The following is a 57671-nucleotide window of genomic DNA, read 5'->3' as shown; positions in this document are numbered from 1 at the left end:
GCGCCGCACCAATTGGACCTGCGAAAGGCACACCAGCAATGCTAAGTGCCGCAGAAGCACCAATCAGAGCCACGATATCAGGGTTTACCTGAGGGTTCACCGATACGACTGTCGCAATGACCTGAACTTCGTTTTTGAAACCTTCAGGAAACAGTGGACGGATAGGACGGTCGATCAGACGCGAGGTTAAGGTTTCATTCTCTGAAGGACGACCTTCGCGCTTGAAGAAACCACCCGGGATTTTACCAGCAGCGTAGGTACGCTCCTGATAGTTTACTGTTAAGGGGAAGAAATCCTGACCTTCTTTTGCTTCTTTCTTTGCCACCACGGTAACCAGTACAGTAGTGTCATCCATGCTTGCTAATACAGCGCCAGAGGCTTGGCGCGCCATCGCACCGGTTTCGAGTGTCACTGTATGACGGCCGTATTGAAATTGTTTAGTTATTGGATTCACGTTTTTTTCCTTTCCTACTCTTCTCTTTAAAATCTAAACCGTTATCGGATATTCGTTATTGGATATTAGTTATTAGCTCGGCTTCTCAGTTTGGGACATCAACCAATATCCAATAACTAATAACCAATAACGCGTTTGCTGTTTGTTAAGAAAAAAGGGGCCTTGCGGCCCCCTTTTTTGAACATTGCTTAGCGACGTAAACCGAGTCGCTCAATCAGAGTTGCATAACGCTGATTGTCTTTACGCTTCAGGTAGTCCAGCAATTTACGACGCTGGCTTACCATGCGCAACAGACCACGACGTGAGTGGTGATCTTTCGCGTGTTCTTTAAAGTGGCTTTGCAGTTCGTTAATGTTAGCAGTTAACAAAGCGATTTGTACTTCTGGTGAACCAGTGTCGTTTTCGCCTTGACCATAATCTTTAACGATTTCAGCTTTTTGTGCCGCAGTTAGTGACATATCTTACTCCTAGTAGTTAAAACTGTTGATGCCAATCACTAATTCAGCACCAACGCGATCGCCAGATATTATACGGACTCACCTAGTTTTTAGCAATGCCAAGCACGCGCTTGGGTACAATTTTATTGTCACGCCAATAACCTAGTCCCAGCAACTCGCCATCACTATCGGTTTTCACCCGTAAAATAGTGGTCTCGGGTTGTACCTCACCGCTCACGGGCTGCGCCGGATTCCCGGCACTGAAGCGTGGTCCGTCCGCTGCCGCAATCAGCACCTCGGGAATTTGCTGTACCACCGCATCACAAGGTAATAACAGCGCATCAAGCGCGGCATAGTCTCCCTGCTCAGGATCACATTGTGCGGCGCGCTCAGCTAGTTCCTCAAGGGTTACCATGTCATCATTCACACCTTCTATCCAGGTACGGCGCAACGCGGTTACATGCGCGCCGCACCCCAGAAACTGACCCATGTCATCAATCAGAGTACGGATATAGGTGCCTTTGGAGCACGTAACTTCAAGGGTCAGCTGATCACCATGAAACGCCAGCAGGGCGATATGATGAATATGAATAGTGCGCGATTTGCGTGGTACCTCAATGCCCTGGCGGGCATAGTAATACAGCGGGCGACCTTCATGCTTCAGCGCCGAAAACATCGACGGTGACTGCGCCTGTGGCCCGGTGAAATGCTTGACCGCGGCCTCTATGGCCGTGCGCTCGAGCGCCACGTCGCGCTGTTCAACGATCTCGCCCTCGGCGTCACTGGTGGTGGTGCGAACCCCTAATTGCGCGGTGACAACGTAGGTTTTGTCAGCCTCAAGCGCAAAATGTGAAAGTTTCGTCGCTTCACCGAAACATAACGGCAATACGCCGGTAGCTAAAGGATCCAGGGCTCCGGTATGACCGCCTTTGCGGGCATTAAAAAAACGCCGCACCTTTTGCAGTGCGGCGTTTGAGGTAAGTTCCAGAGGCTTATCTAAGACAATCACGCCGCTGATATCGCGACCCGATTTACGTCGTCCCATTAATCGTCTCCGTCATCATCCTGTTCTGAGTTGCTGCCACGCTGGCTGTCTTTACGAATTGCTTCGTCGACCAGACGTGCCATGCGAATACCTTCATTCAGTGAGCTGTCGTGTACAAAACGCAGCTCTGGCACAATGCGCGCGCGCACGCGCTTGCCCAACAACGAGCGAATGAATCCCGCCGCCTCATTCAAGACTTTGAGCCCCTGTTTAACCTGTTGCTCGTCGTCCTGCAGGAAGGTCACAAATACCTTGGCATAGGCCAGGTCCCGTGACACTTCAACATCAGAAACAGTGACCATTGACACCCGGGGGTCTTTGATCTCGCGTTGCAGTATCAGCGCGATTTCACGCTGATACTGTTGCCCAACACGTTCTGTACGGCTGTAGTCTTTCGCCATAAGCTTTACAGACTCCGTTCTACCTGGACAGTTTCGAAGACCTCAATCTGATCTCCAACTTTAACGTCATTGTAGTTCTTCACGCCGATACCGCACTCCATGCCTGCACGAACTTCCTGAACGTCATCTTTGAAGCGACGCAGTGATTCCAGCTCACCTTCAAAAATAACGACATTGTCACGCAGAACACGAATCGGTGCAGAACGTTTCACTACACCCTCGGTTACCATACAACCCGCGATGGCGCCAATTTTCGGTGACTTGAATACGTCACGAACTTCGGCAAGACCAATGATCTGCTGCTTGAACTCAGGTGCCAGCATACCGCCCATCGCTTGTTTAACTTCATCGATCAGGTCGTAGATGACGCTGTAGTAGCGCAAATCAACGCTTTCCTGCTCAATGACACGCTTCGCAGAAGCATCGGCACGCACGTTAAAGCCTACCACAATGGCGTTCGAAGCACTTGCCAGTGACGCGTCAGTCTCGGTAATACCACCGACACCGCTACCAATGATATTCACTTTAACTTCATCAGTAGAGAGCTTCTGCAGTGAGTCAGCGATGGCTTCAAGTGAACCCTGAACGTCTGACTTCAGAACGATGTTCAGTTCTTTCACATCGCCTTCCTGCATGTTGGCAAACATGTTCTCAAGCTTGGCTTTTTGCTGCTTCGCCAGTTTCACATCGCGGTATTTACCCTGACGGTAGTTGGCAACTTCACGCGCTTTGCGCTCGTCTTTAACAACCGTTGCTTCATCACCCGCCTGTGGTACGCCTGACAGGCCCAGAATCTCGACCGGAATCGACGGACCCGCTTCTTTAATATCGCGACCCAGCTCATCACGCATGGCGCGAATACGACCGTACTCAAGACCACACAGAACGATATCGCCCTGCCGTAACGTGCCTTCCTGAACCAGGATAGATGCCACCGGACCACGGCCCTTGTCCAGCCGTGATTCAATTACGATACCGTGTGCCATACCGTCAGCCACGGCCTGTAGGTCAAGTACTTCAGCTTGTAGCAACAAGGCTTCCAGCAGCTCGTCGATACCCTGACCACTGTGCGCCGATACCGGCACAAACTGCACGTCGCCACCCCAGTCTTCCGGGATAACATCACGCTGTGCCAGCTCGTTCTTCACCCGATCAGGATCAGCTTCCGGCTTGTCCATTTTGTTGATTGCCACAACAATAGGTACGCCAGCCGCTTTCGCGTGCTGAATCGCCTCAATGGTTTGCGGCATGACGCCGTCGTCTGCTGCAACCACCAGAATAACGATGTCGGTGGCGCTGGCACCACGTGCCCGCATTGAAGTAAATGCCGCGTGTCCCGGTGTATCGAGGAAAGTGATCATGCCGTGATCTGTTTCCACGTGATAAGCACCGATATGCTGGGTAATACCGCCGGCTTCACCCGCCGCGACCTTGGCTTTACGAATATGGTCAAGCAGTGACGTCTTACCATGGTCAACGTGACCCATCACGGTAACGACCGGCGCGCGTGCGGTCTTGGCTCGCTCTTCACCTTCGTTACGCTCGGCAAGTACTTCCTGCTCTAACGCGTTGTCACTGACCAGCTGTGCTTTATGGCCCATTTCTTCAACCACTAACGAAGCAGTTTCCTGATCCAGTACCTGGTTGATGGTCACCATTTCGCCCATCTTCATCATGGTCTTAATAACTTCACTGGCTTTAATCGCCATGCGGCTGGCCAGTTCGCCTACCGTAATGGTTTCGCCAATTTTGACCTCACGCTCTACCGGCGCAGCTGGCTTGGTAAATGCCTGCTGTAGCGTCGAACGCTTCGAGCCTTTACGACGCTTCTCACGACGCGGCGCTTCTTCACGCTCATCATCTTTATGACGACGCTTCTGCTTTTTACGGTTGCGACGCTCTTCATCAACGTCTTGCTCGTCTTCCGCTTCCTGCGCGTACTGCGAGGTCGTAAAGTGTACGTCCTCCTGTTCGGCCTGCTTACGCTTGGCTTCTTCTTCCTGCCAGCGAGCTTCGTTTTCTTCGGCCAGTTTACGTGCTTCTTCGGCCTGACGCGCCGCTTCCGCTTCGGCTTTCTTCCGTGCTTCGTCTTCCTGTGCTTTACGTAAGCGCTCCGCTTCAGCTTTGGCTTCGTCTGCTTTTTGCCGCTCTTCTGGCGTCATCGCCGCACGTTTCTCAGCTTCGGCTTTGGCTTTAGCTTTCTCTTTTTCTTTGCGCGCAGCTTCCTGCTTGGCCTTCTCTTCAGCTGCTTTTTTCTCAGCTTTCGCTTTCGCTTCAGCGGCCGCCTTGGCCTCTTCTTCTTTACGCTTCGCTTCAGCAGCTACACGCTCCTGTTCGGCCTTTTCCTGCTCAGCTTTTTGCTGCTCTTCCAAGGCGGAACGTTTCACGTAAGTACGTTTTTTGCGTACCTCAACCTGCACTGACTTGCTTTTCGGGCCACCGCCGATGCTCAGCGTACTTTTCTCTTTCCGCTTCAACGTCATCTTGCTCGGCTCTTGTGGGCCTTTGCCGCCATGCTGCTTGTTTAAGTGCGCCAATAGCGCTTGTTTTTCGTCTTCAGTAACGGTATCACCGGCTGATTTTTTCATACCAGCTTCAGCGAACTGAGTCACTAAACGATCAACTGTCGTACCTACATCTTTAGCTAGTTTATCCAGCGTTACTTCTTCCATAGTCCGTCGTACCCCCGTTGATCTATTCTTCGTCACCGAACCAGCAAATATTACGCGCCTGCATAATTAGCTCACCAGCTCGTTGTTCGGTTAACTCTTCAATTTCAGCAAGGTCATCAATGCCCTGCTCGGCCAGGTCTTCAAGCGTAGTAATACCCTTGCTGGCCAACACATATGCCAAATGACGGTCCAAGCCTTCCAGATTCAACAGGCTCTCGTCCGGCTCTGCACTTTCCAATGACTCTTCGTCGGCGAGTGCTTTGGTCGTCAGAACTGCACGCGCGCGGTTGCGAAGCTCTTCAACAATAGCTTCGTCCATACCTTCAATGGCCAATAACTCGTCCATTGGTACGTAGGCAATCTCTTCCAGCGACGAGAAACCTTCGTCGACCAGCACAGCAGCGAAATCTTCGTCAATATCCAGGTGCTTGGTAAACAGATCCAGCAAGCGCTGCGTCTCTGCTTCGTTTTTCTCAGTGAATTCGTCGACCGACATGACATTCAACTGCCAGCCAGTTAACTGGCTCGCCAGACGAACGTTCTGTCCGGCTTTACCGATGGCCTGCGCCAGGTTGCCTTCTTCGACGGCGATGTCCATGGTGTGCGCGTCTTCGTCGACCACAATGGAGGCCACTTCTGCAGGTGCCATGGCATTGATAACGAACTGCGCCGGGTTGTCGTCCCACAGCACAATATCAACACGCTCGCCACCAAGTTCACCCGATACTGCCTGTACCCGCGCGCCACGCATACCAACGCAGGCACCCACCGGGTCAATGCGACGGTCGTTACTTTTCACTGCGATTTTCGCGCGTGAACCCGGATCACGTGCCGCACCACGAATTTCAATCATTTCTTCGCCGATTTCCGGCACTTCAATGCGGAATAATTCGACCAGGAAGTCAGGGTGGGTACGGCTGACAAATAGCTGCGCACCACGCGCTTCCGGGCGCACGTCATACAATAAACCACGCACACGGTCACCGACTCGGACTGACTCGCGTGGCAGCATTTCTTCACGGTAAATAATCGCTTCAGCGTTATTACCTAAGTCCAGCAGCACGTGTTCGCGGTTGGCCCGTTTAACGACACCGCTGACCAGCTCACCGACCTGATCCTGATATTCATCGACCACTTTCGCACGCTCAGCTTCGCGAACTTTCTGCACGATAACCTGCTTCGCGGTTTGCGTAGTGATGCGGTCGAACTCAATGGAGTCAATTTGTTCTTCAACATAATCGCCTGCCTCGACACTCGCATCTTCATACTGCGCTGCCGCCAGACTGATTTCGCGATACGGATGCTCGAGCGGTTGCTCGGCGTCATCCACTACCAACCAACGACGGAAGGTGTCAAAGTCACCGGTCTGGCGGTTGATGCTGACGCGCACGTCGATATCGCCGTCATATTTTTTCTTGGTTGCATGTGCCAGCGCAGACTCCAGCGCTTCAAAGATTTTGTCTTTAGAGACATCTTTTTCATTCGAAACAGCTTCTGCAACTAATAAAATTTCTTTTGCCATTATCTTGCCTCGCCTGCGCAATCCTTAGTTAAACTGAGGAACTAAATGAGCTTTCTTAACTGTTGAATAGCTCACCTTCAATGGCTCGCCATCAACCTCGAATTCAACCTGGTCGCCATCAACTGTTTTGATCACGCCTTTAAATTTACGTTTGTTCTGCTGTGCCATGGTGAGTTCAACCGCAGCGGTCTCACCCAGGTAGTCCTGCATTTGAGCAGCACTGAAAAACGGACGCTCCATGCCCGGCGATGAAACCTCTAAATAGTACTCGCTGCTAATCGGGTCTTCGACGTCCAGCAAGGCGCTCACTTGGTGACTGACATCGGCGCAATCATCCACACTGATACCATCTTCATGATCAATGTAGACGCGCAAAGTTGAATGTTTACCGGCGCGGACAAATTCCACACCCCATAACTCAAACCCTAATGCCGCCACAGCTGGCTCCAACATAGCGACTAAGCGTTCTTCAATACGTGCCAAATTACTGAACTCCTGAAACAAAAAAAGGGCGTAAACGCCCAGTGTTATGACTGCTAATTCAGCAACTATCGGGGATAGTAAAACCGCATTGCAGCAGAGGTCACATAGTAAAAAGCCCCGAACTGCTGCGGGGCTTTTAGAACACTGGACCCTTTGTTAAATGGTTGCGGGGGCAGGATTTGAACCTACGACCTTCGGGTTATGAGCCCGACGAGCTACCAGACTGCTCCACCCCGCGTCCGAAAACGTGTCCATATTATAAAGATTCCCGAAGGAAACGCAACCAGCTTTCGGTTGCAAAATTTGGTGCGGATGGCGGGACTTGAACCCGCACGCCCGAAGGCACTACCCCCTCAAGATAGCGTGTCTACCAATTCCACCACATCCGCAAAAAGGTTACTTAGTTTGACTCTGGTACATCATTTGAAGAAGTCGGAACTTCTTCATTCGTTGCCGGAACTTCTTCAGCAGCAGGCGTTGGTGTTTCGATGGTTTCGAACTCACTCTTCACTTCGCCTACGCCTGATGAAAGGTTACCTAAAACCAGACTCAGAACAAAAAAGATGATCGCGATGACCGCAGTCGTGCGGGTCAGAAAGTTGCCCGAGCCACTTGAACCAAAGACGGTATTTGATGAACCAGCACCAAATGACGCGCCCATGTCAGCGCCTTTACCCTGCTGGATCATAATGAAACCGATCAGCACGATGGCAACGATTAAATACGCAATCAATAAAAATTCGTACATAGTTAGCTTCTCCCGGCCTGTGCAGCGCGACATATCGCAAGGAATCCTTGCGGTTCTAAACTAGCGCCGCCGATCAAGCCGCCATCTATATCTGCTTCTGCAAACAAAGTTTCGGCATTTTCTGCCTTTACGCTACCACCGTACAGCAGTGGTACGCTCGCGGCCGCAGCATCGTAACGTTGCTGCAACCACTGTCGAATAAATGCATGGACTTCCTGGGCCTGAGCAGGGCTGGCGGTTTTGCCTGTGCCTATTGCCCAAACCGGCTCGTACGCAATCACAACCTGCATTAACTGCGCTGCGCTTACGTTCGCCAGGGCATGTTCTAACTGCCCTTGCACCACTTGCATGGTGTGTCCTGCTTCGCGGTCCTGTTCGTGTTCACCAACACAAACGACTGCGGTTAATTTCTGCTCAGTGTGGCCAAGTATGGCATCCACTTTCGCCTGGATACGCTGTTCCGTATCACCATAGTGCTGACGGCGCTCAGAGTGCCCCACCAGTACGTAGTCGGCGCCTGCTTCAACCAGCAAATCAAGACTATGTTCGCCGGTGTGGGCGCCAGCTGCGTGTTCGTTGACGTCCTGCGCACCCAGGTGCACCTGGTCGTAAAACACTTCCTGCTGCCAGGCGGGTAACAAAATCGCCGGCGGACATACCGCAACTTTTACCACGCCTAACATTTCTGACGCGTCGCGTAAGGTTGTCGCTAACTGTTGAACTAACTGCCGAGAGCCGTTCATTTTCCAGTTGCCAATCACTAACGGTTGCCGTTGCATGCTTGCCTCTTGGTTAGAAGTTGCTACCTCAAGAGCGGCGAGATATTACATAACCTGCCGCTAACTTACAAGTACTGAATTCGATAATTCGGCGAGACTGCTTATTAATTCGCCGCCGCCTCAACCTCACCTGCAATTTGCTGCGCAAGCGTCTTCACGGTCTGCACTTCGCGCCCTTCCACCATGACCCGAATCAAGGGTTCGGTACCTGATTTACGCAACAGTACGCGTCCCTCATCACCAAGCCGCTGCTCGACATCAGCCACAGCGGCTTGTACAGCGTCATCATTCAGCGGATCAGAGCCTGGTTTAAAGCGCACATTCACCAGTGCCTGCGGGTACTTTTCAAAACCCTTTAACAGCTCAGCCAGTGAGCATTGCTCACGTTGCATGGCGGTTAATACCTGCAACCCGGCAATAATGCCATCACCGGTGCTATGAAACTGGCGGTTGATAATATGCCCCGAGTTTTCGCCACCAATTTTCCAGTCGCGTTTCACCAGCTCTTCCATCACATAGCGATCGCCCACTTTGGCGCGAACAAATGGAATATTGCGATCGGCGAAGAATTTCTCAAGCGCGAAATTGGACATCAGCGTACCGACGATACCGCCTTGTAAGAGACCATCCTGTTGTGCCGCACGGGCCAGAATATAAATAATATCATCGCCGTCAACCACACGTCCGTCAGCAGTCACCAGCATGATGCGGTCACCGTCACCATCGAGCGCAAAGCCTAAATCGGCGGAGTTTGCTGCGACCGCCTGCTGTAGCGCAGCCAGATCGGTCGCACCACATTTATCATTGATATTGATGCCGTTTGGCGCCGTACCAATTTCGATCACTTTCGCACCTAGCTCGCGCAGTACATCAGGCGCAATATGGTAGGTTGCGCCATGCGCGCAATCGACCACAATTTTCAGCCCGGTCAGTGACAGCTCAGAAGGGAATGCGCTTTTACAAAATTCGATATAACGGCCAGGCGCATCGTCAATGCGGCTCGCCCGCCCCATCTGCTCGGAGGGTACACAGACAAGTTCTTCATCAAGCAAACGCTCAATTTCGCTCTCTACTGCGTCTGGCAACTTACTGCCCGAATCAGAGAAGAATTTAATGCCATTATCATAATAGGGGTTGTGCGAGGCGCTGATCACAATACCTGCAGCGGCACGAAAGTTACGGGTCAAATAGGCCACCGCCGGCGTTGGCATGGGTCCCAGAAACTCTACGCTGACACCGGCGGACAATAATCCCGCTTCCAGCGCTGACTCTAACATGTAGCCAGACAATCGGGTGTCTTTGCCGACCAATACCCGTTGATTACCTGACTTCGACAATACCGTGCCCGCAGCCCAGCCCAGCTTGACTGCAAAATCGGGCGTGATCGGAAAATCACCGACGCGACCACGTACGCCGTCGGTGCCAAAATACTTACGTTGACTCAACTGAAATCTCCACCAGCCAAGGTTGCTGCAACTACTTTTATTGCATCAACCGTTTCCCTGACATCATGCACGCGAATAATGCGTGCCCCTTTCATTGCCGCAATCGTTGCCGCGGCGAGACTCGCCGGTAAGCGATCCTGAACCTCACGACCGGTCACATGACCTAACATAGATTTGCGCGAAACGCCGATTAATAACGGCAGCTGCAGTTCGTGAAATGCCTGCATGCGTTGCAATAGCTGGTAATTATGCCTTACCGTTTTGCCAAAGCCAAAGCCTGGATCAAGAAAAATTCGTTCTCTGGCAATTCCTGCCGCCTCGCAGGCGCGCACCCGCTCCTGCAAGAAGCTCTTCACTTCAATCACCACGTCTTCGTAACGCGGTGACTGTTGCATACTGCGCGGCTCCCCCTGCATGTGCATAAGACAGACATCCGCCTGATGTGCGGCCAGTAAATCTATCGCGCCATCATCGCTCAGCGCACGGATATCATTAATCATGGCGACACCCTGCTTGAGGCCTTCAGCCATGACCGCTGTTTTGCAGGTATCCAGTGAGATAGCAATGTCGGTTTCTGCGCGTAGCTTTTCAATGACAGGTATGACCCGATCCAGTTCCTCTTCTACGCCGACGCTTTCTGCACCCGGCCGCGTCGACTCTCCGCCTACATCAATGTAGCTGGCGCCATCGGCAATCATCTGCTCCGCCTGACGCAGGGCTTGATCAAGCTGGTCAAAACGACCGCCGTCGGAAAAAGAGTCCGGGGTGACGTTCAGAATGCCCATGACTTGCGGGCGTGTAGCTGTGGTCATTACATCGTCCTCAAAAAAAAGCCCCGAACCCGGGGCTTTTCTGTTTAACTTGCCGGGGCGTCACCCGGTTTACCTGTTAACGGTCGTTCATCTGAACTTGCTGTTGCACCGCCACTGGAATCGTCATTTTTGTCCTGCTTTTGCCAGTCGCGCGGCTCACGCACATCACGACGGTTCATCAGGTCATCGATCTGGTCCGCGTCAATGGTCTCGTATTTCATCAACGCATCTTTCATGGCGTGCAGAATATCGATGTTCTCTTCCAGGATGCGCTTCGCGCGATCGTAGTTACGATCGATAAATAGCTTCACTTCCTGGTCGATGGCGCGGGCGGTCTCGTCCGACATATGCTTATGCTGAGTCACTGAGCGTCCGAGGAACACTTCGTTTTCGTCATCCGCATAAAGCAACGGTCCCATTTTCTCCGACAGACCCCATTGGGTCACCATCTTGCGTGCGATTTGGGTCGCCCGTTCGATATCGTTTGAGGCACCGGTGGTAACTTTTTCATCGCCATAGATAATAGATTCAGCCAGACGTCCGCCAAACAAACTGGAGATCATGCTCTCAAGATGCTGTTTGGTATGGCTGACCCGATCCTGCTCCGGCAAATACATGGTTACACCTAAGGCACGGCCACGTGGGATAATGGATACTTTGTAGACCGGATCATGCTCAGGTACCAGGCGTCCGACAATGGCGTGGCCAGCTTCATGATAGGCCGTCATTGCTTTTTCTTCGTCGGTCATGACCATGGAGCGGCGCTCGGCGCCCATCATGATCTTATCTTTCGCCTTATCAAACTCTTCCATTGAAACCACGCGCTTATTATTACGTGCGGCAAACAAGGCAGCTTCGTTGACCAGATTGGCCAAATCGGCGCCCGAGAAGCCTGGTGTACCACGGGCAATGACCGATGCATCAACATCGTCGCCTAATGGCACTTTACGCATGTGCACTTTCAGAATCTGTTCACGACCACGCACATCAGGCAAGCCAACAGGCACCTGACGGTCAAAACGTCCCGGACGCAGTAGCGCCGGATCAAGCACGTCAGGGCGGTTGGTCGCAGCAATGACGATAATACCTTCATTGCCCTCGAAACCGTCCATTTCGACCAACATCTGATTCAGGGTCTGTTCACGTTCGTCATGACCGCCACCCAGACCAGCACCACGCTGACGACCCACAGCGTCAATCTCATCAATAAAGATAATGCACGGTGCAGACTTCTTTGCCTGCTCAAACATGTCACGTACCCGCGAGGCACCGACACCGACGAACATTTCAACGAAGTCCGAGCCAGAAATAGAGAAGAAAGGTACTTTCGCTTCGCCGGCAATGGCTTTGGCAATCAGGGTTTTACCTGTACCCGGAGGACCCACCATCAGTACGCCTTTCGGGATTTTGCCGCCCAACCGCTGGAACTTGCTTGGATCACGCAGGTAATCAACCAGCTCACCTACTTCTTCTTTAGCTTCATCGCAACCAGCGACGTCGGCAAAGGTCGTCTTGATTTGATCTTCGCTCATCAAGCGCGCTTTACTCTTACCAAAGGTCATGGCGCCACGGCCACCACCGCCCTGCATCTGGCGCATGAAGAAAATCCACACACCAATTAACAGTAGCATTGGGAACCAGGAGATAAAGATCGAAGTCAGAATGCTCGGCTCTTCCGGTGGCTTACCGACTACTTCAACATTATGTTCGAGGAGGTCGTTGAGCAGATCCGGGTCCTGAACTGGCATCACTGTTGTGAAAGTGTCGCCGGTACGGGACTGCGCGGTGATCATGCGGCCGTCGATATCGACTTTACGCACACCACCGTTGTTGACCTGTGAAATGAATTCACTATAGGCCACCTGCGAACCGTTGTTCGCACCCGGACTGAAACTGTTGAACACGGTCATTAGCACGACCGCGATCACCAGCCATAGAATTAAATTTTTTGCCATATCGCTCAAAGCTGACTACCTCATTAACTTGCGTTGCTTGTGCAACAGCCTACTACAATTTGTAACCGGTCGCCACCAGATACACCTCACGCGAACGCGCTCTCGATGAGTCTGGCTTCCTTGTCCGTACCGTCTTAAATGCGGCACGAACGTCTTTCAAAAACTCTTCAAAACCTTGCCCGTGGAATACTTTGACGACAAAACTGCCATTAGGTTTCAACACCTGATGACACATATCAAGGGCTAATTCGACCAGATACATGGCGCGGGGTTGATCGACATTGTCATTACCACTCATGTTAGGCGCCATGTCTGACAGTATTACATCTACGTTTTTGCCGCCGATGCGGTTCAACAAGGCGTTCAAAACGCTCTCTTCACGGAAGTCACCTTCGAGAAAATCGACGCCGGCAATCGGGTCCATAGGCAGAATATCACAGGCTATGACCTGACCGTTGCCGCCCAGCGTGTCGACCACATACTGTGACCAACCGCCGGGCGCCGCGCCCAGATCGACCACAGTCATGCCAGGTTTCAGAATCTTGTCTTTTTGCTGAATTTCATCAATTTTAAACACCGCACGCGAGCGCAGGCCCTGTTTTTGAGCCTTCTGCACAAAGTGGTCACTAAAGTGCTCCTGTAACCATCGCGTACTGCTAGCTGAACGTTTTTTTCCCATTGCCTCAATACCAAACTGGCTTCTACTACCCAGATGGCGGTAGAATAGCGAAAATTCAAGTGATAGTGGGATATTATTACATGGCTGAAGGGTTAACTTTAAGCAATAAACAAAAGCAGCACCTAAAAAGTTTGGCGCATTCGCTCAAACCGGTCGTGCTGCTAGGTGCCAACGGCCTGACTGAGGGTGTGATGGCAGAGATTGAACTGGCTTTAAATCATCATGAGCTGATTAAGGTCAAGGTACCAGAAGAAGACCGTGAACTGCGTGAGCAAATTTATGCCACCATTCTGGCACATACACAGGCCTATCGGGTACAGGTGGTCGGTAAAATTCTGACCGTTTACAAGCCAAGTCCTGAAGGTAAGATTCAACTACCGCGGCGCTAGTCCTGCGCCGCGTTCTCCTGTTCTTTCTGGCACACGCGCAATGCCTGTGCCACCTTATCTAAAGCAAAATCCACACTGACGTGATCGGCCCGGGCGGCCAGATAGGTTTGCAGCAACAGGCTTTGATTTACTTGTGTCTCGCTTAACTGATAACGCTGCAGGTAAGGCTTCACCTCTGCGAGCGCCGCTAATACCTCATTGGTATCATTTTGTTGCCGTTGATAACCGCCGCCATTGCTCTCAGCTAAATGTAATTGCGAAGGCCGCGGATAATCCAGTTGCCGTTGCGGGGCAAAAAACCAATCCAACGAAATACCGGCACGAATAAGCCCCTGGACCAGGTGGTCATAAGTGACAGTGCCACGTTTACGCCAGTTGCTATAGGTCGATGTTGGAATGCCCAGATAGCGCATCAGCGATGCCAGTGACTGGTCGCCATAATACAATTTCAGGCGTGTCACACATTCTTCCATGGAGAGCATTTCCGCTTTGCTTTTCTGTAGTCGGTGTGTACTATTTAAATGAGCGTCATTTGACATCTTTTTTCCTTTAAATGTGTCGTTTGACCTACTTTTTAATTCATTTGAACTCACTGTGAACTCACATCAAGCTCACAGCATTATTCAACCACAGCCGAGCAACAATGGATAGTCAAAAAATTAAAATGGAATTAGCGCAGCGGGGATATGATTTCTCTATGCTTGCCAAAGCCTTGGGTAAAAGCCCCTCATTGATATCAAAAGTGGCGGCGCGCAAGGCGCGTTCCTATGTCGTCGCGCAGGCCTTGGCAAAAGCCTTGCAACGCCCGGTAGAAGAGGTTTTTCCCGATGTCGAGCAGTATCACGGCGCGGCACCGCGCAGTGAAACAGAGCGCAAACAAAAAGAGCGCGAACTGGTCGCGCTCTTAAATGATCAGCAGTAAAGCCGGGGTAAGTGTCAGATATACTCGACGCTTACCACTTCATATTCGACTTCACCGTTCGGAGTGTTCACCCGCGCTACGTCATCGACCTGCTTGCCAATAAGTGACCGCGAGATCGGTGAGTTCACCGAGATCAGATTCTGTTTAATATCCGCTTCGTCATCACCAACAATACGATAGGTCACTTCTTTATCCGTCGACGTATTGTAGAGCGTCACGGTCGAACCAAAGATAACCTTGCCCTGATTCGGAACCTTGGTTACGTCAATGATCTGAGCGTTCGATAACTTCGCTTCAATTTCCTGAATACGGCCTTCACAAAAGCCCTGTTGCTCACGCGCTGCATGATACTCGGCGTTTTCTTTTAAGTCGCCGTGCTCACGCGCTTCCGCGATGGCCTGGATGATCCGTGGCCGGTCTTCAGTTTTAAGACGTTTCAATTCCTCCCGCAGCATTTCTGCGCCGCGGGTCGTCATTGGAATCTGACTCATGCTCTTTGCACCCTTTTGTGTAATGACTGCAGTGAATTTACCCGTGCCCTGTCGTCGGCAGTATTTGCTTTCACAGTAGCAAAGGCTGCATTCAAGGTGGTGGTGTAAATCACTTTATTCAAGAGCGCTTCACGACGAATGTAGACAGAGTCTTCAATCGCCTGACGCCCTTCAACGGTGTTAATGATGTAACTGTACTCGCCGTTTTTGATTGCATCAACAATATTCGGGCGGCCTTCCTGTAATTTGTTTACCACAGAACAGCTCAGGCCCTCTTCATTGAGTAGCTTAGCGGTACCACGCGTCGCCTCCAGCGAGAAGCCTAGTGCTATGAGCCCACGCGCCAGGTCAAACAACCGGGTCTTGTCGCCGTCGCGCACTGACAGCAGCGCCTTGCCTGCTTTCGCCAACGCTTCGCCAGCACCGAGGTTCGCTTTTGCATAAGCCTCTTCAAAACTTTCGCCCACGCCCATAACTTCACCGGTAGAGCGCATTTCCGGACCACGGATAGGGTCAACGCCCTGGAACTTGGCAAACGGAATGACGACTTCCTTGACCGAGAAGTAAGGTGGAATCACCTCTTTGGTATAGCCCTGCTGTTGCAATGACTGACCCACCATTACCCGTGCGGCAATTTTGGCCAGTGGCAGACCGGTCGCTTTAGAGACAAAAGGCACGGTACGCGCAGCTCGCGGATTGACTTCAATCAGGTAAACCTCGTCGTCTTTAATTGCGAACTGGGCATTCATAAGACCATGCACGTTCAGCTCAAACGCAAGCTTACGCATCTGCTCACGCAACTCATTCTGAATTTTGTCGCTGAGCGAGTACGGCGGCAATGAACAGGCCGAGTCACCGGAGTGTACACCTGCTTGCTCAATATGCTGCATGATACCGCCGATCAAGATGTCCTGACCGTCACAAATCGCATCAACGTCGACCTCAATAGCGTTATCAAGGAAACGATCTAACAGTACCGGGGCTGAGTTCGAGACTTTCACCGCGTCCGTCAGATAGCGATGCAAGTCGCTTTCGTCGTAAACGACTTCCATTGCCCGGCCGCCGAGCACGTAGCTTGGCCGCACGACCAGCGGGTAGCCGATGCGCTCTGCTTCGCGTAGCGCCTGATCCACTTTCGTCACTGTCGCATTTTCAGGCTGCTTTAAGCCCAGGCGACGCACTGCGCTCTGGAAGCGCTCACGGTCTTCAGAGCGGTCAATGGCGTCAGGCGAAGTACCGATAATAGGCACGCCATTCGCCTCCAGCTCGCGCGCCAGTTTGAGTGGCGTCTGGCCACCGTACTGTACAATCACACCCTTAGGTTTCTCGACGCGTACGATTTCCAACACGTCTTCCAGCGTAATTGGCTCAAAGTACAGACGATCTGAGGTGTCATAGTCAGTTGAAACCGTCTCCGGGTTACAGTTCACCATGATGGTTTCATAGCCGTCATCGCGTAAGGCTAAAGCCGCATGAACGCAGCAGTAGTCAAACTCGATGCCCTGACCGATACGGTTCGGGCCGCCACCGATGACCATAATCTTGTCGCGATCTGACGGGTTGGCTTCACACTCTTCGTCGTAGGTCGAGTACATGTAAGCCGTGTCAGAGCGGAATTCGGCCGCGCAGGTATCGACCCGCTTGTAAACCGGCACGACATTCAATTCGTGACGGCGACGGCGAATCTCGTTCTCCGATACATCGAGGATGGCTGCAATTCGGGCATCCGCGAAACCTTTGCGCTTGAGTACGCGCATCACGCGCTCATCAAGTCCGGTCATACCCAGCTTACTGATTTCCGCTTCCAGCAGCACAATCTCTTCGATCTGAATCAGGTACCACTCGTCGATACGGGTCAGTTCAAAGACTTCGCGTACTGTCATGCCCAGACGGAACGCATCTGCAATGTAGAAAATACGCTCAGCGCCTGGCTCTTTCAGCTCGCGTACCACCTTGCCACGCGCTTCCGGATCGTTCGGGTCGACCATAGGGTCAAAGCCATTGGCGCCGATTTCCAGACCACGTAGTGCTTTTTGCAATGACTCCTGCTGGTTGCGGCCAATGGCCATCACCTCGCCCACTGACTTCATCTGTGTTGTCAGACGGTCATTACAGCCGGCAAATTTTTCAAAGTTGAAACGCGGTATCTTGGTCACAACATAGTCAAGCGCAGGCTCAAACGAGGCTGGCGTGACACCGCCGGTGATTTCATTTTCAAGCTCGTCGAGGGTGTAACCCACGGCCAGCTTCGCTGCTACTTTGGCAATCGGGAAACCGGTTGCTTTTGAGGCCAACGCCGATGAACGCGACACCCGTGGGTTCATTTCAATGACCACCATGCGACCGGTATCGGGGTCGACACCAAATTGCACGTTCGAGCCACCGGTTTCAACACCGATTTCACGCAACACTGCCATTGCCGCGTCACGCATCAACTGATATTCACGATCCGTCAGCGTTTGTGCTGGCGCCACCGTAATGGAGTCACCGGTATGAATACCCATCGGGTCAAAGTTCTCAATGGCACAGACAATAATACAGTTGTCGTTCTTGTCGCGTACCACTTCCATTTCGTATTCTTTCCAACCGATCAACGACTCATCGATAAGCAGCTGATTGGTAGTTGAAAGGTCAAGGCCACGGCGGCAAATCTCTTCGAACTCTTCACGGTTATAGGCAATACCACCGCCACTTCCGCCCATGGTGAACGAGGGACGGATAATGCACGGGAAGCCCAAGCGGTTAAGCACATCAAATGCTTCGTCCAGGCTGTGCGCAACCTCAGCGTTAGGTGTTTCAAGGCCAATGGCTTTCATCGCCTTATCGAAACGATCACGATCTTCCGCTTTATCAATGGCGTCCGCATTGGCGCCAATCATTTCCACGTTGTACTTTTCCAGCACGCCGTGACGGTCGAGATCGAGCGCACAGTTCAATGCGGTCTGGCCACCCATGGTCGGCAACACCGCATCGGGGCGCTCAACTTCAATGATCTTCGCCACGACTTCCCAATGAATCGGCTCGATGTACGTGACATCGGCCATTTCAGGGTCCGTCATGATGGTGGCAGGGTTTGAGTTCACGAGAATGACTTTATAGCCTTCCTCGCGCAGCGCTTTACACGCTTGTGCACCCGAGTAGTCAAATTCACAGGCCTGGCCAATCACGATAGGGCCAGCGCCAAGAATGAGGATGCTTTTTATGTCGGTACGTTTTGGCATAATTCGGTTCGTCCTCCGTTCCGGCAGCGCTTAAGCGTGCTGGCTCATCAATTCAATAAAGTGATCAAACAGTGGTGCGGCATCGTGCGGCCCCGGGCCAGCTTCAGGGTGTCCCTGGAAGCTGAAGGCGGGCACATCAGTGCGATGGATGCCCTGCAAAGTGCCATCGAACAGTGATTTGTGCGTCACTTTTAAATTGTCGGGGAGGTTATCCTCGGCCACTGCAAAGCCGTGATTCTGACTGGTAATCATGACCCGCCCGGTGGTCAGGTCCTGCACCGGATGGTTGGCACCGTGGTGACCGAATTTCATTTTGCTGGTTTTCGCACCGCTTGCCAATGCCAGTAACTGATGCCCCAGACAGATACCGAAGATAGGTAGCTTGGCGTCTATCAGTTCACGAATCGCCTTTATGGCGTAATCGCATGGCTCCGGGTCACCCGGGCCATTGGATAAAAACACACCGTCAGGCTTCATTGCCAGGACATCTTCGGCCGAGGTTTGCGCCGGTACCAGGGTCACTTTACAACCGCGGTCCGCAAGCATTCGCAAAATATAACGCTTGCAGCCATAATCATAGGCCACAACATGAAACTTAGGATCGGTCAGTTCGCCAAAGCCTTTACCTAGCTGCCAGCCCGTGCTGGTCCACTCATGTGGCGTGCGAATGGTAACTTCTTTCGCCAGGTCCATGCCCTGCAGACCAGGAAAACCCTTGGCCAGCTCCAGTGCTTTGTCAACATCCAGCTCGCCGTCAACATTACCAGCCATGATACAACCGTTCTGCGCACCTTTTTCACGCAGTAAGCGCGTTAGCTTACGGGTATCAATATCGGCAATTCCCACTACATTGCGCTGCCGCAGGTAATCACCCAAAGACTGTTCCAGACGGAAGTTACTTGCCTTTAATGACAAATCACGGATCACCAAACCCTTCGCCCAAACGCGGTTGGATTCTTCATCTTCGTGGTTGGTACCGTAATTGCCAATGTGGGGATAAGTGAGAGTGACGATTTGTTCAGCATAGGAGGGATCGGTGAGAATTTCTTGGTAGCCGGTCATTGCGGTATTAAAAACAACTTCCCCGACTGCCGTACCGCCGGCACCAATGGCTGTGCCGTGAAAAACAGTTCCATCAGCAAGTACCAGAATGGCCTTACTCGCTGAATGGCTCGCTAGAATACTCAAGGTTAACCTCCGTACATAAAAAAACGGGTGAATCAAAAATTGACTTCCCCGTTGATTACCTTGCACCAGCTAAAAAGTGCGCGTTTTCAGCTCACCAACTTTACGTTGGCAAATTGGTCGTATTCTATTAAAAACAGCCCGCCGCGTCCAGCTAAATTTCATTCAGCAACTGGCGCAGCAAACCTTGCATATTCAACATGTCGCGCATCTGATAGAGCCCGGCCGGCTGCTGTGCCAGCCATTTAGCAGCCTGCACTGCCCCGCGCGCGAAAACTCGCCGATCCGTGACCCGATGCGTCAGCTCAATGCGCTCGCCCGGTTGCACCAGCATGACCGTATGCTCACCGACAATATCCGCCGCCCGGATCACCGAGAAACCGATACTTTGCGCCTCGCGCAGACCATCACCGCGCAGCCCCGCATTCACCGCCGCAAAGTCCTGCTGACGTCCTTGCGCCGCGGCCTTACCTAACGCCAGTGCCGTGCCTGACGGCCCGTCGCGTTTAGCACTGTGATGCGCCTCAGTAATTTCAATATCAGCTTCTGACAACGCCCCACTGGCAATACTAACCAGTTGCTCCAGCAAACAGACACCGACACTGGTATTGGCCGCCTGCAAAAGCGGAATTGCAGCCGCCGCTTGCTGAACAGCGTTTTGCTGCTGTTCACTTAGTCCCGTGGTGCAAACTACCAACGCCGCGCCAATACGCTGCGCCAGCATCAGATTATGCGCCAAGGCCTGCGGCAGACTAAAGTCAATCAGCACATCCAGCTGGCCCGCGCGCAACTCACTGCCATCGCTGTAGTTCAGCCCAGCATGCGCAGGCTGACCAAGCTTCGCTGAGCCCGGACTGACAATCGCCGCGCCACACGCAAGCTCCTGCTCTGCCAGCACCCCGAGTACCGCCTGCCCCATGCGCCCACTGGCACCAATCACTCCTACTTTCATGTCGATTCCCGCGCTACTTCCGCCGTTGATGATGGTTCTAATTCTGCATCACGACCCAGCACCACTGCAACCGCCATATCACCGGTCACATTCGTCGCCGTACGCGCCATATCAATCACCCGGTCAATCGCCGCAATAAAAGCAATGCCCTCCAGCGGCAAGCCCACCACATTCAGCGTCACCGTCAACATCACCATGGCCGTGCCGGGAACGCCCGCAGTACCCACCGACGCCAGCGTCGCAGTAGCCGTAATCAACAGATAATCCATCCACTCCAGCGGAATACCATAAAGCTGAGCAATAAAGATGGCAGCAATCGCAGGATAAATCCCGCCACAACCATCCATATTAATTGTCGCCCCCAGCGGCAGAACAAAGCCTGCGTAAGACTTCTTCACGCCCAGCCGCTCAGTAATCGCCTGATGCGCCGCCGGAATCGTGCCAAAGCTACTGCAGGTCGTAAACGCCACCAACTGCGCAGACAGTACCGACTTAAAGAAAAACAGCGGCGACATACCACCGGCAAAACGCACTAAGCTGCCATACACAAATACAATATGCAGCAGACACGCCAGATAAATCGCGCCGATAAACGCCGCCAACGGCGCCAGACTCGCCAGCCCATAATGCCCCACAACCCAGGCCATCAGACCCAACACACCGAAAGGCGTCAGTTCCAGCACCATCTTCGTAATGCGATACATCACCTGCGCGCCCGCCTGCAGAACATTACCCAATGGCTGCGCCGCCTCGCCAACCTTGCGAATGGCAATACCCACCAGCACCGCAAACACCACAATCTGCAGAATCTTGCCTTCGCTCAGCGCCGCAAACGGATTGGCCGGAATCATATTGAGAAACACATCGACCGGCCCCGGCACCTGCTTCGGCGTATAATCAGCCACCGCAGTCAAATCACGCGTCGGCGCCACATCCAGCAAACTACCGACCCCCAGGCCAATCAAACTCGCCAGCACCGCCGTCAGTAAAAACAGCCCCACCGTCTTCGCGCCAATAGTGCCAAGCCCCTGCTCCCCCTGTAACTGCAGAATCGCATTCACAATGGCACAGAAAATAAGCGGCGCTACCAGCATTTTTAACGCCTGAATAAACAAGTCGCCCAACGGCTTCAGTTGCACCGCTACCTCAGGTAGCAACACCCCAATACCAGCACCTAAAATAAACGCCCCGAGCACCCGCTTCCAGAACGGAATCGCAAACCATGCCTGCAGCATAAAACCTCAGAATTGTGGAAAAATAATCGGCTAGTTTACCTACGCGGCATGCGCCACATTAGTTCGTTTGGTTATTAGAAAGGCAAAAACGTTATTGGTTGTTGGAAAGGCAAAAACGTTATTGGATATTGGATAGTGGATATTGGAGAGGTGGAAGCGTTGTTTGCTGTTTGCTGTTTGCGAATGCGAGGGGCGTGGTGTGGTTAGCGAGCGTTTTCTCAGGGTGTCGGCCGCAGGGATGCGGCCGCCAAGCCCCCAGGGAAGGGTTCACGGCGTCCCTGAGAAAAGGTTCGCTAAGCGCACTGAAGCCCCGAAGCTCTCACGGACGGGTTCACGGCGTCCCTGGACCTGAGAAGCTGAACCGCACCTTAAGCACGGAACGCAAACAGGGAACTCAAGGTTTGGGGCAGTTGGCTTTGGGAGCCTGGCGGTAGGTTGGCATTTCTTCTACCGCAAGTTTTTCCAGCGCTTCAATGCGGGTTTGTGGCGAGGGGTGGGTGGACAGGAATTCCGGAGGATTTTGCCCGCCCTGCTTGGCCATATTGCGCCACAACTCAGCAGCTTCACGCGGATCATAGCCCGCTGCCGCCATATAACGCAGCCCCAGCTCGTCAGACTCACTCTCATGAATGCGTGAATACGGCAGAATATAGCCCAGTTGCACCCCAACACCGAGCACACCCATGACCAGCGCCGCTTTATCGCTGTCCATCTCCTGGCCGATCAACAGACCGCCCAGTTGCAGACCCACACCGGCAGCGAACTGATTCGACATGCGCTCATTACTGTGCTGCGCGATAACATGGCCAATCTCATGACCAATCACCGCCGCCAGTTGATCCGGCGTTTCCGCCAAATCGATCAGGCCTGTGTAAACACCGATTTTGCCACCCGGCAAGGCAAAGGCATTGACCATGTCACTTTCAAACACCGTCACTTCCCATTGCTCTTGCCCCCATGGACTTGGCAGCACCGCAATCAAATCATTACTGATACATTGTACATACTGATTTAACTGCGGATCGCGGGAGACCTTTTCCTGTTCTTTAATGGCACTGTAACTTTGCGCACCTAACTGAGCAATTTCATCGCTACTGAACAGTTGTAGCTGCGAGCGCCCAGTCGGCGACTGCGTACAAGCTACCAGCCCGGTCAAAGCCAGAGCGATGACTCCAGATTTAAGTATGCGCATCGTTTATCTCCTTTTCTTCAGCGTCGGCGTTAGCCACGCAAGTCATCAAAGAAGCGCTTCACGCCGTCAAAGAAACCTTTTTCCTTTGGCCGATAGCGCGCCGCTTCTTCGCCGCTGCCCATCGACTCATCTAACTGGCGCAGCAGGTCTTTCTGATCATCCGACAAATTAACCGGCGTTTCGATGACCACTTTGCAAATTAAATCGCCGGTCGCGCCAGTACGTACGGAACGAACGCCCTTGCCGCGCAGCCGGAACAGCTTACCGGTTTGCGTTTCTGCCGGAATTTTCAGCTTCACTTTACCTTCCAGCGTCGGCACCTGAATTTCACCACCTAACGCCGCGTGGGTGAAACTTAACGGTACTTCACAATATAGGTTATTACCGTCGCGTTTAAAAATCGGATGTTCACGGACATGCACCTGCACATACAGATCACCTGCTGGTGCGCCCATTTCGCCCGCTTCGCCTTCACCGTTCAGACGAATGCGATCACCAGTATCCACGCCGGCGGGAATTTTCACATTGAGTGTTTTGGTACGCTCGACGCGCCCTTCACCATGACAGGTGCGACATGGGTCTTTAATTACCTTGCCGCGGCCACGACAATGCGGACAGGGTTGTTGCACTGCAAAGAAGCCCTGACGCATCTGAATATGTCCGGCACCATGGCAGTGTGAACAGGTTTCAGCGCTGCTGCCGTTACGTGCGCCACTGCCGTCGCAGTCTTCACACTCAGCCAGCTTCGGAATTTTCAGCTCCACTTCTTTGCCGCGAACGGCTTCTTCCAGCGAGAGCTCCAGGTTGTAGCGCAGATCGGCGCCACGCGCCGCATGTGCGCGTCCGCGACGACCGCCGCCACCGCCAAAAATGTCACCGAACACATCACCAAAAATATCCGAAAAGTCCGCCGCGCCAGCGCCACCGCCACCAAAGCCACCCTGGCCCTGTTCAAAAGCGGCATGACCGTACTGGTCATAGGCTGCTCGTTTTTGCGGATCCATCAAAACTTCATAGGCAGCTTTGACTTCTTTAAATTTCTGCTCAAGCTCTTTATCACCCTTGGTACGGTCAGGATGATATTTCATCGCCATGCGCTTGTAGGCTTTTTTGATGTCGCGTTCGCTGGCATCTCTGCTTACGCCCAGCACTTCATAAAAATCTGGTTTCGCCATAATCTTGCGTCTTCCACTTTTCTTTATTTGCTTTGCCCTGATACAAACACACGGAGGCCACCTGCTGGCAACCCCCGTGCGTTGTTATCACAGACACCCGGTGGGCGTATGCTTACTTCTTATCTTCGTCTTTGACTTCTTCAAACTCGGCATCGACAACATCGTCATCTTGCTTCGCTTGCTGGCCACCAGCACCGGCATCAGCACCCTGCTGTTGCGCTTTTTGCTGGGCTGCTTCCATCAGCTTGCCAGAGGCTTCGATAAGAGCTTGCTGTTTCGCTTCGATTTCTTCTTTATCGTTGCTCTTCACAGCTGCTTCGAGTTCGCCAATTGCGCCTTCGATTTTCTCTTTCTCAGCACTGTCCAGGCTATCGCCAACTTCTTCAAGTTGCTTGCGGGTTGCGTGTACTAAGCTGTCCGCCTGGTTACGCACCTGTACCATTTCTTCAAACTTACGGTCTTCCTCAGCATGTGCTTCGGCGTCACGTACCATTTTCTCGACTTCGTCGTCACTCAGACCCGAAGAGGCTTTAATGGTGATCTTCTGTTCTTTACCGGTATCTTTATCCTTCGCAGACACGTGCAGAATACCATCGGCATCAAGGTCAAAAGTGACTTCGATTTGTGGTACGCCACGCGGTGCCGGACGAATACCTTCCAGGTTAAACTGACCCAGTGACTTGTTATCAGCGGCGCGCTTACGCTCACCCTGAATCACATGGACCGTCACCGCAGACTGGTTGTCTTCTGCAGTTGAGAAGGTTTGCGATTGCTTGGTAGGAATCGTGGTATTCTTCTCAATCAGCTTGGTCATCACGCCGCCCATGGTTTCGATACCCAGCGACAGTGGCGTCACGTCAAGTAGCAGCACGTCTTTTACGTCACCCTGCAAGACACCCGCCTGTACAGCAGCACCCACCGCAACAGCTTCGTCAGGGTTCACATCACGACGCGGCTCTTTACCGAAGAAGTCAGTCACTGCCTGCAATACTTTCGGCATCCGGGTCTGACCACCGACCATGATGATGTCCTGAATATCGCTCACTGACAGATCAGCGTCCGCCAATGCTTGTTTTACCGGCTCCAGCGACTTGGTGATCAAGTCTTCTACCAGCGACTCCAGTTTGGCGCGGGTCACTTTAATCGCCAGGTGCTTAGGACCGGTGTTATCTGCGGTAATGTACGGCAGGTTTACTTCGGTCTGCTGCGCTGATGACAGTTCAATTTTGGCTTTTTCGGCCGCTTCTTTCAGACGCTGCATCGCCAGCGGATCTTTACGCAGGTCAATGCCCTGATCTTTCTGGAACTGCTCAACCAGGTAGTTAATCAGACGGTTATCAAAGTCTTCACCACCCAAGTGCGTGTCACCATTAGTGGCCAGTACTTCAAAGGTGTGCTCGCCTTCAACTTCATCAATTTCAATAATTGAGATATCGAAGGTACCACCACCTAAGTCATACACCGCAATGGTGTTATCACCTTTCTTCTTGTCCATACCGTAGGCCAGCGCGGCTGCGGTTGGCTCGTTGATAATCCGCTTCACTTCCAGACCGGCGATACGACCGGCGTCTTTGGTTGCCTGACGCTGCGCGTCGTTAAAGTAAGCAGGTACAGTAATAACTGCTTCAGTTACTTTTTCACCAAGGAAGTCTTCTGCAGTTTTCTTCATCTTTTTCAGAATCTCTGCAGAAATTTGCGGTGGCGCTTTTTTGTCGCCGTTAATTTCAACCCAGGCATCACCGTTGTCAGCTTCAACAATTTTGTACGGCATGATACCGATATCACGCTGTACTTCTTCGTCTTTGAAGCGACGACCGATTAAACGCTTAATTGCAAATAAGGTTTTATTCGGGTTTGTTACCGCCTGACGTTTCGCTGGTTGTCCCACCAACGTCTCGCCGTCATCGGTAAAAGCCACGACTGATGGCGTAGTACGGTCACCTTCGGCGTTCTCAATCACGCGCGCTTTGTCACCGTCGAGTACCGCAACACATGAGTTTGTGGTACCTAAGTCAATTCCAATAATTTTGCCCATGTCTGTCTCCAACTCCAACATTCAAATTACTTTGTTACTCCTGATATGGGGGGCATTTTTAGGTTTTCAATGCCCCGTTTCAGGGATTTCATAATTGGTTGACAGTGTTATGGGGGTGCGAAAAAGGATTACAAGTGTTGGGGTTAATTTTTTTATACCACCCAGCCCGCCGGCGTTCCTGCCGGGCGGTACTCAGCCATCCCGAGCACCCGCTGCAGCCAGAGCTCATGCGGCGGCAGCATTTGCCGGGCCATCTGCAAGCGTTGCAAAATAGCTGGATTGACGCGGGTTGGCGGGCGCCCGGTACCAAACCACTTATCGCATTCCTGTTGAAGAAACTCCATGCCATACAAAATGCACTCGTAACTTTCGTGGTTCCATAGCCCACCAGTGTCAATCGGCGGACGGGTATCACCGCTGTCGACACCGGCCGCCGCGGCAGTCGGCATACCGGGAAAGAACTGATCCTGAAAATCATGCATGCTGGGTGGCTTACTGCGCCAGAAATCCAGTTTTGCCAATAACCGATCGGTAATATGCTCGCGTTGCTGCACCGTGCGCCAGAACTCGGTATCAGTACGTTTGGTCATGCAGTAATGCATATTGATGAAATCAAGAATTTCATAGTAGCGGTTGGTCATCAGCCGGTTATAGCGATTGGCTAAAGGCTTCATATCGTCCTGATGCCAGGGGAAATGCTCCGCCAGCAGCACTGCACCTAAATCGCTGAGATACAGTCCGGTTGACTCCAGTGGTTCAATAAAACCACCTGACAAGCCTATCGCGACGCAGTTGCCCTGCCACTGCTGGTGCCGCCGTCCAGCTTTGAAAGGAATAAAACGGCACGGCAGGTTTTCGGTGTTGTTGCCCTGATAAGCACGCATTTCTTTTTCGGCAGCTTCTTTATCGATAAATGCACTTGAATGCACATAACCGATCGAGCGGCGGCTTTGCATCGGAATATCCCATATCCATCCATTGGAGAGCGCCGTCGCTGTGGTATAGGGTCGCACCATGCCCGGATAATGGGTTTCGTACGGCACATGCATGGTAACTGCACGGTCGCAAAGCAAATACTTGCCGAAGTCTTCAAAACCGACGCCCATCTCTTGCTCCAATAGCAACGAGCGAAAGCCAGTGCAGTCAATGAAAAGGTCTGCGCCTAAGGTCTCACCCTGATCGGTGATGACCGCGCGAATATCGCCATTGGCATGTTTTTCAACCTGCTGCATGTTGGCCATTATGTGCCGCACGCCGCGAGCGTTAGAAAAATCACGCAGGTAGTCGGCAAACTTCTGCGCGTTCATCTGGTAGGCGTAATTCAGCCGCGCGCCCATGCGCCACTCACCAAACATTTGCGGCGCCCGTCCCCACTCACAGACCAGCGGCTGGATAGAGCAGGTTTCCATAAAAGGCACACTGCGATCGCTGCGCAGCCAGTCGCTGCCAGCATAGTCAATCGGCTGGGCGCGCAGGCTGCTAAATGGGTGATGATAAAAGCTGTTGTCGTTATGAACCCAGTTGACGTACTTAATCGACTGTTTAAACGTCGCTTCGGTAGCGCGCATAAAGTCCAGCTCGTTCACGCCGACCACCGCTAACAGGTGGCGCATGGAGGGAATCGTTGCTTCCCCTACTGAGATACGAGGCGTATCAGGCGACTCTAACAGTTCAATATCGACTCGATGGTCTTCGCCGCGACGGTTTAACGCACCATTCAGATAAGCAGCGGTCATCCAGCCGGCAGAGCCACCACCGACAATCAAAATTTTGCGTTTAGTCATGACGCGGCTCCCCGTTAATCGCAATAGCCAAGCAAGTTGCGTAAGCCGGGCGCGGCATAGTCCACCAGCTTACGTTGTTGCTCCGGCAGCTGGTCAGGCAAGGTGAAGGCGGTATTGGTTAAATTATCGCGATAGGTGCCGCTTTGTTCGCGATCAGACCCCACCCGCACGCGCTCGCGCCAGTCCGTTGGAAACTCGCGTAACTGCAATACGCTTAGCAGTTCACGGAAGTACTGTTCAGCGTCATCGCTTTCCAGGTTCTGCACGTGGTGTTTTAACTCTTCAAAACGCACCAGTTTGGTGCCCGTGCCAAGCCAGGCGGCAGCATTGTGGGTATAAATGTCCGATAAAGACGGTACTTTCTCATGAATGCCAAAAATCATCATATTCAGAATTTCTTCTAAATTGATCTGACCGCTTTTCAGGTGTTCCAGATTGCCCTGAAAGTTATCCGACAAGAAGAAACGTGCCCGAGCCAGCACCCAGTCGTAAGGGTCGCGCACCACCACCAGATGCTGCGCTTTGCGTAATGCCATGGCTGATTCATCAGAGAATAATAAGTGACCCCAGCTTAACTTTGGCTGCAGGTAATTAAATGCCCCAACATGCTGTCGCAGCACCGGGATCTGAATGAAAGTATCGTGGTACTGCTGATTGACCGGCACAAACATACGAAAAATATTACGAATCAGGTGGGTGCCACACTTCGGCACAGAGTTGAGGAACACCGGTACGGTTAATACCTGTTGCTCAAAGTCCTGATTCAGTTGATTCAAAGTGTCGGGCTTGGTGACAACGCGGGCCATTGGTTACTCTCTTGTTTTTTGTTATTTGAAGTTTCGTTTCAGTGTGCCACAAAAAAGTGTGCCATAAAAAAGAAAATGCCGACACTAGGTCGGCATTTTACTTTTTCGTAGTCGTTGAATTCTAAACTTAGAATTCGTACGAAATGTTCACGAAGGCACGACGTCCCAGCCAGTCATACTGACTATAGAACGCAGCATTACCGATACGTGTAGCGAAGCTGTGTGATGAAAGCTTAGGCGGCTCTTTATCAAAGGCATTCGCCAAACCAAAGGTTACACTTACACCTTCTTCGACAAAGTCGCGCGTTGCTGAGAACGCATGATAAACGACCGATGGAGTCGCTAAATCAACACGAACTTCCTCACCCCAGTAGGTGGCGTCATCACGATATTCACCCTCACCATAAAACTCATGGTTCGATGCATCACCGATGTAACGCGCGGTCCAGTTAAAGGTCCAGTCGCCTTTCATCATAGCAAAGTTAAAGTTACCCACATGTTCCGGACGACCAAGACGACCTGCACTGTCCTGACGCACACTAGTTGGCAATAACTTACGTGACGCTTCGATCTGATAAGTGTGCTCGTAGCTCAATTCAAACTCAGCAAAGCTGGTTGAAAACGGATAGCTCATCTGCAAATCGATGCCGCGGTTGATCTGATTTGAAATGTTGATGTAGTTGTTGATAACGTTATCAACACGTAAGTCAGTCTCGTTACGGGTGAACAAATCACACAGTGGCTCAGTCTCAAAGTTCTGAGATTCATAACAGCCATAGACAATGGTCCCCGCACCTAACAGTGTTACTTCATCTTCGATCTCAATATCAAAATAATCGATACTCATCGCAAACTCGGTAAAGTCCGGTGTCCAGACAAAACCTAAGGTACGCGCTGTTGAAGTTTCTGCCTCAAGATCACCTAAACCACCACTGGTGGTCACTTCGGCAGAAATCGCAGCGCCTGCGAAATCAGGTGGTATGCCGTCAGCCTCACAGTTTTCGGCGGTCTGTTCAGAAATGGTGCCGTTAATTTCGGCTTGCTGCCACAGTCTACAAGGATCAATGCTTCCCTGACGAGCAAAGCTTGTTTGATCGTTTAAGAACAACTCGTAAAGCGCAGGTGAGCGGAACGACGTACCTTGCGACGCGCGGATACGGAAATCGTCATTAACTGTCCAGTTCAGACTTGCTTTGTAGGTGGTGTCGTTACCGTAGGTTGAGACATCAGTAAAACGTGCTGACATGGAAAGGTCAAGGCGCTTCATCAATGGTAGGTCACGCGCCAAAGGCAGCTGCAACTCGGCAAAGGCGGCACGGGTAAAGGAATCACCACGGGTAATACCAGCTGATGTCATACCCCAGCTGTTGCCCGCCAGTGTCACTTCTCCTGGAGTGTCATTAATTTTATCTTCCTGGAACGACAAACCGGCTGCGACGCCAACCATACCGGCAGGCATTTCAAACCATTCACCAGAGATAGTACCTTCGAGGGTACGCTGCTCATAAATAGTGTTACCGGTCTCGCTGCCAAACAGGAATTCCTGCATTTCCGGGCTGATATTACCAGCGAGGAATTGTGGGTCTAACCATGGTACGTCCTGACACGGAATACCACGGACCGACAGTTCCATGCCTTCACAGGAACCGGTCAGGAAGTTTTGGTCGAAAATAGCATCCTGATAGATAATTTTAGTCTGGTAGTCACCGTCACTGCGGCTATCTTGGTAGTTAATATCCCAGTACCACTGGCCGATAGAGCCTTCGATGCCCGCCACAAAGCGACGGTAGTCAACAGTAATCTCACTGCCGGAATGATCAGTAATTGGGGTTGGGCTTAACCACTGTGCACCGGTCCAGCCTTCGCTTAACGAGTTACCTGCGAAGAAGTTCTCGTTATAAATGTAGCTCCAGAACTGACGGTAACCGTTGGTAATGGTTTTACGACGGTTCAGCAATACTTCCGCGTACATGGTGGTGGTATCAGAAGCCCAGTACTCACCTTCAACGAACACCGTTGCTACTTCGGTTTCAGGTGACAGGGTTTCGAGATCCTGAAATGGGTGATCGGCGTTGGTCAAACCGAATGACTCACGATCATAAGCGACCGGATACCAACCTTCTGGTGTACGCATTGACGCCGGACCTGTGGCACGCTCATTGAATGAGTCCAGGTACTGACCTAAGTTACCGTCGTAGTCGTACTGCGCTTTCGCATCAATAGGAACTTCACCTGAGTAGTCATAAATCCAGACGTGCCCCCAAAGTAGGTCATTACAATGATACTCGCCTGTGCGCGGGTCAACCACGTCACGACGCTCGCCGGTTTCCGGGTCAAACACATAAGCATTGGCACAAGCAAAGAAGTCGCGATCACCACGAGCAAGTTCTTGTTGCTTCTGATAGTCACCTACGATGCGAACTGAGCCACTGTCGAAACTGCGCCCCATGGTACCGCTCAGGCGGAATTGTGAACCGCCGTCATCCATTGGCTGGACCATGTTCAAATTGAAGCTGCTCTCGTCGCCATCTTTAGTGATAATGTTCACTACCCCGGCAACAGCGTCAGAACCGTACAAAGAAGACGCGCCATCTTTCAGGATCTCAACCCGTTCAACCGCAGACAACGGCATAATGTTAAGGTCAAACGCAGAAACCTGACCACGGGTACCAGCAGGGCCGATACGGCGACCATTCAGAAGCACCAGGGTACGGTTTGCGCCAAGACCGCGCAGGGAGAGTGTTTCAGTACCGGTACCACCTTCGGTGACAAATGCGGTCGAGGTCGCAGCAGTGATCTGGTTTGAACCTGCGGCAACAGTTGAAGTACGAAGCAAATCACCAAGGGTTACCAAACCTTGGTCAACTGCCTCACTGGCACTAATAATTTCTACCGGAGAAGCCTGGTCCAGGCCGTCGGTACGGATACGTGAACCCAGAACCTGAATTTTTTCAGCGGGCTCTTCGGTTGCGGTGTTCTCTTGCTCATCATCTGCACCGGTATCTTGCGCGAATACGGCCGGGCTCGATGCAGCAAACACACAGCCAATAGCCAACGCCAAGCGGTTCAGCTTGAGCTCTTCAAGGAATGTAGTCATAGGACGCCCTTTATAATTTTTATGATTATCATCATGCCAGGAGATCGAAAAAGCGAGCCTTTTCAAGCTCCCAACATTTGATAATAATCTATAAACGCGAATTTACAACTGAAAATATCGCGCCAAACGTCCTGTTTGTCCCTTTTGTAAGCGGAAACCTTAGTTTTTGACTACCATTACCATGGCCGGTCGCAACAATCGTCCGCTCAGGGTATAACCTTTTTGCATCACTGCCAGCACCGTATTGTTTTCTTTCCCTTCTGCGGCCTGCATTGACATCGCCTGATGCAAATCCGGGTTAAAGGCTTCGCCCTCTTCACCGACAGCTTCAATACCGAACTTGTTCAGCGTGCTCAGTAAATTTTTGTGAGTTAATTGAATACCTTCCAGGAAATTCTCATTAATCGTCTCTTCCTGATCGGCAATCGCCAGTGCCCGCTCAAGGTTATCAACGGTGGTCAGAATTTCGTTGGCAAACTTTTCCAAAGCAAATTTATGCGCTTTTTCGACGTCCTGAGAAGCGCGACGGCGCACGTTTTCCATCTCAGCGACGGCGCGGACGGCGCGATCTTTCGATTCTTCGGCGCGCTGTTCTGCCTGGCTCAAGGCCAATTCCAGTTCGGCAATGCGCTCATCAACCTCACTGGTCAGGTTCTCTTCAGCTTCCGCCGCAGCTTCTGATTGTGACTCTGGTTGCTGTTCAGTTGCAGCATTTTGCTCATTTTCTGTCGCTTGATCGTGTTTGGTCATGTTTCGTTACTCTTTCGATATGATATAACTAAGCTTGTGCTCTGTTATGGGGGCACGATTTTTTGATTCAAGGCATCATTGCAAAAATCGGGGGAACTTTCATGGCAGAGAAACAAGATTTGGTATTTCGGCGCGTTGCCCTGCTCGGTAAGGTCAATCATGAGGCTACCCGTACGACCTTATTAACTCTGCTGGACGAACTTGGTGAGCTGGGCGTCGAGGTTATTGTTGAAGAGCGAACTGCCCAGCAACTGGATAGAAACAATACCCCGACCTTGCCGTTGGAAGAGATTGGCGATGCTGCCGATCTCGCTATCGTCGTTGGAGGTGATGGTAACATGCTCGGTGCCGCCCGTGTCTTGTGTGAGTATGATATTGCCGTGATTGGTGTAAACCGTGGCAACCTCGGCTTTCTGACTGACCTTGATCCCGACCACGTGATTGAGCAACTGAAGCCCGTGCTTGCCGGGGAGTATGTTGCGGAGCAACGTTTCTTGTTACAAGCAGAAGTCTTGCGCGACGGCGAACGCCGTGATGTCGGGCGCGCTATCAACGAGGTAGTGCTGCACTCGGACAAAGTTGCTCACATGATTGAGTTTGAGGTTTATATCAATGACGACTTTGTTCACAGCCAGCGCTCCGACGGTTTAATCGTCAGTACGCCCACCGGCTCAACCGCTTATTCACTTTCTGGCGGCGGCCCAATTCTTACTCCGGGACTGGATGCCATTACGCTAGTACCCAAATTTCCACATACACTTAGCAGCCGCCCGATTGTGGTTGGCGCTGGCTGTACCCTGCATTTAAAACCTTCGCCGGAAAATGGCAACCTGCAACTTAGCTGTGACGGCCACGTACGAATGGAAGTACTGCCAAAAGATGAAGTGCTGATTCACAAATATGCTGACACCCTGAAACTCATTCATCCGAAAGATCATAGCTATTTCAGAGTGTTAAGAAATAAATTGGGCTGGGGTAGCCGACTCTTCTGAGCCGACGCTTGCATTACTGTATAAATACTGTATAACTACTGTATGTAAACACAGTAGTTGTAGCACGTCATGCAAGAGGAGCTTCTTATGTTGGTGCATCTACACGTTCGCAATTTTGCCGTCGTTCGTCAGCTTGATGTCGATTTACACAATGGTATGACCGCCATCACCGGTGAGACCGGTGCGGGTAAATCCATTGCTCTCGACGCTTTGGGGCTGTGTCTTGGCGATCGTGCCGAAGGCGATATGATCCGCCCGGAAACTGATAAGGCTGAGGTGATAGCCAGTTTCCAGCTTGCTGCAGGCAGTCCGGCCACCCTATGGCTGTCGGCGCAGGAGCTTGCCGATGACGACGATCCGGAGCACTGCGTGTTACGCCGGGTCATTACCCGCGAAGGCCGCTCGAAAGCATGGATTAATGGTTGCCCGGTCAATCTGGCTCAGCTTAAACAACTGGCGCCCTTATTAGTCAATATTCATGGCCAGCATGAGCACCAGTTACTGACCAAGCCGGAGCATCAGCTTGAGTTACTGGATACCTATGCGCGTCATCATGACCTGCTAGAGGAAGTCAGTGGTTGTTATCAAACCTGGTACCAGCTGCGTAAGCAGCAGAAACTCGCGCAACAGCAACAAGAGGAGCGTCAGGCGCGCGCTCAATTGATTCGTTACCAGGTTGAGGAACTTGATCAGTTTGCGCTGAAAGAAGGTGAATATCAGGAGCTGGAGCAGCAACATAAGCGTCTGAGTAACAGCTCCGTTTTACAGGAAGACAGTCAGTTTGCGCTGAATGCCTTATATGAAGGCGAGCATAATAACGCTTATAGCCTGGTGCAGGTGGCGTTAAACCGGCTTGAGCAACAATTAGAGAATGACCCGGCACTGGAGCCGGCGGTCAAAATGCTGAACGATGCAAGCGTGCAAATTGAAGAAGCGGCCCGCGAGCTACGCCATTACAGTGATGCCATTGAGCTGGACGATGAAGCGCTGGCACAGGCCGAAAAACGCGTTACCCAAGCCGTGCAGCTAGCACGTAAACATCAGTTAGAACCCGCTGGGCTGCCAGAGGTACATCGGCAATTACGCGCTGAATTAACTGAGCTGGATGAAGCCGAAGCCGCGTTGGCAAATTCGGACGAAGAAGTACAGGCCGCAGCACAAAGCTACCGACACGCGGCGGCCCGACTTTCAGCCCAGCGTAGCGCCGCCGCGCACGAGTTAAGTGAGCAAATTACCCGCTCTATGCAGGCGCTGAACATGCCGCACGGACGTTTTGTTATTGCCGTTGAGCACCAGGCTAACGCACCGGCAACCCGTCAGGGAACCGATCAGATACAGTTTCAGGTAACGACCAACCCGGGACAGCCGTTACAGGCACTGGCAAAAGTAGCCTCCGGTGGTGAGTTATCGCGTATCAGTCTGGCTATTCAGGTTATCACTGCAGCCCAGATGACCACACCGACGCTCATGTTTGATGAAGTAGATGTCGGTGTCAGTGGCGCAACTGCCGCGACTGTTGGTAAATTACTGCGGCAATTAGGTAAGCACAACCAGGTGATCTGCGTGACGCACTTACCCCAGGTCGCCGCAATGGCCCATCAACAACTACGCGTCGATAAAACCACCGATGGCGCGCATACCGAGACCCATATGACGCAACTTGATGATGAGCATCGTGTCATTGAACTGGCACGGCTGTTGGGGGGGGATCAGATTACGGATACCACCAAGGCAAACGCAAAGGAGCTACTGGCAACAGCTTGTTAGAGGCCATGATGCAACCTTTACCGGAGAAATCGGTCAATCTGTTGCGACAAGGCTAGTTATTCCTGTTGGCTTTGTTTATCATCGGAACTATTGAACTCTATTAACATGAAGTAAAGTCGAATTCTTATGAAGAAATTACTGCTGGCAAGTCTTGTCATCGCTCTGAGTGGATGCACGGTCTTTGATGGACTGGTACATCGCATTGATGTTCCTCAAGGTAACTATCTGGAACAGCGTGATGTTGACCAGTTACGGGTAGGTATGAGTAAAGAGCAAGTGAACTATGTGCTCGGCGCTCCCGTAGCTGAAAATGTATTTACCGATGACACCTGGTTTTACGTTTTTAATATGGACTCTGGCCGTGGTAATGATTACCGTCGTACTGTGACCTTAACCTTTGTCGACGATCGCCTGGTCAGCTATGCTGGCGATTTCGACCGTCCGAAAAATTTCGATACGCCGCTGGATCAATAATCAGGCCGTTGCCAGCGCACTTCCACAACTCTGCGCACCAAATGGGGAGTGTATGGAACCGAGCAACAGCCTCGAGCGTTTTAGTGACATAATAAAAAGCCCTACAGACCATCGTAGCTATGCGGTGGTAACGCTCACCAATGGCTTACGTTGTACCTTAGTACACGACGCGGCAGCGCAGCAAAGTACCGCGGCGCTGGCGGTTGCTGCCGGTCACTTCCAGGATCCGATAGACTCACAGGGTCTGGCTCACTTTCTCGAGCACATGTTGTTTCTGGGCACCGAAAAATACCCGGAGGCTACCGCTTATCAGGACTTCATTCACCAGCACGGCGGCCACCACAACGCATGGACCGGTACCGAGTACAGCAATTACTACTGCAGCGTAGATGCAAGTCAGTTCGCGCCACTACTCGACCGGTTTTCACGCTTTTTTTACCAACCGACCTTTAATCCAGACTGGATCGCCAAAGAAGTGAATGGCATCGAGTCGGAGTTCCGGTTAAAGAAGAACGACGAATTAAGACGCCTTTATCAGGTTCATAAAGCGACATCGAATCCGGCCCACCCCTTTGCCAAGTTTTCGGTAGGCAATCTCGCCACGCTGACACAAGATGGCGATACCTCAGTATTACGCCAGAACCTGCAACAATTTTTTGCCACCTGGTATCGGGCAAACCGCATGACCCTGGTCCTCGCGGGGCCTCAGTCACTCGATGTTCTCGAAGACTATGCCTGCCACTATTTCTCAGTCATTCCCGGTGGCGGACCAGCAAAGCAGGCCGAGCAACAGCCGCTCTATTTACCGAGCCAGTTGGGTGTGCAACTGAACGTGCGTCCGTTAAAAGACGCGCGACGCCTGATTCTGGCTTTCGCGCTACCCGAAATCGACAGCGATTATCCATTTAAGACCACCAGCTTCCTCGCGCATTTACTGGGTTATGAGGGGCCCGGCAGCCTTTATGCCCAGCTTCATCGCAGTAATTTAATTAACAGCCTGTCAGCTGGAGGCGGCATTAGTGGCAGTAATTTCAAGGACTTTAACCTGAATATGCAGCTAACTGCGGACGGTTTAAAGCACACTGGTAGGATTACCGAACAGGTAATTGCCGCGGTCCGGCACATACGTGAGCAGGGCCTGCAAGAATGGCGTTATGAGGAGCGGCAAATTGCCATCGCTAACGCGTTCCGGTTTCAGGAGCCGGCACGTACGTCCGATTTAGCGCCACAACTGGCCATCAATATGCATCACTATACGGCACAGGATATTATCTTTGGCGATTATCGCATGGCCGGTCTGAATCACGACAAGGCAAACCAACTACTGCAGCAAATGGATGCTGAACATTTGCGAATGACACTCATCCACCGCGATCTTCCGGTGCGCGAACATGAGCCGATTTATGGCACAGATTATCAGTTGCAGGCCATCGAATCACAGGTGCTGACAGCCTGGCAGCAGCCTCCCGCGAGCACTATCCAACTGCCAGCACCAAACAGTTACCTGCAACCGTTGGAGTCACCTTTACCGCTAAGTGAACCAGTGCAACAGCAACCACAGTTACAGGAGGTTGCGCCAGGCCTACAGCTGTGGTTGTTACAGGATCCTGATTTCCGTGCGCCCAAAGCGCACATTTACTGTCAGTTTACCCTGCCGCAAGTCACTGCCAGCGCCAGTCATTATGCCTGTGCCCGGCTCTGGTGCGAGCTTATGATCGATAGGCTCAATGAAGCCTGCTACGATGCCGAAGTTGCCGGCCTGCATTTTAATATTTATCCGCAGCACTATGGCATAACCTTGCATATCAGCGGTTACTCCCATGGCGCTGTAGAGCTTGCCGCTGACCTGTTACAGCGTTTTGTTGCTACCGATTTCAGTGCCGCGCGCTGGCAGGATATTCATCAGAAGCTACAGTCGAACTGGCAGTCCGCGCTGGCGAATAAGCCACTTAACCTTTTGTTCGCTCGCTTAAATGTTTTATTGCAGCCACAGATGTATGCGCTGAGCGATCTGGCGCTGGCGTTGGCTGACGTAACCCGGCAACAATTTGACGACTGGCGTCAGGCTCTGTTTAATCGTGCCGAGCTTAAAATTTTTGCGCATGGCGACCTGAATAGCGATCGCGTCGGCCCGCTGTTACAAAGTGCCCGGCAGCACTTTCGGTTAACGGCGGGCTTGCAGGAAAGTATGCCCGCCACCCATGAACTGAGTGACCTGGTTGACTCGGGCCGACTACAGCAACGAGGCCAGTTACAAACGCGGCATAGTGATCATGCGGTATTGTTCGTTATTCAGGGGGCCAATACCAGCATTGCCGAGCAAACCTCGCTATTATTACTGAACCAGTTTATTCAACCGCATTTGTTTAATGAACTGCGCACCCGGCAGCAACTAGGTTATCTGGTCGGCAGTACCTACATGCCCATTGAGCAACGCCCCCATCTGCTCATGTACGTACAATCGAGTCGTTATGACGCGGCACAGGTACAGGCGCGCATGAAAGCGTTTCTAAAGAACTTCAGCGAACAGCTTGGAGCCGTTGCCAAAGAGGAGCTGGCTGGCATTCAGCATTACCTGATACGTAAATTACGTGAGCCTGATACGAATTTACGTTTACGCAGCCAGCGTTTATGGAACACAATAGCGCCGGCTGAGGTGAGTTTTGATCGACTCGAGCGCATGGCGCAGCATCTGGAGTCGAATAGTACCTCTTATTTCACTAGTGAATTATGTAAACACCTGTTGGCGACCGAGCGTCAGGGCTTTATTACAGCAGGACCTAAAGAACTTTGACAGCCCTACTTTTATTGGTTAACTTGAGCGATATAACAAAAATAAGAGTTGTGGTAAAAAGCAACCCGACCATGGGATGAAACGTGCGCTTTAAGAGCATCTTAAGAAAGTCGTGGAGGACCCGTACCCGAAGCAACAGCTTCTTTGGGCGTTCCGCTATTTCTTTAAAGCCACGGCTGGCGTTGATGCTGTTCGGCGTGGCGCTGTCTGCTTCTGCTCTGGCACAACCCACGAATCCGGGCAGTGATTGGCGTGTTGAGCTCATTACCTTACGCGTCGCCAACAAACCCATTAGCGCCGATCAGCTTGATGATCGCAATTTACCGCAACTTTACAGTACCACTCAGCTTTACGTACCACGTATTGAAGAACCTCTTACCATCGAATTTGGCGCGCCCTATGCGCCCTCCGCGCAGAAGTTACAGTATCGCTATAAACTCGCCGGTTTTGATAAGGACTGGATCTACACCGACGCCGATTATCGCCGGGCTACCTATACCAATCTTGATTTTGGTAATTACAATTTCATGGTTGAAGCGTCACCGAATGGTAATTACTGGTTTGGTACCCGCTCCATTGCGCTGGAAGTCGCCGCGCCGTTATGGTTATCGCCGTGGGCTATTGCGTTTTACGCGGTACTGATTATTAGCATGCTGGTGGCTGTGGGCGCTATTATCAGCGCGCGGCGCCAGGCCATTCACCTGCTCCGTGACAGTGAAGAGCGACTTAAGTTAAGCCTGTGGGGCAGCGGCGACCAGTTATGGGACTGGCATATTGACAGCGACGAACTGCATCGTCACAACACCTGGCGGCAGTTGAAAACCTTCCCTGAGGACGGTATTCGCTTTGGTGACGAGGCAGGCAAATCAAATATTCATCCGGCCGACCTGCATAAAGTACAACGCGCGCTACGCCACTACCTTGAAGGTAAAACCGATCATTACGAACAAACCTACCGGGTCGCCTCAGGAAAAGGTTGGATGTGGGTGTTAGACCGCGGCAAAATTGTCACCTACGACGAACAGCAACAACCGAAACGGATGACAGGCACACTTAAAGATATTACGCCTCTGGTCACCGCCGAAGAACGTTTAAAAATGCTTGCCGCCTCGATTACCAATATTTCCGACGGCGTATGTATTTACGATGCACAATTTAAAGTGGTTGAAACCAACCAGTCCTTTAGCAAGATAACCGGCTATCGTCGCGATGATGTCATCGGTCGCCCGTTGCAATTTGCGCTTTACAGCCCTGACTATCTGGAACAGATCAAACAAATCGTGCAACAGCACGGTAGCTGGCACGGCGAGCTTGAAGACCTGCGCAAAGACGGCACGGTTTACCAGATTGAACTGACCTTTGACGCCATCCGTGATGAAAATAAAGAAATCAGCTACTACGTGGCGACCTTCTCAGATATTACTGACCGTAAAAACGCGGAGCGCGAATTACGTCGGTTATCCAACACAGATACCCTGACCGGACTACCGAACCGCTCTTACTTTCAGGTAAGTCATTCGAACCTGGTGCGCAAACGCATCATGCACGCGCTGCTGCTCTTTGACCTCGATGATTTTAAAAAGATTAATGACTCCCTCGGCCATGAAGTGGGCGACCACTTACTGATGCACGTGGCCGAACGCGTGGCAGAAGTCGGCAGAGCGCAGGATACCTTTTATCGCCTTGGCGGCGACGAATTTGTGCTGATGCTTGAGGACACCACCGACGTCCGCGTCATTACCTCCGCAGCCAAACGTATTCTGGAGAGCCTGTCGCAGCCGTTTCATATCAGCGGTCATGATATTGTCGTGAGCAGCTCCATTGGCATTGTGGTCTACCCCAGTGACGGCCAGTCGTCGCAGGAATTGCTGCAAAACGCAGACACCGCTATGTATCATGCAAAGAACCGTGGTGGCGCAACCTATCAGTTCTTTAACGAGTCGATGAACAAGAATGCGGTGCGCCGTTTGCAGGTTGAAAACCAGTTGCGTCACGCGCTACGTAATAATTATCTGCAGGTGCATTACCAGCCCAAAGTGTCGCTGCGAACCAATAAATTCGTTGGACTTGAGGCGCTGGTCCGGCTGGAAATTCCTGATGTCGGTATCGTCAGTCCGGCCGAGTTCATCCCGATGGCCGAAGAAACCGGCTTGATTATTGAAGTCGGTGAGCGGGTGTTACGTCAAACCTGTCGTGATATGCGCGAATGGGTTGAAGCGGGTGCAGTGGACGGCCGGGTCGCGGTCAACTTATCCGCGAAGCAATTCCTGCAACCGGATTTAGCCAAACAAATCACCACCATTCTCAAAGAGGAAAAGCTCAACCCAACCTACCTTGAGCTTGAGATTACCGAGGGTGTGGTGATGGATGATCCTGAACGCGCCATTGAAATTATGACCGAGCTAAATAAATTGGGCATTCATCTGGCGTTAGATGACTTTGGTACCGGCTATTCCTCGTTGGCGTACCTGAAACGCTTCCCGATTCAGACACTGAAAATCGATAAGGCCTTTATTGATGACATTAATGGTGCAGAGCGCGATCGCAACATGGTAGCGTCGATTGTCGCCATGGCACACAATTTAGGGCTGGATGTCGTTGCTGAGGGCGTAGTTGACCTGGAGCAGGCTAACACGCTAAGTAATCTAAAATGTGAGTTTGCACAAGGGTATCTGTTCGCTCAGCCGTTACGCCGCGACCAGTTTCTCGAGCATATCAGCACGACGCTTGCGACGCTTAAAAAGACAGTTTAATGGGGCTGCCAGAGCACGTTGTCACGTCCCATGGCACGCATCAGGGTTAAGCGTTTTTGCGAGATAAAAATCGGCACTACCATCGGTCCTAATAATAAGCCCGCCAGGCCCCAGCGTTTAGCACCCATCGCATTGCGTAACGCTTGTACATATAACAGTAGCGCAGACAACAAACTACACAGCGCAATTAACAAACCTACCTCCTGAACTGGCAGCCAAACCGTATTAACAGCCTGACTGCCAATGTACCTTATTCACGACTCCGGATAAAATTTGGCACCTTCGTCGGCCATCTCTACTAACAGTGGCGCCGGCTCGTAGCGATCACCATGCTCTTTTGCATAAGCTCGTAACTGCCCCACAACCTCAGCGCAACCCATGCTATCGATATAGCGGAACGGGCCGCCGCGGAATGGTGGGAAACCGATGCCGTAGATAGCACCGATATCACCGTCGCGCGGACTGCGGATAATATCTTCGGCAAGACAGTAAACGGCTTCATTGAGCATCAAAAATACCGTGCGCCGAGCAATTTCACCGGCCTGCAGTTTACTTTCAGGTTTTACCCCAAGCAGTTCATAGACGCTGCTGTCGACCTCTTTGCCAGGCTTTTTGCCCGAATACGAGTAAAAACCTTTTTTGTTCTTTTTGCCTTTGCGGTCGTCATCAAGCAGTTTATCAAAAGCCTCAGGGGCACGAAAACGGTCGCCCAACTCATCTGCCATAATCGGCGCGACTTTCGCAGCAATATCAATACCTACTTCGTCCATCAGCTTGATCGGGCCCACCGGGAAACCAAATTTAACCAGCGCCTGGTCGACATCGTCAATTGGCTCACCGGCGAGTACCAGTCGGGCCGCTTCGTTCATGTAAGGCGCCAGAATACGATTCACATAGAAACCAGCGCCGTCTTGCACCACAATCGGTGTTTTACCTTGCTTCTTTGCCAGCGCAACGGTGGTTGCAATGGTTTCATCGGACGTTTTGGCATGCGTGATAATCTCTGCCAGCGGCATTTTATCAACCGGTGAAAAATAATGTAAGCCGATGACATTTTCCGGCCGTTTTGCCTTTGCCGCGATCTGCGTAATAGGCAGGCTTGACGTATTGGTAGCAAAAATCGTTTGCTCTTTCGCGTTGGCCTCAATGTCGGCAACCATCTTCTGCTTCAGATCAAGGTCCTCAAACACCGCTTCAATCACCACATCGGCACGCTCAAAGCCACTGTAGTCAAGCGTTCCGCTTAAGCGCAGCATGGTCTTTTCGAGTTCCGCGCGACGCATATGCTTGCGTTTGACCTTCTTATTCAGCAGGTCGTAGCTATATTTCATTGCGTGCACAATGCCGTCTTCTTTAATATCTTTAATACGCACCGGTAGTTCAGCTTTGACCGCCGTCACATAGGAGATACCGCCGCCCATCAGGCCGCCACCTAGTACGCCTACGCGCTGCAATTCGCGTGGCTTGGTGTCACCTGCGCCGGATTCTTTTTTCATCGCCGTGGTGGCAAAGAAAATATTGCGCAACTGCTGCGACTCCGGCGTCATCGCCAGCTCGCCAAACTGCCGCGCTTCATACTGCAGACCTTCTTCAAACCCATGGTCAGCACCATAGGCAATGGTATCGACAATCTTATCCAGCGCCGGATAATTGCCTTTACCCTTGGACTGCGCCTGCTCACGCGCCTTTTTGAAAATAATACTGCGGCCGAAGCTGGTTTTTTCCAGGGCCTTGTTAAACAGGCTCAGCTTGGCACGGCGCACTTTCGCTTTGCTCTTCAGTGCTTTTTCAACTGCAGCGTCAAGCAAAATACTGTCCGGCACCACTTCATCGACAATACCTTTCTTTTTGGCCTGCTTAGGGCGTAATTCCTTGCCGGTCAAAATAAGTGGTAACGCCTCCTGAATACCGACCAGCCGCGGCAGGCGCTGCGTACCACCTGAGCCTGGTAACAGTCCCAGTTTGACTTCCGGTAAGCCTAATTTGGTCTTTTCCGAGTCGGTACAAATACGGTAGTGACAGGCCATGGCGAGTTCCAGGCCACCACCTAAACAGGCGCCATCAATAGCGGCAACCGCAGGCACTTTCAGTTGTTCAATGCGATCGAACATGGCCTGTCCCTGCCGCGCCAGACTCTCAGCGTCTGCAGCATTGTCACAGTCATCAATCATGCTGATATCGGCGCCGGCGACGAAGGATCCCGGTTTATCGCTAATAATGACCACACCTTTCAGATCATCGAGCTGCTCAAGTTTATTCAGTACCTCACTTACTTCATCAGCGAAGCTGGACTTGAGGGTGTTCATTGACTCGCCCGGCACGTCGATGTGAATCACGGCGACGCCATCGTCACGGGTTTCGAGGGTAAATGCGCGTTGCTTATCACTCATTAGTTACTCTCCAGAATCATTGCTGCACCAAGTCCGCCTGCTGCACAGGCCGTGGTAAGAGCGGTTCCGCCGCCGCGGCGCTTCAGTTCCCGCAAGGTTTGGGTGATCATACGCGCGCCGGTAGCTGCGAAGGGGTGTCCGTAAGCAATGGACCCGCCCAGTACATTGAATTTAGTCATATCGATTTCGCCAATGGCTTCACTGCGACCGAGTTTTTCCTCGGCAAATTTCTTACTGGCGAACATTTTTACATTGGCCAGGGTTTGCGCGGCGAAAGCTTCATGCATATCGATCAGATCAAGATCGCTCAACTTCATGCCGGCGCGATCGAGCGCCACTGGTGTCGCAAATGAGGGTCCCATCAGCATATCTTTTTCAACACCAATGGCACTGAATGCATAGCTTTTTATGTAGCCCAGCACGTCGTAGCCTAACGCCTTAGCCCGACTCTCGGTCATCAGCAAGACCGCAGCGGCGCCGTCGGTCAGCGGTGTGCTGTTTGCGGCCGTGACCGAACCGTGCTTACGATCAAATACCGGGCGTAGTTTGGCGTAGCTGTCGAGCTTACTGTCACTGCGAATGGTGTTGTCACGACGTAAGAAGTCCTCGTAAGGCTCGGCATAAGCTGTCATGACCTCATCGTCAAGTTTTCCGTCCTCCCAAGCTTCTTGCGCCAGCGTATGCGAGCGGTGCGCCAACGCATCCTGATCAGCTCGGTCAATGTCATGGGTTTTGGCCATCTGCTCAGCGGTATCCCCCATGGTCATGCCAGTGCTGTATTCTGCAATCGCCGGCGGTACCGGCTTCAAATCTTTAAAGCTGAGGCGTTTTAAAATTTTCAGACGCTGGCCGAGGGTTTTGGCTTTATTTAAGTCAACCAGGGCAATCGCCAGTTTGCGGGTCACACCAATTGGCAGTACCGAGGACGAGTCCGCGCCACCGGCAATACCGCAACTGATATTTCCGGCAAGCATCGATTCAAGGATGTTCACAGTGGACTGAAAGCTTGTTGCGCAAGCACGCGATACACTATAAGCGTCAGTGCTGACCGGTAAACTGGTGCCCAACACGATTTCGCGCGCAATATTGGGCGCGGATGGCATCTGCACCACCTGGCCAAAGACCAGTTGTTCAACCTCGTCGCCACTTAGTTCATAACGATTGAGCATTTCCTGCACCACCATTTTGCCCAGGTCCAACGCTGGAATACCATGAAAGTAACTGGCTTGTTTGGCAAACGGCGTGCGTAAGCCTGCAACCACGGCGATGCGGTCGCCCTTTGGCGTAGTCAATTGCTGACGTGACGTCATGTTTCACTACCTCTGTCCGTTAAATGGGTTGATTTCTGATCTGGTCAGACCTCACGATTTATTACAAATTCTAGCGGGTTCATCCCAAGAATTAAACTGTTGTTTTCGGTAAAGTACATACTTAGAGTATAGACACAGCTACCACATTAGGGGTCAACATGGCTGCAGAACAATTCCAAAGCCTGAGAAATTATCTGGACAGTCAGGTACTCGGGCAGTCCGAGTTTACCGAAAGTTTATTGATTGCCATACTGGCTGACGGCCATCTGTTGGTCGAAGGCCCGCCAGGGCTTGCTAAAACCCGCGCGGTGAATGCCCTGGCCAAGGGCATTGAAGGTGACTTCCATCGCGTGCAATTCACCCCCGACTTACTTCCTGCTGATTTGACCGGGACGGATATTTATCGGCCCGAGACCGGCGAGTTCGTATTCCAGCAAGGGCCATTATTTCATAATGTCATTCTCGCGGATGAGATCAACCGCGCCCCGGCAAAAGTGCAGTCGGCGTTGCTTGAGGCCATGGCAGAGCGACAAATTACCGTGGGCCGGACCACTTACCCCCTGCCCAACCTGTTTATGGTGCTGGCGACCCAAAACCCGCTGGAGCAGGAAGGTACTTACCCGCTGCCCGAAGCGCAGCTGGACCGTTTTTTAATGCAGCTGAATATCGACTATCCCGCGGCTGCGACTGAACTCGACATTTTGCGTCTCAACCGCGGCGAAGAACTGCATGGTCAGGTTGCCATGCCAACCCCGCTGCGTCAGGAAGATATTTTTAACGCCCGCAAAGAGGTGCTGGAAATATTTATGGACGAGACGGTTGAGAATTACCTGGTGCAACTGGTTATCGCCTCGCGTCAGGCTGAGCATTACTCCACTGACCTGGCGCGCTGGTTAAGTTACGGCGCCAGTCCGCGCGCGACGATCGCACTGGACCGCTGCGCACGAGCGAAAGCCTGGCTCAGCGGCCGCGACTTTGTCACGCCTGACGACATTCAGGCAGTATTCGGCCACGTCATGCGTCACCGCATCATCCTGAGTTATCAGGCCGAAGCTGACGGCGTCACCGCCGACCAAGCCTTGCAGCTGATCTTGCAAGAAGTTCCCACACCCTGATCAAGGTGGCTATGGTTAACGTCAATGAATGGCTCCGGCAGTGGCATAGTGACGGCGTTGCGGTCGGCATCGCTGAGCTTATGTATTATCGCAGCAAGGCCGCGGCTTTTGCCCGCCATCGTAAGCTACATCCGCCGAAAGCACAGACCGGCGCGTTACTGAGCAAAACCCGCGGACGCGGCATGGAATTTGACGAAGTCCGGCATTACCAGGCCGGCGACGACGTTCGCGCCATTGACTGGCGCGTCACCGCGCGTACCGGGAGTCCGCACACCAAGCTTTTCCGTGAAGAGCGCGAGCGCCCGGTGCTATTTGTCGTTGACCTGGCAGCATCACAACACTTTGGCAGTCAACTTACCTTAAAAAGCGTACTTGCCTGCCATCTGACTGCGGCGCTGGCCTGGCTTGCGGTCCAACGCGGGGATCGTGTGGGGGCCCTCATTGGTCATCCTACCCGGCATGTCGAGCTACGACCTCAGGCACGTCAGCAAGGCGCCTTGCGGATTCTGCATAGTCTGGTCGAAATGCAAAACGAAAGTCTTGCGTTGTGGCGCGACGCCGATGCCTCTGCGGCAGTTACTGCGGTGCCCCTGGACGACCTGTTACGGCGCGCGCAACAGCTTGCAAAACCGGGGACCATCATTCATATCATCAGTGACTGGCAGGGCTTTTCTGACGCTACACAGCTGTTACTGCAAACCTTGCAACGTCATAATTCATTGCAGGTGCTACAGTGTTCCGACCCGCTGGAGAATCGACTCCCCGAGGAACTAGCCCAGCAGGACATCGCCATCAGCAATGGCCGTCAACAGCGCCATTTTGCCGCCGGCGATCAACAAGCGCGCGAGCATTATGTGCGCGAAGTGTCGCAACAGCAGCAGGAGTTATTACTGCAACTGCAACAATTGGGTCTTGAATTACGCCAGTTCAGTGCGGCCCGCCCGATTGAAGAACAGTGGCCGGAGGTAATGTTGTGATCGATACACCCGCGCTGCAGGAGATGCAGCAGATTATCGCACCACCCGCCGCACACTGGTGGCCGCTGGCGCCCGGCTGGTATCTGCTCGGCGCCCTGGTGCTGGCGATACTGCTGGGTTGTGGCTATGGTTTAGTTGCCAGCTATCGCCGGCGTCGCATGCGGCGCGCCGCATTGCGCCAGTTACATCCGGGCATGTCGATTAATGCTATCAATCTGCTGCTGAAGCAGACAGCGCTCGCCTACTTCCCCGCGCATCAGGTGGCGGGCTTGTCAGGTAACCGTTGGCGCGACTTTCTGCTTGCCCAATTGAACGAGCGCCAGGCCGCCAACTACTACGATTTGTTGGTGGAAGCTGAACACGCCGCGTTCCAGCCCGAGCGCCAGCGCGCACCGGCACTACAACAGCAATACTATGACTTCGCCCGACACTGGTTAAAGCAGGCCTTGCCGCCAGCCAAAAAACAGCGACACGGAGGTGACCATGATTGAGTTTGCCTGGCCGTGGCTTACGCTGGTATGGTTTCTCGCCCCTTTGCTCTGGTGGTTACGGCGCGCCCGGCAAAAACAGTTTTCAACACTTATATTACCGCGCGCCTTGGGTGGCGGTGGCACGCAGCAGACAACCGCGCGGCGCTATTGGCCGGCCTTATTGCTACTTATTATCTGGTCTTTACTGATTCTCGCGCTGTGCCGCCCACAGTGGCTGGGCGAACCGGTTCAGATTCGCAGTGAAGCACGGGAGATGGTGCTGGCGGTGGATCTGTCCGGCAGTATGGAAATCGCTGATATGCAGATTGCAGGGCGTGAAGTGAATCGTCTGACGATGGTCAAACATGTCGTCAGCGACTTTATTGAGCGGCGCAAAGGCGACAAAATGGGTCTTATTCTGTTCGCTGATACCGCCTATGTGCAAGCGCCCATCACCTATGACTTAACCAGCGTCCGGCAAATGTTGGAAGAAGCTGAGTTACGGCTGATTGGCGAGCGCACAGCGATTGGTGATGCCGTGGCGCTAGCGGTCAAGCGCTTTCGCGATAACGAAGAGAGTAATAAAATTCTGATTTTACTCACCGATGGTCAAAACACCGCTGGCAACGTCTCACCTGAGCAGGCGCGCCAGTTAGCCAGCTACTATGGGGTTAAAATTTACGCCATCGGTGTAGGTGCGGATGAAGTCATCGTTGACAGCTTCTTCGGTAAGCGTAAGGTCAACCCCAGTCGTGATCTTGACGAAGCAATGCTGCAGGGCCTGGCGCAGGCCACCGGTGGTGAATATTTTCGCGCCCGCAGCACCGAAGAGCTCGAGCAGATTTATCAGACCCTCGATGCCTATGAGCCGGTGAGCGGCGATGAGCAGTTACGCCGTCCGCAAACTGAACTCTTCTATTGGCCTGCAGGTATCGCGCTGGGACTCTTCACATTACTCTTTATTATAACCTCGCTGTTTCAGCAGCGCTGGCGGAGGGCTGCCTCATGAACCTCTCCGCTATATTGAACGAGTTTCATTTTATCCGCCCCTGGTGGTTGCTTGCGCTGACGCTGGTGGCCATTGTCATCGGTATACTCTGGCGCCGGCGCGGCAGGCAATCCGGCTGGCGTCAGGTGGTGGCGCCACATCTGGCTCAGTTACTAGTCGTGGACAGCGGTAAGGCTTCGGGACAGTGGCGTATCTGGTTGCTGCCGTTGGCATTGAGCCTGCTGATACTGGCACTCGCCGGACCAACCTGGGAACGTAAGCCGCAACCGGTATTCCAGTTACAGGCGGGTCAGGTCATTGTGATGGATGTCTCCCAATCCATGCTTGCCACTGATGTTGCGCCCAACCGTCTGACCCAGGCACGTTACAAGGCAATGGCGTTGGCCAATGAGCAACTTGACGGCGAAACAGGACTGATTGCCTACGCGGGTGACGCCTATGTTATCAGTCCACTGACATCGGACTCGGCCAGCTTAAGCAACCTGATTCGCGCGCTGCGGCCCGATATTATGCCGGTCCAGGGCAGTTATCCGCTGGCGGCGCTTGAGCTTGCGGACCGTTTGTTACGCGAAGCTGGCTACGCCGAGGGGGATATTTACTGGTTCACTGACGGTATTGATACCCGTGATCAACAAGAGATCACCCAATTTGTCCGTCGCCATCCGCACCGGCTGGCGATTCTGGGCGTCGGTACTGCACAGGGCGCACCTATTGAACTTGCGGACGGTAAGCTGTTACGGGACAGTACCGGCGAGATAGTGATTCCGAAAATGGTGCCGGGCCGGTTGCAACAATTTGCGCAGCTCAGTAATGGCCGCTTTACCCAGGTCCGCCAGGATCAGGAAGATATTCTTTATCTGAGTAATATGGAACCATTAAGCCGCGAAGGCAGTGATAACGAGGATCAACAAGGCGACGCCTGGGTTGATCGAGGCCCGTGGCTGCTGGCAGCAGCCCTAGTTTTTATGTTACCTCTGGCACGACGCGGTGTCTTATTGAGTGGTATGTTGCTCATCAGCTGTGGCGCATTACTTATGCCAACAATTGCCTATGCCCAGCAAGCGCCCACGTCGCCCGCTGAGCAAGAAGGGTTAGAGTGGCATGAGCAATTATGGCAAACCCCTTACCAGCAAGCGGATGAAGCATTGCGCAATGAAAATTATGACCGCGCTGCAGCAATTGCCGAGGATCCCTGGCAGCGGGGAACTGCCAATTATCGCCGCGGCGCCTATGAGCAGGCGTTACAGGACTTCTCTCAGGTTGACAATGCGCAGGGGTATTACAATCAGGGCAATACACTGATGCAATTACAGCGCTTTGACGAAGCGGCCAATGTTTATCGTGAGGCACTGCAACGTGACCCCGAGCTTAGTCAGGCACAGGCGAACCTTGAGCTGGCCGAACGCCTCGCCGAGCAACAACGTGAGCAACAACAGCAACAGCAGCAGGGACAAGGCGAAGGTCAGGGCGAACAAGAGCAACAGCAGCAACAAGAGGGCGACGGCGAACCGCAGGAATCGCAGCCGTCGGGCTCACAGAGCGAAGCACAACAACAACAACAGCAGCAACAAAGTGGCGAGGCAGAACAACAACCGCCCGAAGGCCAGGATGCTGAGACTGAGGCGCAACGAGCGCAGGATGCAGCGGAGCAAGGCGAACCGCAAAACCAGCAGGGCATGCCCAGCGCCGAGCAACTTAGTGAAGAACAACGCCAGCAAATGGAAAACTGGCTCAATCGTATTGAAGACGACCCGGCCTTTCTGTTACAGCGCAAAATGGAACTTGAAGCGCGCCGCCGGGCCCGCGAACGTCCGCCGCAAGGAGTTGATAAACAGTGGTAAATCAAATACGTTTCCTGTCGATTGCAGCCTTAAGCGTTGCCGCGCTTTGCCTCAGCTCGATAGCCATGGCGCAAACCGACACGGCACCGACGCTGTCACTGAGCGTGAATAAGAATCCCGTGGCCAGTGGTGACACCTTTATTCTGACCCTCACCGTCAGTGAGCTGATTGAAGATCGTGAGTGGCGCCCGGCCGAGGTCCTCACCGAGTTTGACGTCATGGGCACCTCCAGCAGCAGTACCACACAAATCATCAACGGTGAAACGTCGCGCGAGAAAACCTTTCGCAGTGTGGTGAGAGCACCGCAAGAGATCGGTGACTACAGTATCGGCCCGGTAGCGCTGGCCGGTGGCGAAAGTAATCAAATTACCCTGCAAGTCGTCGCCGCAGACGCCGCAGAGCTAACCGAGCAACGCGATGCCTTCATGCGCGTCGAAATTGACCGTGATGAAATCTACGTGCAGGAGCAGGTGGAACTGACGACCAAGCTTTACCTTGCTGCGAATCTGCATAGTGGCAACATTATTCCCCCGCAGCTTGAAGATGCTGATATCCGCCAGGTTGGCCGCGACGTCGATAGCACTGAGGTGATTGACGGGCGCATGTTCCAGGTGTTCCAGCGCAGTTTCGTGGTCATTCCACAACGCTCCGGCGCGCAGGAAATTCGTGGCCCGGTCTTTCAGGGCCAGATAAACGTGGAGAGTAACCGCACCCTCTTCCCCAGTTTTTCTTCAACCAAGTCGGTGACCACCGCCGCCACGAATTTACCAATTGAGGTGCTGCCAATCCCCGCCGGCTGGCCCGCTGAACATACCTGGTTGCCAGCCGAACTGGTTACCTTGTCAGTGGCAGTTGGTAACGAAGGTACACAGCAGCCCGATGGCGAGACCTTGCAAATCACCCAGGGCGAACCCTTAACACTAACCTATCGCTTAACTGCGGTGGGACCGCTGGCAGATCAGTTGCCCCGACTTGACGAACTGGTGCGGCAGTTAGATGTGGGTGACGCCAGTGTTTATCCGGAAAGCCCGGAATCAGCTATGAACCAGCGCAACGGTCGTCTGGTTTCACAACAAACGTTACAGGTAGCGATCATTCCCCATAGCCCAGGGACTTTGACCGTGCCTGCCTTGCAAGTGCCCTGGTTCAATACCCAGTTGCGGCAGCAGCAGATGGCAAGTGCTCCGGCGCAGCGTATTGAGGTCGCCCCCGGCAGCACGACCGGGCGAATCGCGCCTGCTGATGGCCCTGACCGGGGTCCAATAAGCGGTGACGCGGCCCAACAGTCACAGCCTGGCAGCCAAAGTGCTACCGCAGGTGATACCGCTGAAGGGATGGCCGAGATACGCAACCTGCAGCTGTGGCAGGCGCTGACCGGTATCTTTTTGCTACTCTGGCTGCTGACCCTGGCCTGGCTCTGGCGACGTCGTAAAGCGCCCGTCAGCAACCAGGAGCCTTCAACAACTCCAGCTCCGCGGCAAGATCTGAAAGCGATTAAACAGGCATGCTTGAGTAATGACGCAGCAGCAACCGAGCGTGCCCTGAAAGAGTGGATGCGTATTCATCTGGGGCTCGCCGGACAGTTGGACGCCTTAGGGGATTATCTCGGTCATGCCCCCTTGCGCAGTCAGCTGGCGCACCTGCAGCGCGCGCGCTTCGCAGCGTCCCCTCAGGACTGGCAAGAAGGTAAAGCCTTATGGCGGGCATTAAAGTCCGCCCTGCAAGGCTTTAATGAGCCTGATAAAGCAACTAACAAACCCCGGTTACCGGAACTTTATCCGCCATCCTGACTACTGAATAAAAAAACGCATCCAACTGGATGCGTTTTTTAGTGTCCGGTGAGGACTGCAAAAAGCGGTAAACTTATTGCTGTTCAGCGTTATCCTTCCCTAACAGAATTTCGATTTCCGCTTCAGCGCGTAGTGCATTCACCACCGCCTGATAGCTTTCCTGCATGTAGCTGTTGATTAACTGCTCCTGCAGTTGCGCCGTCTGCGCTTCATTCACTTCGCCTTGTTGCATGCCGGTCAATGCGACCACGGCAACACTTCCGTTGGCAAGATTCGCAGTGCCGACACTCATACCATCAGCAGCGGGTACGCTCAGCTCAAACAAGGTCTGCACCACGGCGCGTGGTTGGCTTGGTGCCTGGCGGCCGACATTATCAAGTGCTTTAAATTCAGCAGCAGTGGCTTCGCCAGCGCGAAGTTGCGCCACCAGTTCGTCCGCAGCCTGTTGCGCCATTTCCTGCGCCTGTTCATGACGTACGTTTTCAACTACCTGATCACGGACTTCACTGAGGCTCTGGATGGTCTCAGGTTTATGCTCAAGCACGCGCACGACTACAGACTCAGTATCACTGACTTCAATGAGCTCACTGTTCAATTGCTCGTTGATCAGTTGATCGCTGAATACCTGAGTCAAAACTGCAGGGCTATCCAGAGGTGCTGGCGCACTGTTACGGCTGAAGAAGTCGGTTTCCCGGGCTGGCAGACCCAGCTCTTCAGTAACCGGTGCAAAGGTATCAGGAACCTCAAAGGTTAATTCTGAAACTTGCTGCTGCAGCTCATAATAACGTTGCGTGACGCGCTCTTCCTGAAGCTCGGCGACAATTTCAGCACGCACTTCAGCAAATGGTGTGACTGAACCTTCTTTAATATCGGTCAGCTTAATAATGTGATAGCCAAAGCTGGTTTCTACCACACCAGTGATGTCCCCAACATTTTCCAGCGCGAAGGCAGCTTCTTCAAAGTCAGCGTCCATGGTGCCACGCTCAATGAAGTCAAGATCGCCGCCTTGCTCGCCTGAGAAAACATCGTCTGAATATTGCTGCGCCAGCTCGGCAAAATCAGCGCCTGCCTCAAGCTCCGCCAAAATTTCACTGGCTTGCTCACGCGCAGCCGCTTCATCTTCACCGGCTTCGATCAGAATGTGCGAGAAGCGATACTGAGGCGCTGTTGAATAGTTATCGATATTACCTTCGTAGTAGGCACGAATTTCTTCTTCATCAATGGTGATCTGCTCGGCAATACTACCAGCATCAATCAGCACATAAGCAACCTTCACCTGCTCAGGCACGGCGAACTGCTCAATGTTATTGTTGTACCAGTTCTCAACCGCAGTCTCGTCTACCTCGACCTGGTCAATATAATCGGCCAACGCGAACTCCGCATACTTACCGCTACGCGTCTGACCAATCAGGCGCTGCGTGGCGTCAACTTCACTTGGTAAAACGAATTCAGAAGAGACGATGCCCTGAACGAACTGTTGTGTCACCAGGTCACGACGTACAACGCGGGCAAAACCGTCGGGCGTGTAACCCAGGCTGCGCAACGTCGTCAGGTAGAGGTCGTTATCGAACTGCCCGGCCACCTTGAAGCTTGGAATATCACGAATCGCCGCTTTCACCTGTTCGGCCGATACGCGCAGACCGCGTGCGGTTGCTGCTTGCTCCAGTAATTTTTGATTGACCAGATCAGTGACTACGCGCTGACGCAGTTGCTGAGTGAAGCGCGGATCACGCGCCAACTGGTCGTAAAAATCACCCAACTGTTGCTGTTGACGTGCGCGCTCATTTTCCACAGCCCGGTCAAATTCTGCCTGCGTAATTTCTTCCCCGTTCACCAGCGCTACCGCAGGAGCTGGCTGATTTGCGATATAACCGCCAATGCCTGCTAATGCGAAAGTGAGCGCGATGAGCACAAGAAAGACTTTTACCCAAAAGCTTTGTGACCCTTCACGAATCCTCTCCAACATAATCGTCTCTTAACCTCAAAAAATGTTCTGTTTTTAACCGCGCGTTATTCTATCCCATTACGCGGAAAAAAAATAACCCGAAGACATGCTTCGGGTTACTTTCGCTATTCGCTGGCGGAACGGACGGGATTCGAACCCGCGACCCCCGGCGTGACAGGCCGGTATTCTAACCAGCTGAACTACCGCTCCGCAGTGATTAGTTTACTGAATCTTTCAGTGCTTTACCGGCTTTGAAAGAAGGTACTTTAGCCGCAGCGATTTGAATCGTCTGGCCAGTTTGTGGGTTACGACCAGTGCGAGCAGAACGCTCACGCACTGTGAAAGTGCCGAAACCTACTAATTGTACTGAGTCACCTTTCTTTAACGCGTCACTTACCGCGTCGATAAAAGAGTCCAGAGCTCGACCTGCAGCAGCTTTAGAAATTTCTGCTCCCTCTGCAATTTTGTCAACTAACTGAGACTTGTTCACAGTATCATCCCCTTAGATTGTTATTATCAGATTTTGCTTGGTTCCATTAGCTTTTAAATGGGCCAGCGAAGGTTATAACAAGCTTGAACAGTCTGTTCAAGCGATTCAACAGGTCCCCGACTACTTTTACGTTTCCCTGTCGTTCAAGTGCCACGTCAGGCGGGTATTGTAAGGTTGCCCCTGACCATTCACTTTGACTCTAGGCTACCACAAGATTTTCGATTGAGAACCCTTTTTCATAAATTTTTTGACGAAAGAATGCGGCCTGCAGCGATGTTGTGCGCTTGCAGGCCGCATTTTACCGTTTTAGCCGGCTTTTTTGCCGTCAGGTTGGCGCTCCAGCGCCACTGCCAGCACTTCATCAATCCATTGTACCGGGTGGATAGTGAGGTCATCTTTAACGTTGTCACGGATTTCCTCAAGGTCACGTTCATTGTCCTTAGGGATAAGAACGTGCTTAATGCCACCCCGGTGGGCTGCCAGCAGCTTCTCTTTCAGACCGCCAATTGCCAGTACCTCACCCCGTAACGTGATCTCACCGGTCATCGCCACGTCAGCACGCACTGGGATCTGCGTCAGCGAGGACACCAGCGCGGTCACCATGGCAATACCGGCACTTGGACCATCTTTTGGCGTTGCTCCTTCCGGTACATGCACATGGATGTCACGCTTCTCATGGAAGTCGTCAGTAAGTCCGAGCATGTCCGCGCGGCTACGCACCACTGTGAGCGCCGTCTGGATGGACTCCTGCATGACATCCCCAAGCGAGCCGGTGGAAGTGATCTTGCCCTTACCGGCGACGTTCGTTGCCTCAATCGTCAACAAGTCACCGCCGACTTCCATCCACGCCAGGCCGGTCACCTGACCAATCTGGTTGTTCTCTTCGGCTTTGCCATAATCGTAGCGTTGCACACCGAGATAATTTTTCAGATTGGCCTGGCTGATCTCGACTTTCTTGATACTTTTATCCAGCACGATCTCTTTAACCGCTTTGCGGCACAAGCGCGAAATTTCACGCTCGAGATTACGCACGCCTGCTTCGCGGGTGTAATAACGAATAATCCCGAGAATCGCGTCGTCCTTAATATCCAGCTCTTTATCTTTCAGGCCGTTACGGTCCAGCTGCTTCGGCAACAAGTGTTGCTTGGCAATATTCAGCTTCTCGTCCTCGGTATAGCCTGACAAGCGGATCACTTCCATCCGGTCGAGCAATGGTCCGGGAATATTCATGCTGTTCGAGGTGGCAACGAACATAACATCGGACAGATCATAATCGACTTCCAGATAATGATCGTTGAAGTTGACGTTTTGTTCCGGATCCAGCACTTCAAGTAGTGCCGATGCCGGGTCACCGCGCATGTCCGAAGCCATTTTATCGATTTCGTCCAGCAGGAACAGTGGGTTACGCACCCCTACCTTGGCCATCTTCTGGATCAATTTACCCGGCATTGAACCAATGTAAGTACGGCGATGGCCGCGAATTTCGGCTTCATCACGCACCCCACCTAACGCCATACGAACGTATTTACGTCCGGTGGCGCGGGCAATCGACTGTCCCAATGAGGTCTTACCGACCCCTGGCGGTCCCACCAGACACAAGATAGCGCCGCGGACCTTGCTGGTCCGTTGTTGCACGGCAAGGTACTCAAGAATACGTTCTTTTACTTTTTCCAGACCATAATGGTCGGCATCTAAAATTTTCTCGGCATTGGCCAGATCTTTTTTGATCCGTGAACGCTTTTTCCACGGTACCGAAACCATCCAGTCAATGTAGCCGCGTACCACCGTTGCTTCCGCTGACATCGGTGACATCATTTTCAATTTTTGCAGCTCGGCCCGCGTCTTCTGTTCAGCATCTTCCGGCATTTTGGCTTCCTGGATTTTGTTTTCCAGCGCCTCAAACTCATCCGGCCCCTCTTCCATTTCACCCAGCTCTTTCTGAATCGCTTTCATCTGCTCATTCAGATAGTACTCGCGCTGGCTCTTCTCCATTTGCTTCTTCACGCGCGTGCGAATGCGTTTTTCCACCTGTAACAGGTCGATTTCGCCTTCCATCAATGCCATCAAAAACTCAAGCCGCTCGCGCACATCGGTAATTTCCAGTACCTTTTGCTTATCGTTCAGCTTCAACGGCATATGCGCAGCCATGGTATCAGCCAGCCGGTCGGCTTCTTCAATACCAGATAGCGAGGTCAGCACCTCCGGCGGAATCTTTTTGTTCAGCTTTACATAGCCTTCAAACTGATTGATCGCCGAGCGGATCATGACCTCTTCTTCCTTCTCGGGCATTGCCTCCGACTCAAGGTAGTGCACTTTGGCGCGGAAGAAGTCCTCGCTGTCCTCAAATGCATCAATAGCGGCGCGCTGAGCGCCCTCGACCAGTACTTTCACCGTGCCGTCAGGCAGTTTCAGTAACTGCAGGATATTCGCTACAGTACCAATGCCATGGATATCTTTTTCTTCCGGCTCATCAATGCCAGCGTCTTTTTGCGCCGACAGGAAAATCTGTTTATTATTTTCCATCGCTGCTTCGAGGCAGCGGATTGATTTTTCACGACCGACAAACAGTGGAATAACCATGTGCGGATAAACCACCACGTCGCGCAACGGTAAAACTGGAATACTCAGGTGTTCAACCCGTTCTTCACTCATATTTGTCTCCAGATTCGTGACTTCATGTCAGATAGTTTTATCTTACTCTCTAATATGAGGCCCTGCAGGGAAAGTTCAATGTTTTGCACAAAAAAAGGGCCTTAACGGCTAATGCCGATCAGTTAAGAAATATTTTAGCGATCGCTTGACCGATCCTCCCAATAGATCAGAATCCGTAGTTAGTTAACACTGGCTACGGATTTTTTTATGCAACTTACTACAGCGCTGGCAATGGC

General features: G+C 52.4%; 45 protein-coding genes and 3 tRNA genes (1 of these 48 running past the window's edge). 13 read left to right on the top strand and 35 right to left on the bottom strand.

What is annotated here, in order from left to right; all coding sequences use genetic code 11:
- The 15 genes from pnp to rlmE form a co-directional block, all read right to left on the bottom strand.
- On the bottom strand, positions 1 to 454 hold the start of the coding sequence (pnp, locus tag CWI71_RS08400) for a polyribonucleotide nucleotidyltransferase (protein WP_126754822.1). 1688 nt of this gene lie to the left of the window's left edge; the window shows 454 of its 2142 coding nt (coding positions 1–454); it begins with the start codon at positions 452 to 454; its stop codon lies off the left edge, out of view.
- Between the two features lie 188 nt (positions 455 to 642).
- On the bottom strand, positions 643 to 912 hold the full coding sequence (gene rpsO, locus CWI71_RS08395) for a 30S ribosomal protein S15 (RefSeq protein WP_126754821.1): 270 nt from the start codon (positions 910 to 912) through the stop codon (positions 643 to 645).
- An 82-nt stretch (positions 913 to 994) separates the two neighbouring features.
- Positions 995 to 1936 carry a tRNA pseudouridine(55) synthase TruB gene (truB, locus tag CWI71_RS08390; protein WP_126754820.1) on the bottom strand — a complete coding sequence of 314 codons (942 nt, stop codon included), beginning with the start codon at positions 1934 to 1936 and terminating at the stop codon, positions 995 to 997.
- Positions 1936 to 2337, bottom strand: a complete 402-nt coding sequence (rbfA, locus tag CWI71_RS08385; RefSeq protein WP_126754819.1) for a 30S ribosome-binding factor RbfA — start codon at positions 2335 to 2337, stop codon at positions 1936 to 1938. Before rbfA ends, truB begins: the two co-directional genes overlap by 1 nt.
- A 5-nt stretch (positions 2338 to 2342) precedes the next feature.
- Entirely contained in the window at positions 2343 to 5009 is a 2667-nt protein-coding gene (infB, locus tag CWI71_RS08380) for a translation initiation factor IF-2 (RefSeq protein WP_126754818.1), read from the bottom strand.
- A gap of 22 nt (positions 5010 to 5031) precedes the next feature.
- A complete protein-coding gene (nusA, locus tag CWI71_RS08375) occupies positions 5032 to 6531 on the bottom strand; it encodes a transcription termination factor NusA (RefSeq protein ID WP_126754817.1) in 1500 nt (499 codons plus the stop codon).
- Between the two features lie 24 nt (positions 6532 to 6555).
- Positions 6556 to 7014, bottom strand: a complete 459-nt coding sequence (rimP, locus tag CWI71_RS08370; protein ID WP_126754816.1) for a ribosome maturation factor RimP — start codon at positions 7012 to 7014, stop codon at positions 6556 to 6558.
- A 161-nt stretch (positions 7015 to 7175) separates the two neighbouring features.
- Positions 7176 to 7252, bottom strand: a tRNA-Met gene (locus CWI71_RS08365).
- A gap of 66 nt (positions 7253 to 7318) precedes the next feature.
- Positions 7319 to 7403, bottom strand: a tRNA-Leu gene (locus CWI71_RS08360).
- Between the two features lie 11 nt (positions 7404 to 7414).
- Positions 7415 to 7762: a preprotein translocase subunit SecG gene (gene secG / locus CWI71_RS08355; protein WP_126754815.1), complete on the bottom strand. Its 348-nt coding sequence runs from the start codon at positions 7760 to 7762 to the stop codon at positions 7415 to 7417.
- A 2-nt stretch (positions 7763 to 7764) separates the two neighbouring features.
- A complete protein-coding gene (gene tpiA, locus CWI71_RS08350) occupies positions 7765 to 8541 on the bottom strand; it encodes a triose-phosphate isomerase (RefSeq protein ID WP_126754814.1) in 777 nt (258 codons plus the stop codon).
- Between the two features lie 104 nt (positions 8542 to 8645).
- Positions 8646 to 9986: a phosphoglucosamine mutase gene (gene glmM / locus CWI71_RS08345; RefSeq protein ID WP_126754813.1), complete on the bottom strand. Its 1341-nt coding sequence runs from the start codon at positions 9984 to 9986 to the stop codon at positions 8646 to 8648.
- Complete coding sequence (gene folP, locus CWI71_RS08340; RefSeq protein ID WP_126754812.1) at positions 9983 to 10798, bottom strand: dihydropteroate synthase; 816 nt, start codon at positions 10796 to 10798, stop codon at positions 9983 to 9985. The genes glmM and folP overlap by 4 nt, the downstream gene beginning before the upstream one ends.
- 44 nt (positions 10799 to 10842) lie before the next feature.
- Complete coding sequence (gene ftsH / locus CWI71_RS08335; protein ID WP_126754811.1) at positions 10843 to 12762, bottom strand: ATP-dependent zinc metalloprotease FtsH; 1920 nt, start codon at positions 12760 to 12762, stop codon at positions 10843 to 10845.
- A 43-nt stretch (positions 12763 to 12805) separates the two neighbouring features.
- Positions 12806 to 13432 (bottom strand): 23S rRNA (uridine(2552)-2'-O)-methyltransferase RlmE, encoded by a 627-nt coding sequence (gene rlmE, locus CWI71_RS08330; protein WP_126754810.1) that lies wholly within the window; start codon positions 13430 to 13432, stop codon positions 12806 to 12808.
- 80 nt (positions 13433 to 13512) lie between these two features.
- Here rlmE and yhbY point away from each other — a divergent pair, with 80 nt between their 5' ends.
- Positions 13513 to 13821 carry a ribosome assembly RNA-binding protein YhbY gene (yhbY, locus tag CWI71_RS08325; protein ID WP_126754809.1) on the top strand — a complete coding sequence of 103 codons (309 nt, stop codon included), beginning with the start codon at positions 13513 to 13515 and terminating at the stop codon, positions 13819 to 13821.
- Here the strand turns inward: yhbY and CWI71_RS08320 are convergent.
- A complete protein-coding gene (locus CWI71_RS08320; RefSeq protein ID WP_157981084.1) occupies positions 13818 to 14282 on the bottom strand; it encodes a helix-turn-helix domain-containing protein in 465 nt (154 codons plus the stop codon). The two genes, yhbY and CWI71_RS08320, sit on opposite strands and share 4 nt — an antisense overlap.
- 182 nt (positions 14283 to 14464) lie before the next feature.
- Between CWI71_RS08320 and CWI71_RS08315 the strand changes: the two genes are divergently transcribed.
- Complete coding sequence (locus CWI71_RS08315; RefSeq protein WP_126754807.1) at positions 14465 to 14743, top strand: helix-turn-helix domain-containing protein; 279 nt, start codon at positions 14465 to 14467, stop codon at positions 14741 to 14743.
- Positions 14744 to 14757: 14 nt separating this feature from the next.
- On the opposite strand, the gene greA is transcribed toward CWI71_RS08315, so the two are convergent.
- From greA to grpE, 12 genes are all read right to left on the bottom strand, one after another.
- The gene (gene greA, locus CWI71_RS08310) at positions 14758 to 15234 is read right to left on the bottom strand and encodes a transcription elongation factor GreA (protein ID WP_126754806.1); all 477 of its coding nucleotides are present in this window, start codon (positions 15232 to 15234) and stop codon (positions 14758 to 14760) included.
- The gene (gene carB, locus CWI71_RS08305; protein WP_126754805.1) at positions 15231 to 18455 is read right to left on the bottom strand and encodes a carbamoyl-phosphate synthase large subunit; all 3225 of its coding nucleotides are present in this window, start codon (positions 18453 to 18455) and stop codon (positions 15231 to 15233) included. The genes greA and carB overlap by 4 nt, the downstream gene beginning before the upstream one ends.
- 30 nt (positions 18456 to 18485) lie before the next feature.
- On the bottom strand, positions 18486 to 19643 hold the full coding sequence (carA, locus tag CWI71_RS08300; protein WP_126754804.1) for a glutamine-hydrolyzing carbamoyl-phosphate synthase small subunit: 1158 nt from the start codon (positions 19641 to 19643) through the stop codon (positions 18486 to 18488).
- A 151-nt stretch (positions 19644 to 19794) separates the two neighbouring features.
- On the bottom strand, positions 19795 to 20592 hold the full coding sequence (gene dapB / locus CWI71_RS08295) for a 4-hydroxy-tetrahydrodipicolinate reductase (protein ID WP_126754803.1): 798 nt from the start codon (positions 20590 to 20592) through the stop codon (positions 19795 to 19797).
- On the bottom strand, positions 20589 to 21827 hold the full coding sequence (locus CWI71_RS08290) for a dicarboxylate/amino acid:cation symporter (RefSeq protein WP_126754802.1): 1239 nt from the start codon (positions 21825 to 21827) through the stop codon (positions 20589 to 20591). The genes dapB and CWI71_RS08290 overlap by 4 nt, the downstream gene beginning before the upstream one ends.
- A 394-nt stretch (positions 21828 to 22221) precedes the next feature.
- Positions 22222 to 23019 (bottom strand): M48 family metallopeptidase, encoded by a 798-nt coding sequence (locus CWI71_RS08285; RefSeq protein ID WP_126754801.1) that lies wholly within the window; start codon positions 23017 to 23019, stop codon positions 22222 to 22224.
- Between the two features lie 29 nt (positions 23020 to 23048).
- Positions 23049 to 24194: a molecular chaperone DnaJ gene (dnaJ, locus tag CWI71_RS08280; protein ID WP_126754800.1), complete on the bottom strand. Its 1146-nt coding sequence runs from the start codon at positions 24192 to 24194 to the stop codon at positions 23049 to 23051.
- Positions 24195 to 24306: 112 nt separating this feature from the next.
- Positions 24307 to 26229, bottom strand: coding sequence for a molecular chaperone DnaK (dnaK, locus tag CWI71_RS08275; RefSeq protein ID WP_126754799.1), 1923 nt, complete (start codon positions 26227 to 26229; stop codon positions 24307 to 24309).
- Between the two features lie 152 nt (positions 26230 to 26381).
- Positions 26382 to 28013 carry a tryptophan halogenase family protein gene (locus tag CWI71_RS08270; RefSeq protein ID WP_126754798.1) on the bottom strand — a complete coding sequence of 544 codons (1632 nt, stop codon included), beginning with the start codon at positions 28011 to 28013 and terminating at the stop codon, positions 26382 to 26384.
- A 14-nt stretch (positions 28014 to 28027) separates the two neighbouring features.
- Entirely contained in the window at positions 28028 to 28819 is a 792-nt protein-coding gene (locus CWI71_RS08265; protein WP_126754797.1) for a hypothetical protein, read from the bottom strand.
- Between the two features lie 127 nt (positions 28820 to 28946).
- Positions 28947 to 31916, bottom strand: a complete 2970-nt coding sequence (locus tag CWI71_RS08260; protein WP_126754796.1) for a TonB-dependent receptor domain-containing protein — start codon at positions 31914 to 31916, stop codon at positions 28947 to 28949.
- A 159-nt stretch (positions 31917 to 32075) separates the two neighbouring features.
- Positions 32076 to 32666: a nucleotide exchange factor GrpE gene (gene grpE, locus CWI71_RS08255; protein ID WP_126754795.1), complete on the bottom strand. Its 591-nt coding sequence runs from the start codon at positions 32664 to 32666 to the stop codon at positions 32076 to 32078.
- Positions 32667 to 32767: 101 nt separating this feature from the next.
- Between grpE and nadK the strand changes: the two genes are divergently transcribed.
- The 5 genes from nadK (at position 32768) to CWI71_RS08230 (ending at position 41446) form a co-directional block, all read left to right on the top strand.
- The gene (nadK, locus tag CWI71_RS08250) at positions 32768 to 33658 is read left to right on the top strand and encodes an NAD(+) kinase (RefSeq protein WP_126754794.1); all 891 of its coding nucleotides are present in this window, start codon (positions 32768 to 32770) and stop codon (positions 33656 to 33658) included.
- 87 nt (positions 33659 to 33745) lie between these two features.
- Positions 33746 to 35425 carry a DNA repair protein RecN gene (recN, locus tag CWI71_RS08245; RefSeq protein WP_126754793.1) on the top strand — a complete coding sequence of 560 codons (1680 nt, stop codon included), beginning with the start codon at positions 33746 to 33748 and terminating at the stop codon, positions 35423 to 35425.
- A gap of 126 nt (positions 35426 to 35551) precedes the next feature.
- Positions 35552 to 35899, top strand: a complete 348-nt coding sequence (locus tag CWI71_RS08240; protein ID WP_126754792.1) for an outer membrane protein assembly factor BamE — start codon at positions 35552 to 35554, stop codon at positions 35897 to 35899.
- 52 nt (positions 35900 to 35951) lie between these two features.
- Entirely contained in the window at positions 35952 to 38693 is a 2742-nt protein-coding gene (locus CWI71_RS08235; protein WP_198678766.1) for an insulinase family protein, read from the top strand.
- Between the two features lie 83 nt (positions 38694 to 38776).
- Positions 38777 to 41446 carry an EAL domain-containing protein gene (locus CWI71_RS08230; RefSeq protein ID WP_126754790.1) on the top strand — a complete coding sequence of 890 codons (2670 nt, stop codon included), beginning with the start codon at positions 38777 to 38779 and terminating at the stop codon, positions 41444 to 41446.
- Here CWI71_RS08230 and CWI71_RS08225 read toward each other — a convergent pair.
- The 3 genes from CWI71_RS08225 to fadI are packed head-to-tail and all read right to left on the bottom strand — an operon-like array spanning position 41443 to position 45146.
- The gene (locus tag CWI71_RS08225) at positions 41443 to 41640 is read right to left on the bottom strand and encodes a hypothetical protein (RefSeq protein WP_126754789.1); all 198 of its coding nucleotides are present in this window, start codon (positions 41638 to 41640) and stop codon (positions 41443 to 41445) included. The two genes, CWI71_RS08230 and CWI71_RS08225, sit on opposite strands and share 4 nt — an antisense overlap.
- 60 nt (positions 41641 to 41700) lie before the next feature.
- The gene (gene fadJ / locus CWI71_RS08220; protein WP_126754788.1) at positions 41701 to 43836 is read right to left on the bottom strand and encodes a fatty acid oxidation complex subunit alpha FadJ; all 2136 of its coding nucleotides are present in this window, start codon (positions 43834 to 43836) and stop codon (positions 41701 to 41703) included.
- A complete protein-coding gene (fadI, locus tag CWI71_RS08215) occupies positions 43836 to 45146 on the bottom strand; it encodes an acetyl-CoA C-acyltransferase FadI (protein WP_126754787.1) in 1311 nt (436 codons plus the stop codon). Before fadI ends, fadJ begins: the two co-directional genes overlap by 1 nt.
- 158 nt (positions 45147 to 45304) lie before the next feature.
- On the opposite strand from fadI, the gene CWI71_RS08210 reads away from it, so the two are divergent.
- Genes CWI71_RS08210 through CWI71_RS08185 form a run of 6 tightly spaced genes read left to right on the top strand, consistent with a single transcriptional unit; the run spans position 45305 to position 52348 of the window.
- Entirely contained in the window at positions 45305 to 46261 is a 957-nt protein-coding gene (locus tag CWI71_RS08210; protein ID WP_126754786.1) for an AAA family ATPase, read from the top strand.
- A gap of 11 nt (positions 46262 to 46272) precedes the next feature.
- The gene (locus CWI71_RS08205; RefSeq protein WP_126754785.1) at positions 46273 to 47238 is read left to right on the top strand and encodes a DUF58 domain-containing protein; all 966 of its coding nucleotides are present in this window, start codon (positions 46273 to 46275) and stop codon (positions 47236 to 47238) included.
- Positions 47235 to 47729 (top strand): DUF4381 domain-containing protein, encoded by a 495-nt coding sequence (locus CWI71_RS08200; protein ID WP_126754784.1) that lies wholly within the window; start codon positions 47235 to 47237, stop codon positions 47727 to 47729. The genes CWI71_RS08205 and CWI71_RS08200 overlap by 4 nt, the downstream gene beginning before the upstream one ends.
- Positions 47722 to 48717, top strand: a complete 996-nt coding sequence (locus CWI71_RS08195) for a vWA domain-containing protein (protein ID WP_126754783.1) — start codon at positions 47722 to 47724, stop codon at positions 48715 to 48717. The genes CWI71_RS08200 and CWI71_RS08195 overlap by 8 nt, the downstream gene beginning before the upstream one ends.
- Positions 48714 to 50558, top strand: coding sequence for a VWA domain-containing protein (locus CWI71_RS08190; protein WP_126754782.1), 1845 nt, complete (start codon positions 48714 to 48716; stop codon positions 50556 to 50558). Before CWI71_RS08195 ends, CWI71_RS08190 begins: the two co-directional genes overlap by 4 nt.
- The gene (locus tag CWI71_RS08185) at positions 50552 to 52348 is read left to right on the top strand and encodes a BatD family protein (RefSeq protein ID WP_126754781.1); all 1797 of its coding nucleotides are present in this window, start codon (positions 50552 to 50554) and stop codon (positions 52346 to 52348) included. Before CWI71_RS08190 ends, CWI71_RS08185 begins: the two co-directional genes overlap by 7 nt.
- A gap of 73 nt (positions 52349 to 52421) precedes the next feature.
- On the opposite strand, the gene ppiD is transcribed toward CWI71_RS08185, so the two are convergent.
- The 4 genes from ppiD to lon all read right to left on the bottom strand — a co-directional run bounded on the left by ppiD (position 52422) and on the right by lon (position 57435).
- Entirely contained in the window at positions 52422 to 54314 is a 1893-nt protein-coding gene (gene ppiD, locus CWI71_RS08180) for a peptidylprolyl isomerase (RefSeq protein ID WP_126754780.1), read from the bottom strand.
- Between the two features lie 112 nt (positions 54315 to 54426).
- A tRNA-Asp gene (locus CWI71_RS08175) sits at positions 54427 to 54503 on the bottom strand.
- Positions 54504 to 54510: 7 nt separating this feature from the next.
- Entirely contained in the window at positions 54511 to 54783 is a 273-nt protein-coding gene (hupB, locus tag CWI71_RS08170) for a nucleoid-associated protein HU-beta (RefSeq protein WP_126754779.1), read from the bottom strand.
- 306 nt (positions 54784 to 55089) lie between these two features.
- Positions 55090 to 57435, bottom strand: coding sequence for an endopeptidase La (lon, locus tag CWI71_RS08165; protein ID WP_126754778.1), 2346 nt, complete (start codon positions 57433 to 57435; stop codon positions 55090 to 55092).
- Positions 57436 to 57671 lie beyond the last annotated feature (236 nt).

Source organism: Pseudidiomarina insulisalsae (assembly GCF_003987065.1).
Lineage (GTDB): Bacteria > Pseudomonadota > Gammaproteobacteria > Enterobacterales > Alteromonadaceae > Pseudidiomarina > Pseudidiomarina insulisalsae.
The sequence above is the reverse complement of the archived record's forward strand: the minus strand, read 5'-3'. Positions and strand labels throughout refer to the sequence as shown.

What these genes read in the sequence shown, in the direction of transcription:
- rpsO (WP_126754821.1), bottom strand. Translation starts at nt 912, where the DNA reads ATGTCACTAACTGCGGCACAAAAAGCTGAAATCGTTAAAGATTATGGT.
- truB (WP_126754820.1), bottom strand. Translation starts at nt 1,936, where the DNA reads ATGGGACGACGTAAATCGGGTCGCGATATCAGCGGCGTGATTGTCTTA.
- rbfA (WP_126754819.1), bottom strand. Translation starts at nt 2,337, where the DNA reads ATGGCGAAAGACTACAGCCGTACAGAACGTGTTGGGCAACAGTATCAG.
- infB (WP_126754818.1), bottom strand. Translation starts at nt 5,009, where the DNA reads ATGGAAGAAGTAACGCTGGATAAACTAGCTAAAGATGTAGGTACGACA.
- nusA (WP_126754817.1), bottom strand. Translation starts at nt 6,531, where the DNA reads ATGGCAAAAGAAATTTTATTAGTTGCAGAAGCTGTTTCGAATGAAAAA.
- secG (WP_126754815.1), bottom strand. Translation starts at nt 7,762, where the DNA reads ATGTACGAATTTTTATTGATTGCGTATTTAATCGTTGCCATCGTGCTG.
- tpiA (WP_126754814.1), bottom strand. Translation starts at nt 8,541, where the DNA reads ATGCAACGGCAACCGTTAGTGATTGGCAACTGGAAAATGAACGGCTCT.
- folP (WP_126754812.1), bottom strand. Translation starts at nt 10,798, where the DNA reads ATGACCACAGCTACACGCCCGCAAGTCATGGGCATTCTGAACGTCACC.
- rlmE (WP_126754810.1), bottom strand. Translation starts at nt 13,432, where the DNA reads ATGGGAAAAAAACGTTCAGCTAGCAGTACGCGATGGTTACAGGAGCAC.
- yhbY (WP_126754809.1), top strand. Translation starts at nt 13,513, where the DNA reads ATGGCTGAAGGGTTAACTTTAAGCAATAAACAAAAGCAGCACCTAAAA.
- CWI71_RS08315 (WP_126754807.1), top strand. Translation starts at nt 14,465, where the DNA reads ATGGATAGTCAAAAAATTAAAATGGAATTAGCGCAGCGGGGATATGAT.
- greA (WP_126754806.1), bottom strand. Translation starts at nt 15,234, where the DNA reads ATGAGTCAGATTCCAATGACGACCCGCGGCGCAGAAATGCTGCGGGAG.
- carB (WP_126754805.1), bottom strand. Translation starts at nt 18,455, where the DNA reads ATGCCAAAACGTACCGACATAAAAAGCATCCTCATTCTTGGCGCTGGC.
- dapB (WP_126754803.1), bottom strand. Translation starts at nt 20,592, where the DNA reads ATGAAAGTAGGAGTGATTGGTGCCAGTGGGCGCATGGGGCAGGCGGTA.
- CWI71_RS08290 (WP_126754802.1), bottom strand. Translation starts at nt 21,827, where the DNA reads ATGCTGCAGGCATGGTTTGCGATTCCGTTCTGGAAGCGGGTGCTCGGG.
- CWI71_RS08285 (WP_126754801.1), bottom strand. Translation starts at nt 23,019, where the DNA reads ATGCGCATACTTAAATCTGGAGTCATCGCTCTGGCTTTGACCGGGCTG.
- dnaJ (WP_126754800.1), bottom strand. Translation starts at nt 24,194, where the DNA reads ATGGCGAAACCAGATTTTTATGAAGTGCTGGGCGTAAGCAGAGATGCC.
- dnaK (WP_126754799.1), bottom strand. Translation starts at nt 26,229, where the DNA reads ATGGGCAAAATTATTGGAATTGACTTAGGTACCACAAACTCATGTGTT.
- CWI71_RS08270 (WP_126754798.1), bottom strand. Translation starts at nt 28,013, where the DNA reads ATGACTAAACGCAAAATTTTGATTGTCGGTGGTGGCTCTGCCGGCTGG.
- CWI71_RS08265 (WP_126754797.1), bottom strand. Translation starts at nt 28,819, where the DNA reads ATGGCCCGCGTTGTCACCAAGCCCGACACTTTGAATCAACTGAATCAG.
- CWI71_RS08260 (WP_126754796.1), bottom strand. Translation starts at nt 31,916, where the DNA reads ATGACTACATTCCTTGAAGAGCTCAAGCTGAACCGCTTGGCGTTGGCT.
- grpE (WP_126754795.1), bottom strand. Translation starts at nt 32,666, where the DNA reads ATGACCAAACACGATCAAGCGACAGAAAATGAGCAAAATGCTGCAACT.
- nadK (WP_126754794.1), top strand. Translation starts at nt 32,768, where the DNA reads ATGGCAGAGAAACAAGATTTGGTATTTCGGCGCGTTGCCCTGCTCGGT.
- recN (WP_126754793.1), top strand. Translation starts at nt 33,746, where the DNA reads ATGTTGGTGCATCTACACGTTCGCAATTTTGCCGTCGTTCGTCAGCTT.
- CWI71_RS08240 (WP_126754792.1), top strand. Translation starts at nt 35,552, where the DNA reads ATGAAGAAATTACTGCTGGCAAGTCTTGTCATCGCTCTGAGTGGATGC.
- CWI71_RS08235 (WP_198678766.1), top strand. Translation starts at nt 35,952, where the DNA reads ATGGAACCGAGCAACAGCCTCGAGCGTTTTAGTGACATAATAAAAAGC.
- fadJ (WP_126754788.1), bottom strand. Translation starts at nt 43,836, where the DNA reads ATGAGTGATAAGCAACGCGCATTTACCCTCGAAACCCGTGACGATGGC.
- fadI (WP_126754787.1), bottom strand. Translation starts at nt 45,146, where the DNA reads ATGACGTCACGTCAGCAATTGACTACGCCAAAGGGCGACCGCATCGCC.
- CWI71_RS08210 (WP_126754786.1), top strand. Translation starts at nt 45,305, where the DNA reads ATGGCTGCAGAACAATTCCAAAGCCTGAGAAATTATCTGGACAGTCAG.
- CWI71_RS08205 (WP_126754785.1), top strand. Translation starts at nt 46,273, where the DNA reads ATGGTTAACGTCAATGAATGGCTCCGGCAGTGGCATAGTGACGGCGTT.
- CWI71_RS08195 (WP_126754783.1), top strand. Translation starts at nt 47,722, where the DNA reads ATGATTGAGTTTGCCTGGCCGTGGCTTACGCTGGTATGGTTTCTCGCC.
- CWI71_RS08190 (WP_126754782.1), top strand. Translation starts at nt 48,714, where the DNA reads ATGAACCTCTCCGCTATATTGAACGAGTTTCATTTTATCCGCCCCTGG.
- ppiD (WP_126754780.1), bottom strand. Translation starts at nt 54,314, where the DNA reads ATGTTGGAGAGGATTCGTGAAGGGTCACAAAGCTTTTGGGTAAAAGTC.
- lon (WP_126754778.1), bottom strand. Translation starts at nt 57,435, where the DNA reads ATGAGTGAAGAACGGGTTGAACACCTGAGTATTCCAGTTTTACCGTTG.